We start from the raw sequence: 56541 nt of genomic DNA, 5'->3' as shown, positions 1-56541 counted from the left end.
CCGAGCCTTCCCTTCTTCATGGGCAGGCCGGGCTGGGTGCGGTCCAGTGCCTGGATCTGGCTCTTCTCGTCGACCGACAGCACGATGGCGTGGGCCGGCGGATCGACATAGAGGCCGACGACGTCGCGCAACTTGTCGATGAATTTCGGATCGTTGGAGAGCTTGAACTGCCGCCAGCGGTTTGGCTGCAGCCCGTGCGCCTTCCAGATGCGGCGCACCGCGCTGGCGCTGATGCCGGCGGCCCTGGCCATCATGTCGGCGGTCCAGTGCGTCGTTTCCCCTGGCGGGTCGTCGAGCGCCAGCGCCACGACGCGCTCAGCGATCTCAGGCCCGAGCGGCGCAATGCGCGAGGGACGCGTCTTGTCGCGCAGCAGCCCCTCGAAGCCTTCCGTGGCGAAGCGCTCCTGCCAGCGCCACACGCAGGTCTTGGATTTGCCGGTCCGCCCCATGATTTCGATCGTGCCGGCGCCGGTGGCGCTCAACAGCACGATCTCGGCGCGCCACACATGCTTCTGCGGGCTGTTACGATCTTTGACCAGGGCAACCAAACGCCGATGGTCAGAAGGCGAGACGGTGAGAGATATTCCTGTGCGCATACCGCAGACTCGCACGCGCTCAGCCAAAAGGGAATCCCGATCCGGACTCTTATGTCAGGCGGAAACCACTAGCTGCGCAGATGAAGCCATTGATCGTGATCTGCTCGCAGGATGCGGAATTCTATCTGCTCCTCAGCCACATTCTGGAGGTTGACCGCTTCACCAGCACGCTGGCCGGCTCAATTGAGGACGTGCTGAGGCTCGCTGCGCAGAGGCCGGTCAAGGCGGTGATGATTGACTGTCGACCGGACAAATCATCTGGCGGCCGGAAGCGCCAGATTGAAGCAGGATGCCCGCACAGGCGCCCTCCCCTGTGTCGCACTGTTATCTCCCGGCGCGGAGGCCCAGCACATTGAGTTGTTGCGGTCTGGCGTTGACGAATGCTTTGTCAGGCCATTCGCGCCGGCCAAGCTGCTCGAATACCTGCGCTCCAGGCTGGCTATCGGTCAGACATCGGGACAAGGACCCCAAAACGGCAAATCGCTCATATATGGCGATGTCGAAATGCAGATCGATAAGCACCTCGTTCGCTGCGGCGGCGGAGAGATTCTGCTCGGGCCAATCGAGTTCAAATTGCTGCGTCACATGCTGGAAAACCCAGAGAAGGTCATCAGCCGTGATGAGCTCATAGGAGTGGCTTGGCCAAGCAGCGCCGGTGTCGGTGCGCGAACGGTCGATGTTCACATCAGTCAGTTGCGAAAGCTGCTCAAGCAGTGCTCGCGGGGCGCTGCCATCCGCACTGTCAGGCTCGCAGGATACGCGCTGGCGCGCAGAGCAAAGTGACTATCTCAACAGTGTTGTTCAAAACAGCCCGGGATCAATGCCATTTCCGCTGGTCCGGATCGGCTGAGGCCCCAACGGCTCGGCCGTAAAGTTTGTTATCCATTTGTAATACTTGTGAAGTGCAAATAGCTTCGTTTGTAATGTAAGAAGTATAAAATATTATTGTGTTTCTTGTTGCGTAGTCAAATTCAGTGTGAAAACATTTCATGGAGATTCCAAAGTATAAGCGCATACATTGTTGTGCGGGAAGGAATTTTCATGGTTGGCGGAGTGGGATATGCCGAGGCCATCGGCCATCACGGCGAGCTGGTGCAAGGCCTGTTTGAGGACGACGGCGCCAGGCTGCGGCGCGCTGGTTTCACTGCCTTGCCGGCAACTGAGATCCAAAGCCAAGTTCACCGCAAGCGATAGCGATCATGTGAGCGTCATGCCAGCCTCGCGGGAGAAGGCCAGACGCGCGGCCGAGTTGACCATCAATGCGTTCCGCCGCCCAGGAACCGGTGGCAATCTCGCGATAGACAGCAACATTCCCATCGGCCGCGGCATGGGATCGTCCACGGCCGACGTGCTGGCCAGCATTCTCGCGATCCTGGATTGGCTGGAGATCGAGGCTGCGTCAGACGATGTCATGCGGATCGCTGTCAGCGTCGAAACTGCCTGTGACTCCACTCTGTTTAGGCAACAGGCGGTGCTGTTTGCGCACCGTGACGGTATCGTCATGGAGTCCTTCCGCAGGTCGCTGCCGCCGATCGATTTCATCAGCATCGATACAACGCCTGACGTAACAGTCGATACGCTTGAATTCGAGCCGGCGCGGTATGGCCAGCTAGAAATAGAGACCTTCCGCCCCCTTCGCAGTCTGTTGCGAACAGCCATCAAGAATGCGGATGCCCGGATGCTGGGCAGGGTCGCAACGGCGAGCGCGCGGATCAACGAACGTTTTCTGCCCAAACCACGGCTAAACGAGATCGAAGCGATCGGTGGCCGCTTTGGCGCCATCGGCATCCAGGTCGCCCACAGCGGCACGGTCGTCGGACTGATGTTCGATGCGACGGACGAAGGAGCATCCGCGAATATCGAGCGCGCAACCGTAGCGTTGGAACAGTCTGGTTTTGATCCGACGATCTTCTGTCATTGAAACTCTGGCGCGCAGGAGAAGCCTATGTCGACCCGTGCCTTGATGCGCAAGCTGGAAGAGTTCGAAGGCCCTCGCCTCGTCCCGCTGGGCGAAAATCTCTACGGCGCCAGCTTCTTTTTGATGAAGCTTCTGCCGGCCCGGTTCATGCTCGAGCGCGCCGCGGAACAGGGGCAGTTGAAGCCAGCAACGACTATCTGCGAATCCTCGTCAGGAACGTTTGGCCTTGCTCTGGCTATGCTGGCCGTTCAGCACGGGTACAGGCTGATCCTCGTTAGCGACTGGGCGCTCGATCGCCATCTTCATCGACGCCTGATCGAGCTTGGCGCCGAGGTGACGATCGTGGACAGCCCGGCTCCCTCAGGAGGTCTGCAGCAGGCGCGGCTCGACCGCTTGCAGATCTATTTGAGAGACATTGCCGGCAGCTATTGGCCCTCGCAGTACTACAATCCCGACAATCCGCTCTCTTACGGCAAGGTGGCCGAACAATTCATAGACAGGCTCGGAAAGTTGGACTGCCTGGTTGGCCCTGTCGGGTCGGGCGGTTCCATGAGCGGGACATCCCGTTACCTGCGGGCCTTGTTTCCGGACCTGTACGCGATCGGTGTCGATACGCCGAACAGTGTCCTGTTCGGCCAGCCGAGCGGCAAGCTCAACCTCAGCGGCCTTGGTGGAAACATTCTTCCAAGCAATGTCGACCACAGCCAGTTCGACGAAGTTCACTGGCTGACCCCGGCAGAGGTATTTCGCGCCACACATGACCTTCATCGCAAGCATGGTCTTTTCATGGGTCCGACCAGCGGTGCCGCCTATCGGGTTGCGGAATGGTGGTCCCGGAGCAACCCCGGCAAGACGGTGGTCGCGCTGTTTCCTGATGAGGGGCACAGATATGTGGAAACCGTCTACGACCAGGAATGGCTCGAAACAATTGCCGGGTGGGCCGGTCCATTGCGGGCAAGCCCCGTCACGGTGAGCTCGCCGGAGGAGCCAATGTCGGGATGGTCGCACTTTCCGTGGAAACGCAGGTCGCTCGATGAAGTGTTGGCGCATGCCGGCGAAGGGCGCGACGGAGCCAACGGCTAACGCCCAGCGTCGGTTTTGAATTTCTCAGGAAACATGCGCGCCGGTGGGTTGCAATTCGGTTCGACGTCGAATGGTCGGACTCAGATAGGCGGCGACTACCTATCGGCGCGCGGGAGTTGCGCAGGCGGCCCGCATGCCGCGAAGGAGACGGGACAGTGCTGTTTCGACGCGAGTGGCCAGTGTATCCGAGGACGCGCTGCCTGAGCCAGTCGGTCCTGCCGATCTACGCGATGCTTTTCGCCATGCAGTGTGCGCGCAGCATGTATATCGTCCTGGTCGCCTGGTTTGCGTTGCAGATCACTGGTGAAATCGCTTCGGTCGGCAAGGTTCTGATCTGCTGGCAACTCCTGGCTTTCACGATTGGGCCATTCATCGGACCGCTGATAGATCGCTCCCGCCGGCGTACGATGTTCGTGATTGGCGAGACGATTCATGGCACCGGTGTAGGATCACTGGCGTTCATCGCCTGGGCCAATTCTCCCGCACACACGCCGATCTCTGTTCTTTACGCGACGGCATGCGTCATCTCCGTCGGCTCGCTGCTATCCTATCCCAGCAGCCAGGCCTTGATCCAGCGTGCGGGTGCGCGTTTGCTGATGCGAACCGTTTCCCTCGGCATTTTTTCCAGCCAGATCGGAAACATTGTCGGCGCCGCGGTCGGTGGGTTCTGTCTCACGGTTTTAGGCGTTCTCGCCAGTCTGGCCATCTGCGCGGCCTCGTCCTTTCTGGCTGCTATGTTCGCGAGCTTTCTCGACGACGAAGGTCGCATTCGCCCAACGCGCCCAAACCCGCACATGCACGACTTGATCGCGGGTCTTCTAGCGACAGTCAGAAACCCTCGTCTCAAGGTGGCGGGCTATGCCCTGTTGCTGGCCTATGCATCGGCGCATGCATCCAATGCCTTTCTCGCCGGCTTCGCACGATATGAGCTGAAGCTGCCATCCAACCACTATGGTTGGCTCGCGGCGATGTATTCGGGGGGCGGCTTGATCGGAAGCGTCACCTTTGCGGGGTTTTCCGGTGTGGCAAGGGAAAGGCTCCTCATTGGAGCGGGAACCGTCCTGCTTGCCTGTGCCACCGCTGCCTTCTCCACCTCTCAAACCATGGTTCAGGCCGTGCTCTGGCAAGGTCTCATAGGTTTGTCCTTCGTGATGGTTCGTGCCGGAAGCGACGTTACGATACTCAAGACCGTGTCAGGTCGGATGGTTGGCCGGGTCCGAACCAATGTCGACGCCGGCATCGGGGTGATCGCTGTCCTCATCTACATCATCCCAACTCTCGTCCCGGGTATTCATGCCCGGAACATCTTCCTCGGTCTCGCCTGTCTGTTTGGCTGCGGAAGCTGCGCAATCCTTTGGATGCAATGGAGCGGGGCAAAGGCTGCGCGCCCACAGTGTCACGATGGCCATGTCAACCCAGACCACCCATCCAATGGCCGGGCAGTTTGATGAAGGGATGGATTCATGAAGTCGCGAACGAAATATGACGGTGTGGCACTTCAGAAACCGCAGGCGCCTTTGACCGGGGCCTACCTCAATGAAATCAGTCTGCGTCCAGTGACAGTCGCTGATCGCGGCGCCATCAAAAAACTGGTGCTTGACCCCGAACAGGAGCTGTTCGCCGGGTCGGTGGATGCGATCTTCAACGACCTGCAAAACAGCCGGTATCCGGACATGGAACACCCTTTTGCAATCGTCGTCCCCAAAAGGAGGATCGGGTTCTTCATCCTGCGCGAGAAACAGGCAGCGCCGGATTGGGCGCTTGACGGTGCGTTTACGCTGCACAGCTTTCGCATTTGCCGCGCCTGTCAGGGGAAAGGCTATGGACGAGCGGGAGCGGCGTTGGCCATTTCCTGGGTGCGGCAGAACCGGCCCGACGTCAGGCAACTGATGCTTGCGGTCAACGAACGCAATGGGCTCGCGAAATCCGTTTATCTCAATTCTGGGTTTGTCGACACAGGTGAGATCTTTCGTGGTCCGATCGGCGACCAGCACATCCTGAGCTTCCAAATTTATCGCCACGACGGCTGATAAGAAATTTCGTGAACACGGTCTTTCCTTCCGACTTGCCTAGGTATACTAGGTATATTTATCACGGAGGAACCCATGCGATTGATCACGGAACAGCTGGCCGAATTTGTCGGAAATGCACGCTACGAGCAGCTGCCGGGGCCGGTCATTGAAAAGACTGAACGTGCCATTCTCGATACGCTCGCAGCACTGATCGGCGGCGTGCCAACCGACAATGCCAGGCTCTCACGCAAGGCCGCGAGGGCTTGTTTCGGAGACGGGACTGCCCACGCCTGGTTCGCCGAAGCCCAATTGCATCCGCTTGGCGCACTGTTTGCCAATTGCGCGGCGGCGAGTTCACTCGATGTCGATGACGGCCATTGTCTCGCGGCAGGTCATCCAGGTGCTGCCATCATTCCGGCCGTCCTGATGGAAGCGGCAAACCTTGGCAGTGACGGCCATGACGTGCTGGCCGCTACCGCGATTGGATATGACGTTGCATTGCGCATTGCCGCCGCCCGCCGCTTCTGCGACACGATGAGCTTTGCCAGTGGCCAATGGACCGGATTCGGTGTGGCGGCCGCCATTGGATGGCTACGCGGGATGAGCGCTGACCAGCTCGCACATGCAATGGCGATAGCCGGTGCCGAGGCACCGCAAAACCTGCCGCAAGGCGACTGCCAGGCCAGTTCCGTCAAGGGCAGCAGTCCCTGGTCGACGGTAGCGGCTCTGTTCGCGGTCGAGCGGGCTGGCTGCGGAATGAGCGGTTCGATCGATATGCTGGACCGCGTTCATGCCTACAACGTCCAGGCGATTACCGCGGATCTCGGAAGCCGCTGGCTGATCAGTGAGACCTATCTCAAGCCCTACGCCTCATGCCGCTACACACACCCCGTCATTGATGCCGTACTCACTCTGGTTGCAGGCCGTGATCCAGATGAACCGATTGGCCGCATTGTTGTGGATATCTTTCCCGAAGCGCGAAAACTGCCCAACGAGTGCGCGCCGAAGTCGCTTGAGGGGGGACAGTTTTCGGTCCCATTCGCTGCCGCGCTCGCGGCGCTGCGAGGGGCCGAAGCGTTCCGGCCCTTACATCCTCACTCCCTTTCAGACCCACAGGTGGTGAAGCTCGCGCAGAATGTGGAAATCCGCTACCCCGACGAGTTTGCCGGTATATTCCCGCAACGCACGCCGGCGCGCGTGACAATGGTTGTTGGCGGACGAGAGCTAACCGTTGATGTGCCTCTTCCTCTGGGCGACGCCAACAATCCGATGGAGCGATCCGCTGTCGAGGACAAACTCCACGACCTCGGGCGTGACATCCTATCGCGAGCCGAGCTCGGGAAACTCATCCAGTCGGTGGCTCTGCTCAGAAAGGGGAAAATCGCGCCGCTGCTCTCCTGCATTTCGGCACTGCCAGATGCCGTTAGACATGCCTCTTGATCAGGGCAGGTGGCCCGCTGCCTTCGGCCAACGTCGTCGCCTTTGGATTGTGACCGAAGGCGTCTGCCGTCCTTGGAACCCTTCACCACGTTTTCACACATGAACCGACTGGTGAGACTTCGACCATGAGCAAGATGCCATTGCGATTGCAAACGGGGTCGTCGGCAACTCGGTCGCGACTATCGTGATTGACGATTTGTCGAAGAGCTTTCCTGATTGGCCTCCAAGACGTTTGAATGGCGATAAATTTCCTCGAAGGGGGCGCGTTGATCGACGCTCAGCACATTATTAATCAGAAACCATGGGTGATGCGTTCTCTGACCGTGACGGACCGCACGCAGCGCCTCGTGCGAGATCATGGATAGGGATGGCAGAAGACCTATCCGTCAGAATCTGACACTTGGAGAGCGTAGCGCGTGTGCCTACGCTCTCCAGTTCTTGTCATCGCACCTTTGGCAACCAAGTCCTGCAAGTCCCTTGTCGCTGTGGCGCGGGATGCCTGTGTGATGGCAATATAATTTTCGGCGCTGAGCCCACCCTTGAAGCCGTCGATCCCTTCGCGGAACATCCGGGCGATGACCCTTTCCTGACGCTCATTGAACTGATCCCGGTAGCGTTCGTAAAACTTGGCCTTGGCGACAGAGAATTCGACACGAGCGAGCGTTACGCGCTGCGCTTCAAGGATCGTGTTGGCGAAGTAAAGCAGCCAATCTGTAATCGCGTTACTCTTGTTGCTGGCCTCCAGGTTGTCGTAATAGGCCTTGCGGCGGCGTTCGATCGTGTACGCCAAGGCGATGAGGCTCTGCTCTCCCAGGTTTTGTCCCAGCGCCTTTTCACAAAGGGCACGGCCTATGCGCCCGTTGCCATCCTCGAACGGGTGAATGCTCTCGAAATAGAGGTGCGCGATACCGGCACGCGTCAACGCAGGGAGCGGCGTCTTGCCTTTTGGCGAGGTATCGTTGAACCAAGTGGCGAAGGCGTCCATTTCGGTTTTCACGCGTGCCGAAGGTGGCGCTTCAAAATAGACTTTGGGCTTATCCAGCCGGTTGGAAACCATCTGCATGGCATCGGCATGCTGGCGGTAGTTGCCGATGGTCTCGCTACGCCGCTCACCCGACATCACCATCTTGTGCCAAGCGTAGAGGGTGCGATTGGAGAGCGCATCGGCAAAATGCAAATACACATCGGCCATCATTTCGGCGATGCCGCGCTCGGCAGGCGGAATGCGTCTGGTCTCGCTGCCTAGTCCAAGTTGCTGGCGCAAGGATGATTGCAGACTCTCGCGGTTGAGGTACTCCCCCTCGATCGCGGATGTCTTCAAAGCCTCTTCGCTGATAAGATCGATGCGGATCTGGTCGCGATCGTCTGAACCGACATGACGAAAAACACCTAGGAACTCGCCCGATCGCAGCAAGAACTCGCTTTCCAGCGGTTCCATTGCCTTCTTATCGTAGGTAAAATGCGGCCAGTCAGCCTGCTCCCAGTTCCAAACCATGCGTTATAGGGCGCCTTTCTATAACTCATGATATAGACAATACTGAGCTATAGAAATCTCGCCATGCATCAGAATTAGGGGCCTTGCCCCAGGTGCGGACAAGGGCGCGGTCGCCCGAGCCAAGTTGGCGAACTCCCTAGTCGATCAGGGCAATGGGGTTCGAGAAGGTCTGGAATTCGGAAAATCCTCTGGACGTGCCGACAAGCACGACCACGGCATCCGACGCAACCACACCCTGGGAGACAAGTTTTCGCAGGCCAGTCAAACTCGCCGCGCTCGACAGTTCGAGATAAAACCCGCAATGGGCCAACCGCCTCTGATCGTCGCGAGCGGCGGCGGCGCCAATGACCACCGCTGATCCCTTGCACGATGCAATCGCATCCACGGCCTGGTAGGTTACGGTCGAACCGCCGATTGAGGTCAAAGCCGAGCCGCCTGCGAAGCTGCCGCGATAGTCCTCGCCGGCAAGCACTCTCGATATTCGACCGAATGGCTCGACGGCATGAATTCGAGGTCGTTCCTCGACAAGCCCGGCCGTCTGCAGATCGCAGTATCCGCGCGCAATCCCCCACAGCAGATCCGCTCTTGACGTCGGGACGAGTATATCGGTGCATGGATGTGTGCCCAGTTGCAGGAAAATCTCGAAGGCAAGCGACCTATAACCATCCACGCCGTAAGGGTTGCTGCCCACTGGCGGGACGGCGAAATTGGTGGCCGGATACCAGTTCCCGTCCCGGACCCGGTCGGCGAGCACCAGCCAGCGGCGCTCCGGGGTTTCTGTGGCCAGCAAGGTCGCCCCGTGCATCTCGATCGCGCGGCGCCAGTTCGGGTTCATATCAGGCGTGGTCACAATCACGCAGGCCAGCCCGACATGAGCGGCATAGGCCGCCAGCGATACGCCCGCATTGCCGCTTGAGGCTGCGGCAACTGTCGACGCGCCGATCTCCAACGCCCGTTGCACGACGAACCTGCTCATGCGGTCTTTATGTGATCCAGTCGGGTTGGCGCCCTCGTTCTTGAGATAAAGCGCACGCACGCCAGTCTCCTTAGCCAGCCCTTCCAGAGACACAAGAGGTGTGTTGCCCTCGCCGAGCGTTGGATGGTCAGGATAGACCTGCCAGTCAGCGACACGCTCCAAGGATTGTGGGAACTCCTGATATTCGATAGCGAGGCTCGCCGGCATATGGTGGCTGAGGCAGATCGGGCAACCTATGAAGTAGTCGGCGATCGGAAGGGTAGCCCGACAACGAATGCAGCGCAGACCAATCACACGCGGATTGAGCCTCGAAACCGGTCTATGCATGCAAGGCGCGATCTGCGCTGACGTCGATATCGGCCATGACCTTGAATAGGCAGTCGCCGCGCTCGGTGAGCGACGGAACCCTGCGGCACGCAACCAGACCGGACGATTCAAAGAACAGCGTCTCAGGTTCGCGCGTCGGCAAATCCGGAAAGTGGATGCGGCCGGCGATCTGACCTGTCACGACCTCCTCACCTATATTCGCGGCCGGTTCGAAAATGCCTCGATCGCGTGCATAAACGAACGCGCTATGACCCTTGACCTTCATGAGCCGCGTGGGCGAAGCGGGTTCGACGGCGACATCGCGCAGGATCCCCTGGTCTTTCAGCAGCCGCTTCAGTCCCGCCTCGGCTAACGACAATCCCTCTCGGGACAAAGTTACGCCGCCGCCAAGTTCAGTGGTCAGGGCGAGCGCGCCACGTTCCTGCGCGGCCGCTGCCAACGTTGCAAGGCCGCCGCCCCCCGTTCCGTCGCTTACGAAGCTGATTGGCGCTCCGAACAGCCGCATGAGCCTGAGCAGCGTTTCATGCTCGTCGGCGGTCCGCCCCGGACGCACCAGTGTGCTTGCCACATAGTTCAAGGACCGGCCGCCCGAGTGAAGGTCAACGACAACATCCGCCATCGGGATCAGCACGTCATAGACATAATGGGCGATCATTTCGGTCGGGGACCCGGTCGCATCGCCGGGAAACATCCGATTGAGATTGCCTTCGTCGAGCGGAGACACGCGGCGGCCTGCCGCGACCGCTGGATAGTTGAGTGCTGGAAGGATGAGGAGCCGCCCCGAAACCTGGTGCACCTCAATCTCTCGGGCCAGATTGGAAAGGGCGATCTGGCCCTCATACTCGTCGCCGTGGTTACCGGCGACCAGCAACGCCGTTGGGCCGGCGCCATTCCTGATACACACCAAGGGAATGGGTATCCAGCCATAGGCCGACAGGTCGGACGAATGGGGCAGCCTCAGACAGTCGGACTGTTTTCCGTCGGCATCATAGTCGATCGGGGTCCAAATCCGCGTTGCACCGGTCATCGTTGATCCTTTCAATGAAGCACCTTGTCCAGGAAGAGCCGGGTCCGCTCGTGGCTCGGTGCGTTGAAGAACGCGGCGGGCGAAGCCATCTCGACGATGCTTCCCTGATCCATGAACACCACCTGGTCGGCGGCTTCGCGCGCGAAGCCCATTTCATGCGTGACGCAAAGCATCGTCATGCCGCCCTCGGCGAGGTCGATCATGACATCGAGCACTTCCTTGACCATCTCTGGATCAAGCGACGATGTCGGCTCATCCAAGAGCATGATCTCCGGGCTCATGCAGAGCGCGCGGGCGATTGCGACGCGTTGCTGCTGGCCGCCGGAGAGCTGACCCGGATATTTGAGGGCCTGTTCCGGTATCCTGACGCGCTCGAGGTAGTGAAGCGCGATGTCTTCAGCCTCGGCCCCTGATTTGCCGAGTACGCGCCTCAGGGCCAGGGTGCAGTTGATCATGACCGTCAGATACGGGAACAGATTGAATTGTTGAAACACCATCCCGACGTTGCGTCGGACTCTCTGCAGCTGTTGCTGGTCCCGGGTGAGATCGACACCGCCAATGCGAATGGCGCCGCTCTGAAAGCTCTCGAGCCCGTTCATGCACCTTATTAGCGTGGATTTTCCCGATCCTGATGGGCCGCAAATCACGATCCGCGCGCCCTGGGGCACGGCAAGATCGATGTTCTTCAGAGCATGGAAGCTGCCAAACCATTTGTTCAGCCCGGTGGCTTCTACCGCCGCCGGTTGATCAGACCGCCTATTTCCTTGCCCAATTTCCACCGGCCCGGAGCCTTCGTGTCGCATCGACTGGCCATCGTCATTCATCGGCTTGTCGGCCCAAGAAGCTTGCGTTCAAGCAGCTTGACCATCTGCGCAATCGTCAGAGCCAAGACAAGAAACACGATGCCGACGACGGTCAGCGGTTCAGCATAGCGGTAGGTGTCTGAGGCAATGTCGAAGGCCCTGCCCAGCATTTCCGGCACGGCGATGACAGCTAGGTAAGGCGTCGCTTTCAGGATCGAGACGAAATAGTTCCCAACAGGGGCTGCGACATTGCGGAGCATCTGAGGAGTCAGGATAAAGAACACCACATCGATCCGGTTCAATCCGAGCGCCTTCGCCGCTTCGGCTTGGCCCTTTGGAATGGCGTCGATGCCTGCCTTGAACACCTCGGCCAGATATCCGCTGAAATAGATGCTCAGGCCCAGTATGCCGACCACCAGCGCTGGCAGCGTAAAACCCCAATGAGGAAGGACGAAATAGAGAAAATAGAGCCACGCCAGAACAGGTGTTGACCGGATGAAGTCGATCGCGAAACGCATCAGATAGCCGGGTACAGATCCCGCTCGCCGAGCGATCTCAAAGCTGAACCCGAGGATTGAGGCGCCGGCGCAACTCAGCAGCGCAACGCCGATCGTGGTTCCGATGACCCCTAGGATCGTCGGAACGGTCGAGAGGGCAAAGGCAAGATCAAAATTCACTTGTCAGACCCCTCCCCGCGCCCGCGCGCTGCTCCACCCATCGGCCAAGCACCGTGACGGGATAACAGACGACGAAATAGGCGAGCAGAAGCGACGTGTAGACGCCGACAGGATTGTATTCGAGTTCGGCGATTTCCTTGGCCCGGAACGTCATGTCCGTTAGGGTCACGAGAGAAACCAACGCGGTGCCTTTGATCAGTTGGATGAACTGGTTGATGAAAGTCGGCGCCATTCTCGTCAGGGCTTGCGGCAGCTCGATCAGGCAAAGGATGTGCCGACGTGGGAGGCCAAGCGCCGAAGCGGCGTCGAACTGGCCTCGATCGAGGGACTGGAGACCAGCTCGCACGGCCTGGCTTCCATATCCTCCCATATTCAACCCCAGCACCATCGCGCTCACGGTGATCGCTGGCAGTTGGATGCCGATGACCGGTAGGACGTAGTAGAAGACAAACAGCAGGATGATCACTGAGGAGCTGCGCCAGAACTCTATGATCACAGTGACGGCCAGACGTGCCACGCCTTTGGTCAGGTATTGCGCCACGCCAAAGATCAAGGCGAAGGGTACGGCATACAGCAGTCCCAATGCGGTCACGGTCGCCGTTACCCGAAACCCTTGGAAAATGCCGCCGAAAATCTCAACAATGGTCACTCTTGAACATCCCTGATCTTGAGATCCTTACTGCAACTGAGAAGCCCATTCGTCACAAATCGGGCTGAGGAAGGCGATGCTGTTGGGCCTGGCCATCGGAACACAGCTGGTTCATATCGCAACCGGTCAGCCCTGCCCGGCGCAGACCTGATCACCGGTCAGATCTGGTGCCTTCTCTTGATCGCTGAAGCCGTTCTTGGCCATGATTCGCGCGACCGTGCCGTCGCGCTTAAGCGCCTTGAGCCGGGAGTTGTACAAGTCGCGAAGGTCACCGTCTTCCTTGCGAAACGCAATCGCCGAATAGCCGAACCGTTCCTGTCCGTTTTCCTCCAGCCCCTGGAAGGGCAATGCGCGTTCGATCCCGCGGATGTTCTCGTCGGAAAGAATGCGAGCCACTGTCGGCGCCGAAAAAGCTGCAATGTCGATTCTGCCTGTGAGCAGCGCGGAAACATTCGACTGAATATCGGGGAACAGCAGCATGCGCTCATCCTGCACGCCCGCGGCTGCCGCATTCTTCGCGGTGGTGCTGCCGCGTCCCACGCCGAACATAATTTCCGGGTTTGCCGCGATTTGCGCGTAGCTGTGAATAGTCTTCGGATTGCCTTGGGCGACCAAGGCGGCGTCCGCAAGCTTGAGGTCGGGGTCGCTAAAAGCGACGAGCGCGCACCGCTCCGGCGTAATGTAGAGCCCGGCGGCAATCGCATCGAAACGCTGCGCTGTGAGTGCGGGTATCAACGCGCCGAATTCGGTGACGACGATTTCCACTTTACTGACCCCGAGGCTCTCAAAGGCAGCCCTTATCAATTCGGGATGGAAGCCGGCAGGTTCGCCATTCTTGTCGCGAAATCCCCAAGGCGCGCCATTGGAAATGCCGATGACAATCTTGCCCTCCCGCAAGACCCGTTCTCGCGTCGTTTCAGCCTTCGAGGCGACTGTGTTTGCAAAGAGGATGGCGCAGCTTGTCGCCACGGCGGTCATCGTTTTAAGGAGCCGGTAGGTGCCCATGCTATTCTCCCCGGAATGTCGATCGCTTGAGAAAGGTAGACTAGGTATAACAGGTATGTCAAATTTTTATGAAGAAAATATTTGAGTTTTGTAAAGGGCGCCGCTCGGACGTAAGCCGGCGCTTCAACCCCGACGCGGGGATAGACATCGCTCTCTCGATGCGATAGGTATTCCTAGTATACCTACGCGGGGCTGAAATGACCGGACAAATCGGGACTGCTCTTCACGAGAGCGTGCGCCAAGAAATCATGCGCCGGGTGCGCGCTGGGGAGTATGCCATAGGCGAAGCCCTGCCCTCCGCGGCGGCCTTGGCAGAGGAATTCGCGGTAAGCGCCATCACCATCAAGCGGGCGTTGCGCGACCTACAACCTGCCGGGATCTTGCGTTCGGTGCCGGGACTGGGGACTTTTGTGAGGGAGCAACGAAGGTTTATTCGTGATCTCGATTTCTCTCTTACCTCTTTTGAGGACGCCCTGCGGCTCGGCCTGAAGCCCTCGATTGATCTCGTCTCGTTGACGAGGGAGAAGATTTACGATCCTGCCTTTGATGTGCTCGAACCGCCGGATGGGCTGATGCTGTGCGTTCGCAAGGTGATTTCTGCGGACGGAATCCCGATCATGTACGACACCTCCTACCTGCCCCGTTCGCTGAAGGATGAGGTGGTTGATGAGTTCGGGAAAAAGTTCATCAGCGACGCGCTGCGCGATCACGGAACACAATTCACCAAGACCAAATTGCTGATTGATGCCGCGCCGGCCTCCGAGCAAGCACAACAGACCTTCGCAATCGCAAACGGATACCCAACACTGCGTCGCCTCTATCGACTGAGCACGACCGACAAGGACTTCTCAGTGTTCGGAGTGACGGAATCCCCCTTTGACCGCCTGGCATGCGTGGTGGAACTCGACGCGACTCGCAAAGGCTCCAGGCAAAAGAAATAGCTCTCGACGGCGGCCCGGCTGGCGCAAGAACATTGATCTTAGGAAGTCCAGGAGCACACGACCATGCTTCCAGCACCACCATCACCCGACGTGCCCCTGAACGAGCTAACCATGCGGCTCGCCGCGGTCCGCCGCGAGATGGCCCAAGATGACATTGATTTCCTGGTGCTCACCGACCAGAAGAACATTGAATATTTCACCGACTACCGGACATTGTCCTGGGGCTATCACTCGCGTCCCCTATTCCTGGTGATTGACCAACGAGACCTTCTCGTCATCGCCAACAAGATCGAGACCAGAAACCTTGAAATGAGGGCGAGAGCTTTTTCGATCGTCTACTACGCGGGCTACCTTGCGGAAGGCGCGCGCGCCATCGTCCAGGAAATTTCCGCCCGCGATCCGGCTGCCACGGCAACAGCCGCGATCGACTATGGACAGGATATGTCTGGCCGCGGCTCGCTGGAAATCGTCGATGGATTGAGGGCGCGTGGTGGCCGGCTGGAGCGCGCGACGGATTCGCTGTGGCGAACACGCGTGATCAAATCGCCGTTCGAAGCGCAACTCAAGCGCATCTCGTTTGAGATCGTCAACGCTGCATTCGACGATGCCGTTTCTCAAGCACGTCTAGGTATTACCGAGGTCGAGCTTTGTCGGCAGATCCAGGCCCGCATCATCATGAATGGAGCGGAGCGGGCTGATCCAATCGCCATGACATTCTGCAGGGGTGAGTTCAACTACGGCCGGCCGCCCGGCATGCAGCCATTGCAGGCTGGCCAGTATGCCTGGACGGATTTTCGTTCCACCTATGGTGGCTATCCTGCCGATAGAAACCGCATTGCGCGCGGTGGTTCGCCTGAAAGCTGGGAGATCGGCGCTTATGAGCGAACGCGCGCGCTAACGGTGGCCCTCGCCAACGGCGTCAGGGCTGGGATGACGTGCGGGGACGTTTTTGGTGCCTTTGAGCAGCTTTGGCGCGACGCGGGCTTGCCACCCGCCTATGGTCTCGTTTCTCGAATTGGTCACGGAGGAGGCCTCGACGTCACCGAGCCTCCTTCCATCTCCAAGGATAATCCCGAAATCATAAGACCGGGCATGATTTTGCACCTGGAGCCCAAGCTGGAAATCGCCGGCGCCGTCTTCCAGTTCGAGGAAGTCATCTATGTTCGCGAGAACGGAATCGAGTTTTTGAGTGAACTGTCTCCGGAGCGGCTGCCAGTCATCGATTGAGTTGATTCTAGTGGGCTCACAGGTCGTGCCCGATCGAGAAGGCTGTGGGATGCCCGTGGCCGGGCTGACTAATGATCCTTGTGGTTGGTGAAAAGCCGGGGATGCTTCGGAAATCCGGCAATTGCCTGACAGATGGGGTGTGCCAAGAGATGTGCATTGTGTCACGCCGCCTGAGAGAATTATGAAGCCACTGATCGCGATATGCTCGCATGACGCGGAATTCTATCTGGTGCTCAGTCACATCCTGGCGGTGGACGGCTTCACCAGTGCGCTGGCCAGCAACGTCGACGAAATGTTCGAACTGGCCGCCGAAACGCCGGTCCATGCTTGGGTGCTGGACTGCCGGCCGGACAATCAGATGGCGGACACCTGTAGCCGCCTCAGGCAGGATGCCCGGACCAGCGCCCTCCCCGTGGTCGCGTTGATCGCTCACGGTGCCGAGACCCAGCATATCGCGCTGCTGAAATCCGGGATCGACGAAGGTTTTGTCAGGCCGCTGGCGCCAGCTAAGCTGCTTGGCTACCTGCGTTCCAGACTCGGGACCGGCCGGCAATCCGGACGACGATCGGATGGCGCGATGTCACTGAACTACGCTGACATCGAAATGCAGATCGATACGCATCACGTGCTTTGCAACGGCAGGGAAATCCTGCTGGGGCCGATTGAGTTCAAACTGCTACGTCATATGCTTGAGAACCCGGAGAAGGTTCTCAGCCGAGACGACCTGGTCGGAGTGGCCTGGCCGGGCAATGTCTATGTCGGCCCGCGAACGGTGGATGTCCATATCAGCCGGCTGCGAAAGTCGCTCAAGCAGTCATCCCATAGCGACATTATTCGCACTGTCAGGTTGGGTGGATACGCGTTGGAGAGTCGCACGTTTTGATCTATGGCGTTCAAAGCGCCGGGTGTACTTGGTGAACAAGGGCCAAGCTGCATGTCACCGCTCATGCACATTTGTTAATGCTACCGTTCGGTTTCTTATTGAAAAAGTCACCGTTTGGTGTCATAAAAGCATGTGAACGAATGGTGACACATGCAGCTACGAACCGCGCGAGATGTTGGCTTGGCGCTCCGTGACCAGCGGCGCCGGCTTAAGCTAAATCAGGATCATCTCGCAAAGCATATCGGTGTCAGCCGCAAATGGCTGATCGACGTCGAAAAAGGAAAACCAGGCGCCGAGCTTGGTCTCATCCTGCGTGCCTTTACGGCATTGGGGCTTTCTCTGACGTTAGGTGACTTTGGTACAAACCCATCAGCAACCGACATTGACCGAGTTATCGAGCGCGCGCGTGATCCGTCATGAGCAAGCTCCTTGCACTTCTCGATGACCGTGTTATCGGCGCGATCGAGCAGGACCAGCGCGGCAGGTTTGTCTTCACCTACGATGACGACTGGCGATACGGCGATGTGTCGTATCCCATTTCCCTGTCGCTGCCCTTTCTGCGCGCGAGCATCCAAATAAAAAGGTCGATGCTTTCCTATGGGGACTTCTGCCAGACAATCTGGTCGTTCTCGATCGCTGGGCAAGACAATTTCAGGTGTCCGCGAACAACCCCTTCGCCCTTCTCGGCCATGTCGGTGACGACTGTGCTGGCGCAGTCCAGTTTGTGAAGCCCGATCGCCTCGATGTGCTCCTCGGCGCCGCCCAGCCGCCCATAGAGTGGCTCGAAGAAGCTATGATAGCAGAACGGTTGGCAGCGTTGCGCGCCGATCACGCCGCGTGGCGATCGCCGCGCGATACCGGCCAGCTCAGCCTTGCAGGCGCCTAGCCGAAGACGGCCCTACTCTTCCAGGACAATCGCTGAGGCATCCCCTCCGGGCGCACACCCATATCCTGAAGCCGCCAACAGGCGAATTCGACGCCCTCGCCGAGAACGAGCATTTATGCCTGCGCCTTGCCAGGAAGCTCGGACTTGCCGTCGCGCGCTCGCGCGTGATGCGGTTTGGTGACGAGGTTGCCATAATCATTGAGCGCTATGACCGCGAAGCGACGGCGACCGGCATCGTGCGCATCCACCAGGAGGATTTGTGCCAAGCGCTCGCCGTGTCGCCGACCCGCAAATACGAGAACGAAGGTGTCCCCGGCGCTATCGCGATTGCTGGTCAGTTGCGGGAGACGTCAAGTAAACCGGGCGAAGACGTCGCACGTTTTGTCGACGCCCTGATTTTCAACTGGCTCATTGGCGGGACCGACGCCCACGCCAAGAACTATTCTGTCCTGATCGGCCGCGGTGGCGTGGTACGGCTTGCGCCGCTCTATAATGTGGCAAGCATTCTCCCTTACGATTTCGATTTGCAGCGGGTACGGCTTGCAATGCGGATCGGTGGCGAATATCGCCTGCGCGACATCAGCGTTCCGCAATGGGACCGTCTCAATAAGGATCTGAAACTCGACCGGGACGCGACGATTGCCCGCATCCGCAGGCTAGCCGAAGCCATTCCCGACACCCTGGCCGACGTTGGCAAAGCTGCGAAAGCGGATGGCCTGGCTCATCCGCTGACAGACCGGCTTGCCGAAGCCATTATCGCTAGAGCTGGAAAATGTGCGGCGCTCTGGGATGAACCTGGCGATCTATCTGTTCCATAGACCCAGTCTAGCGGCGAGCCAAGCCATCCGCGTCAATGGCTCGGGCTATTGGGCTTAGTGATCAGTCTAATGACTCTAGCCGTCTCAAGTTTCATCGCAGCCCCAGCAAATTCAAGCCTTTCAATCCCCGACTGGGGCGCGCGGTATTGAGGCCTCTACTCGCCGGCCCATTCTGTGCGCCATTTGCCGTCAAAGCCTTGAACCAGCACCTCTGCCGCATGCCCTTGCGAAGCCGCGCTGTTTGCGGCTTTGACGGCAGCCAGGACGGCGTCGGTGTTGGAGCCATACGGATAGTCCTTGCCGTCGTAGCGGACCTTCCAGCCGTCGGCCTCCTTGAAGACATAATACTTCGCGTTCGCCATGCCCCGGCGCCCTCCCCAATCTGCCTCAACCCCAAAAAAGAGAATGCGCAAATGACCACACGGAATGCAACCGTCGTCCGTCATGATAGCGGTCAAGAGATGGTCTCAAGCATCGCCAGTTCGAAGGCGGTGCGCCTCAGGTCCGTAGGGCACCGTTGACCGGAACGAGTGGATGGAGTGAAACCGCGCACGCTTATCTCCGACCACGACGCCGACCGTCGAAGAGTGCTCCGGCGCCTTATTTTGAATGATCTCGAGCGTTCGCAGGCGGATGCGCCGGTTGCGTCGCCCGCTGATAAATAGCCGACCTTCCGCGCGCTTGGCATCTGTCGTCTCTCCAATATGATGAAGCAAGGAATTACCTCGCATCTCAGACGCGCGAAAATTCCATGGACTCACTCGACGTCTGCGGATGTCCAGTTGGAAGTCCCTGATCGGATTCTGCGGCAGGACCCGCAAAAGCAGGCCTGTATGCGAGCGGGAAAATCGAGAGCCTGAAGCCGTCAGTCTGGCGTTGAAGCAGGTGCAAGCCAGCCGGCACAAGCCGCGAGTGCTTTGCGCCCATTGCCCATCTCCTCTTTCATTCGTCAAATGCGGTCTGGCTTGCTCCACCATTCATGAAGGGAAGACCACTCCTTGGCTGGCGGGACAGCAGCCGAAGCTGCTTTCATTCGTATCGCCTACGTTCACGCGCTTAGAGCATAGGCGCGTGGGCGAATTTCACCCACGTGCCAGCATGGGAGCAAGGCGCATGCCGGCGGCCGAGTTCTCGATCCATACGGCGACGCCAGAGCCCCTCGGCCACCGGCGGGATCCAAACGCCCTCCTGCGCGAGCCTGCACCCTGCAATTCCTACCCCTGACGGCCGCAATTTACTGCCGTAAAGAATGATCATTTTGACAGAAAGAACATGCACTTAGTTGCAGCGCAGGACGCTTGTCGTTCTCCCGCAAATGAGCCTAGCTGTTGTCGAGACGTCAGCATAGGGCAGCAAGAAGCATGGGGGCGTCGTTAACCTTCTGTTAACCTAAAACTTCTTGCCGGGCTTTCCGAATCGGAGCTTAATGGCGCTTGTTGAGTGGATTGCTCACAAAAAGCGCCAATTCAGGTTTCGACAAGAAATGACCATTGCCATGCGGCTGCCACGCTTTGAGTTCGATGAGAAAATCCTCGAGCAAGGCGCAGAGATATCCCGACGGCTCAACCAGCTTCGTATGGAGAAGTTCCCGCCCAATGCGACAAAGACACTCCGGTCTTTTTCGATGGCGGAGGTCGCCCACTATCTGGGGGTGTCGCAGAACAATCTGAAGCGCCTCCATCTGGAAGGCAAGGGACCTATGCCCGAGCAGGTCCCCTCGGGGCGCCGGTCCTATAGCGCTGAGCAGATGCTTGAGCTGCGCCACTTTCTGGATCGGCATGGCAGGACCGAGGTCAAAAAATACGTCCCCCACCGTAAGCCGGGCGACAAGCTCCAAGTGGTTGCCGTCGTCAATTTCAAGGGCGGAAGCGGCAAGACAACGACCGCCGCCCACCTCGCCCAGCACCTGGCGCTGACCGGCCACCGCGTCCTTGCAATCGATCTCGACCCGCAGGCCTCGCTCTCCGCCCTGCACGGCTTCCAGCCGGAACTCGATCTCAACCTCTCTTTGTATGAGGCTATCCGTTACGATGACGAGCGCAAGTCCATAGCCGACGTGATCATGGCGACGAATTTTCCTGGCCTGGATATCATCCCAGCCAGTCTCGAGCTGCAGGAGTATGAGTACGACACGCCGCTCGCCATGCAGGACAAATCGTCCAGCGCTGGCCGACAGTTCTTCACCAGGCTCGCAAAGGCGTTGTCCGAGGTGGACGACCGCTATGACGTCGTCGTTGTCGATTGCCCGCCGCAACTCGGCTATCTCACCTTGACGGCGATGTCGGCGGCGACCTCGGTTCTCATCACCGTTCATCCTCAGATGCTCGACCTGATGTCGATGAGCCAGTTCCTGCTGATGCTCGGCGGCATATTGAAGACCATCAAGGATGCCGGCGCACGGATCGATCTGGATTGGTTTCGCTATCTGATCACGCGCTACGAACCGACAGACATTCCACAGGCGCAGATGGTTGGCTTCATGCAGTCGATGCTGGCTGGTCAGATCCTCGAAAGCCCCATGCTAAAGTCGACGGCAATCTCGGATGCAGGCCTGACGAAACAGACGCTCTACGAGGTGGAGAAATCGGCTTTTACCCGTTCAACGTACGACCGGGCGCTCGAATCGCTGGACGCGGTGAACTCGGAGATCGCCGCACTCATTCATCGCGCATGGGGGCGGTCATGAAGGCGTGTTTTACGGCAGTAAATAGTATGAATTTTGCCCGTGAAATCAGTCGGCTAACCGCGAATCGGAGCGATTGAATGGCACGCAAGGACGTATTCGGCAGTGTGATGGGTCCACCGACGTCAGTCTCAGCCAGCCGGGATGTTTCGGGGTATGCGGCCCGCGGCGCATCCCGAACGATCATGCAGTCGTTCGAGGAGCTCTCGAAGAGTTCGGTCGTCGATCTCGATCCGGGGTTGGTCGACACGTCATTCGTCTCGGACCGTATCGACGATGACGATGAGGCGTTTCAGGAATTGCTGACGGCAATTCGGGAACGAGGGCAGGACTCTCCGGTTCTGGTCAGGCCTCACCCGGAGGTTTCGGGCCGTTTTCAGACGGTCTTTGGCCATAGGCGCGTCAGGGTTGCTCGCCAGTTGGAAAGACCTGTGCGCGCTGTCGTCAAGAAGATGGACGACAGGGACCATGTCATCGCCCAGGGCCAGGAGAACGCCGCCAGAGCCGATCTGTCCTTCATCGAACGAACGCTTTTTGCGGACCGCATTCTCAAGCGGGGCCATTCGCCTGACACGGTGAAATCAGCCCTTGCGCTCGATGACACGACCTTCTCGAAGATGCGTTCCGTGACCAGCAACATTCCCGAGCAGGTCATTCTGGCAGTGGGCGCCGCCAAAGGCATTGGCCGAGACCGCTGGTGGCAACTTGCCAAGCTCATGGAGCATCCTGGATCCGCGACGAGGGCGGCGGAGTACGTGGCAATCGCCGATTTCGCGCAGCCAGGCAGTGAGGCCCGTTTTGCCTGTCTCTTCGACTTTCTGAGCGCCCCGGTGAAGCGCCCGCGGGCTTCATCGAAGCCCCAGGAGAGGGCGTGGGTGCCTCAGGACAAATCAGTTCGAGCCAAGATCACCGACACGGGAAAAGTGTTTACGCTTGCCTTGAAGTCCAAGGAAGCATCGCCTTTCGGCGCATTCATTGCCGGCAGGCTCGATGAGCTTTTCGAGGCTTTTCGGGAGTCGGAAATGGCGAAGAAAACAGGAGACTAAACCGCAAAAGAAAAAGGCCCCCGAACGTCACCGTCGCGGAAGCCCTTCTCTGTCTCTAGCAAGCTGAGAATCGCACTTCCCCGAATCACTGTCAAGAGTCGTGGCGCCGTTTCGGCGAGCTGGTTTCTTTTGCCTGATTGAAAGGTGAGGGAAATGGAGAGTGGTTATGCGACGACGCCCTTCGGGCGGCGGCCGATGACGCTTGCCTTGGTGCAAGCGAACGCGGCAGCGCGCGAGATCCCGCAAGGATCTCTTGTTGAGAAATGGCAGGTCTATCGTTGGCTCTGTGAAGGAAAATCGGTTCTCGGCGTCGGCGATCGCGCCCTGGCCGTGCTGAGTGGCCTGTTGACCTTCTATCCGGATGATCAGATCAGCGAGGAAAACGGCCTGATGGTGTTTCCGTCGAACGCCCAGTTGTCGCTGCGCGCACACGGCATGGCCGATTCCACCCTGCGCAGGAACCTGGCGGAGCTGGTGAATTGCGGGCTGATCATCCGCCGCGACAGTCCGAATGGCAAAAGATTCGCCCGCAAGGGGCAGGGTGGGGCTGTCGTGGAGGCGTTTGGGTTCTCGCTCGCGCCATTGCTGACACGGGCTGCGGAGTTTCAGCGCGCGGCCGATGAGGTTCGCGCCGGCGCTCGGGCACTCAAATTGATGCGCGAGCGCATCACGCTGCATCGCCGCGACATCCATAAGCTTGTCGAAGCCGCGATTGAGGAGGCTGCTCCTGGCGACTGGGGAGCCGTCTGGAGACGGTTTCGGGCGATTGTGGAGACCATTCCACGCCGAGCCGGGCTATCGGAGCTGGAGGCGATCGTTGCTGAGCTGACCGCGCTGCACGATGAAGTGGATAGGATGCTGGAAAGTTTTACAAATTCCACGAATCTTAGCGGCAATGAGTCCCAAAATGAGCGGCAGCAATCTGATTCAAACACAGACTCCACTTTTGTATTTGAACCGGCTTTCGAAAAAAGCAGGGCGGCGGTTGAGCCAGTCTCCGCTCCGGCCGAGAAGCTGAAAGGCTACCCGATTGGATTGGTGCTGCGGGCCTGCCCCGAAATTGCAGACTATGCCGTCAACGGTATCGGAAGCTGGCGCGACCTAATGATGACCGCGGCCCAGGTGCGCGGCTATCTTGGCGTTTCGCCCTCAGCCTATGAGGAGGCCTGCCATGTGATGGGCCAGGAGGTTGCCGCGATCGTGATCGCCTGCATTTTGCAACGAGCGCAACATATCAACTCGGCCGGCGGTTATCTGCGGGTGCTGACCGAAAAGGCGAGGGCAGGAGAGTTCTCTGTCGGACCGATGCTCATGGCAGCGCTGAAGGCCAATGGGGCAACCGCGCGGATGACCGGGTGACTATGCGAGCACGACAATGTTTCTCGGGTGCTCGACCGATCTCATTGCCCTTGCGCATGGATCGGTCGCCGAGTTCGGCTTGTTGGACCTTGCTTGGGGCCTCATGTGAAGCTATATCTAGTCTCATATGGTTTGGAGACCAACGATGCTAGCGTTCGGAAATGTTGCCGATGTGCTCGGACTGCCGTCGAAGGAACCGGCGGATCGGTCGCCTTTCGGCTTGATCTCGAGGATTGAGGATGGCCTTCCTTTCGGTGCACTCGATCGTGTAGTGCGCCTGCTGGCGCCAGGCGACGCGCAGTTCAAATATCGCCTGATTGCCAAGGCTACCTATGAACGGCGAAAAACTGCTTTGCGTCTGTCTTCGGACGAAGGCACCCGGCTGGCCCGCGTGGCGCGGGTCTGGGGCCTGGCGCTCGATGTCTGGCAGACTGAGGACGACGCCCGGGATTTCCTGTTTCGACCACATCCAATGCTCGAGGATAAGCGCCCGATCGACGTCGTCATCCGAAATGAAATCGGGGCTGAATTGGTTCTCGATATCCTGGGAAGCCTCAAGTACGGCAGTGCTGCGTGACGGCGCAGACGCTCGATCGCACGCTGTCAGGCTTTCGGATCGGAGATCCAAGTGGCGCTCATCCGATCTTTGATGCAACGGGCTCTACGATCGCTCCCGGTCGGTGGAATACCACTGGAAGCCCGATCATCTACACCAGCGAGCACTATTCAACCGCGCTCCTCGAAAAGCTGGTGCATGGCAGCGGCCGCCTGCCGCCCAACCAGCACTACGTAGAGATCACGATTCCTCGGGGGCTGAGCTACGAAGTGTTCTCGCCGCCGTCGTTGCCCGGCTGGGATATCTTGCCGGCGACGGTGAGCAAAGACTTTGGCGAGAAATGGTGTTTCGAGCGGCGAAGCGTCATCCTGTTTGTCACTCTTCCTAGATGAGTGGACGGTATGTCTTTGTTTTGTAACATTCATCACTCATCCTAATCGAGTGGATTCGTCCCGGTTAGGTAGATTCTTACCCTGATTTGGTGGACGAAGGCGAGAGCGACGGTCATGGGTCGTAACCCCGACAAGCTTGCGGCCGATGATGCCGACTGGCGCAGGGCTGTGGCGCGCGAGGCTGTCATCCGCCCTTTGGCATCGAAGGATCGCTTGTCTCCCGCCGATATAGGCTTGGCGTGCCGCCAACTCGGTGTGAGGCGGGCACGCCTTTATGAACTTCTCTCTCAATACCGGGTCTCTCCTGTCACGAGTTCGCTGCTTGGGCACAACCCCGGCCCAGCGAAAGGGCGACGGCGCCTGTCGGAAGAGATGGAGGCGCTCATCGAGACCGCGATGCGCGACACCTACCGCAGGCGGGAGAGGCCTTCGATCACCGCCCTGCATGACCGCGTTCGAGAGTTGTGCCGAGCTTGTGGAGAGGTGGCGCCTTCCTGGAAGGCGGTAAGGGCCCGTGTAAAACTTGCCGATCCGCGGCTATTGATGCGTGATCGGGAAGGCGCAAAAGCGGCACGTGAACGGTTTGAGCCTGTGGTGCAGGAATATCGCGCCGATCATGCGCTTCACATCGTCCAGATCGACCACACATTGGTCGATCTGTTTATCGTTGACGCCGTGCATCGCCGGCCCCTTCAGCGGCCTTGGCTGACACTGGCCATCGACATTGCAAGCCGGATGGTGGCGGGCTTCTACCTCACTCTGGAAAGTCCGTCGTCGGCCTCCGTAGCGCTTTGCGTCCAGCACATTGTGATGCCGAAGGAACCCTGGCTTGAGGCACGCGATATCAAGGCGGCGTGGCCCGTTTTCGGGTTGCCTGACGTGATCCACGTCGACAATGGCAGGGAATTCCATGGAAAGGCGCTGATCCGTGGGACGGCGGAGCATGGCATCGCCCTTGAATATCGGCCCGTCGCCAGGCCGCATTATGGGGGGCACATCGAGCGGCTGATCGGGACGATGATGGGTGCGGTCCACCTGCTTCCGGGCACGACGTCCAGCAACATCGCCGCGCGCGGCACCTACGATCCGCAAAAACATGCCGCAATGACGCTCGACGAACTGGAAGGGTGGCTCGCGCTGCAGATTGTCGGTCGCTATCATGCGGAGATCCACAGCAGCCTGCATCTGCCGCCCGCCAGCGCATGGGACGATGCCGTTGAGGCACGTCGCCATCCTTTGCGGCTGCCCCATGACCGCGAGCGCTTTCTCCAGGATTTCCTGCCCTTCGAGGAGCGCGGCATCCGACGCGATGGCGTGCATCTGTTCGGACTTCGCTATTGGGACGATGTGTTAAGTCCATGGGCAGGCCGGTTTCCTCGCCGGATGCGCGTCAGATATGATCCGCGCGACCTGTCATGCGTGTTTGTGGAAGGCCCCGACGGCACGAACTGGCCGGTCCGGTTTGCCGACCTCAGGCGGCCGCGCATTACACTCGGCGAACATCGTCTTGCCCGCACGGCGCTGAAGGAGCGCGGCGTCAAGGCGGTGGACGAGCAGCTTATTTTCGAGACGGTCGAAAAGCAGCGGCAGCTCGTCGACGCAGCCGGACATAGGACCAGGAGCGCGCGCCGGCATGCCGAGCGCCGCGACCGATCCTTGATGGCGACCGAAAACAGGAGCTTTGCCGCCCCGGAAACCGACCACGGCGAAGAATGGGATACCGATCTGCCGTCGTTGGTCGTGGAAGAATGGTCTTGAGCGACTACCAGCATCTGCTCCCCGCCTATCGCTCGCATGCCGCTCTTGGCGATGCCGAAAGGATCGCCTGGATCCGGGCCGACCGCTGGCTGGAAACCGCCCAGGCGCGGGCAGTGCTGGCGCGGCTGGAGGACCTGCTGTCCTATCCTGCGCGCGACCGCATGCCCTGCCTTCTGCTTTATGGCGACACCGGTATAGGCAAGACCAAGATCATCCGTAAATTCCTGCGCAATCATCCGGCCTGTTTCGATCGGGGCACAGGCATCACCAGCATGCCCGTCGTGGCCATGCAGATGCCGCCCGAACCGTTGGAACGGGACGTTTATGGCGGACTTCTTACCGCGCTCGGCGCACCGGGACCGATGACGGACTCCACCTATCGTCTGAAGGAGGTCTGCCGGAGCCTTTTACGCAGCATGGGCGCCCGCATGCTGATCATCGACGAAATCCACTCGATGCTTGCCGGCAGCTTCCGCCAGCAGCGCATTTTTCTCAACATCATCCGGTTTCTGGCAAATGACCTGAGGGTTCCACTGATCTGCGCCGGGACCGAGGCGGCCCGGCACGCGCTGCTGACCGACCCCCAGCTTGCCGAGCGTTTCGAGGCCTTCCACCTTGAGCGTTGGACAGATGACTTCCAGGTTTCCCAGCTTTTGACGAGCCTGAGCGGGATCCTGCCGCTGCGCCGTCCCTCGGATTTGGCAACGACGGCTGTCCGCCGAAAAGTGCTCGATCTGACCGACGGCATGACCTCCCGGATCTTTGGCCTGATGGAGACGGTGGCGGTTGAGGCGGTCCGCAGCGGCAGTGAGTGCATCACCATCGACAGTTTCGACGGCGACAATCTCGTCCTGCCGCTTGTGTCGATGACACGCCACATGGAAAAGGGACTGCGGCACCGGGCGAGCCGGTGAGGCCGGTGCGCGTCCTGCCCCTCGCGCCCCGGCCATTCGACGACGAGTTGCTTTCCTCCTGGCAGGGGCGTGTGGCCTGTCGCTACGGATGCACGCTGCTCGAAGTTGAAAGCTGGCTCGACGCGGACATCGATCCGGGGCGGCGAGGCGATCTGATCGGTCGAGACTTCGATCCCGGCGATGCAATGATCACACGCTGGGCCCGCGCCTGCCGGATGGATGCGGGCCGACTTGCTCGGATGGCGCTACGCCGGCAGGCGCGCGGCCTCAACTGGTACATCCAGGATCGCTGGCATCAGGGCGTCTGTAGTGCTTGCCTCGACGAGGATCACGCCGGCGGCCGGGATCATTATCTTCGCCGCGCGTGGTCTCGGGTTGAAGCAATCGTCTGCCCCCGGCATCTTACCATGCTGCGGGACTTGTGCGGCCATTGCTTCGCCCGTACGGGATTTCGCTTCGATTGCCGAGAGGGGAGGGGGCGTCTCGTTTGCCGGAGCTGTTCGGCTCCCGTGTCTTTCGGGCGCGCGAATAGGGTCGTTTCGGAACGGCAAAGCTTCCTCCTGGCGCTTACGGACATCGTCACATTGGCCATCGAGGAGGGGCCTCAGGGCACGGCGACCAAAGACATCATGCGGGCCGCGCGATTGTTGTGGTCGTCATCGCAGGCGGGCGGAAAGCCCTTCATCGCATGGCTGGGGCATCCCCGCCTGAACGGCAACGACATGCCGGCCGATCGCGAGGAGCCGCTCGCCACTGCCTCATTGCCAAGCCGCATGTTGACCCTGTTCGGAATTGCACAGCTGCTGGATCTGGCCGATGCCAGAAGCCGCATCGGGCCGCCGCCTTTCTTCCTGGCGGAAAAATTCGCGGCGGGCGACCTGTCGCGGTCTGCCACAGGCCGGGTCGTGCCGCAGACCCGGAATGTCGAGCGCCCCGCCACGACATACGCGCCCCGATCGGATGCCGAGTACCGTACATTGGCCGAAGAAATCCTCGCCAGTCCCCAATGGAGGGCCGTTCAGGGCGCCGCACGGACCGTGCGCGAGCGGGCGTTGGCACGCCTCATGACTGAGGCCCTTGATCGGGCACCACGAGACCGAGCCGCCGGGCTCGATCCAGCAGCGCCTTGACCGACGACGGCTGCCATTGGCGAGCGCCGCGGGGCGTGCGTTCATGCATCCGTTCCAGCTGTGCGCCGATCTCGAGCAGAGTAAGATCCGGATCGGCGAGCGCAATTCCGGCGACCAACGTCATCAGCCGGTCCTCCGGCGGGCGGCGAGGGGCGCGTTTGATCAGCGCCGGTTCGGCGATGTGTTCGCGCACCAGCCGATGCACCGCGCGCCGCAGCCGCTCGATCGTCCAGCTGTGCCCCTTCCGGTTCAGCACCCGCACCACGTCGTCCCAGCTGTGCTGCGGCCGCAAGCGGCGCACGGTCGGCAGCCAGGTCTGCGCCGAGGTGATGAGATCGTCGAGATAGGCGCGCTCACGCGCTGCCGCGATCGCCCGGACAGCTTCGGGACGGCGTTCGCGAAGCCCGGGGTTGCCGGCAAGCCTGCCGCGTGCCTTGGCCGCCTTCATGCCCGCCTTGGTGCGTTCAGCGATCAGGGCACGCTCGAGCTGCGCCACGGCGCCGAGCACCTGCAGCGAGAACATGCCCTGCGGCGTCGACGTGTCGATCGGATCGCGCAGCGAGCGGAAGTGCGCGCCCCGCGCCTCGAGTTGCTCGATGACCTCGAGCAGATGGCTGACCGAGCGGGCGAGGCGGTCGAGCCGCACGACGACGAGAACGTCGCCGGCGGCGATCTCGCGCATCAGCTTCGCCAGCACCGGCCGGGAGCGCGATGCGCCGGAGCCGTGCTCCTGGTGAACCATATGACAGCCGGTGGCCTTGAGTTCGTCGACCTGGGCGTCGTTGAGCTGGTCCTCGGTGGAAACCCGAGCATAGCCGATCAGGCGGCGGGCGCGGGGAGGGGGTGTGGCTTGGGTGCGCGGTTTGGCCATTTGCGGGGACAATTTGGGCCGTTTTTTGCAATAGTGCAATGTGTCAGAAAAGGTTCCTTTGGTGACGTGTATTATCGACCCATTTGCAGCCCCGTAGAGCGCGATCGAGGCCTCCGGACGTGTCCGAGGAATCGAAAGGGGCCAAATCGAGCCCATGAGGCCGCTTTGGCCGAAGAGGGACAAAACTGGTCGTTTCGAGCCCGGCACCCTGACGGACCTGCACCGGTGCACAGGAAACGCCCCGATTTGGTCCTGTTTCGGCGGGCGGAGCGGATTTCGTGAGACCACGTGATTCCGAGTCGGAAAAAGTGAGACTACGTGACAAAGCGCGCCTTTGCGCACCGGCGTCAGCTACGAAAACAAGGAATTCAGATGGTTAGCAGCCAACAGGCGGATCTGACCTAGCGCGCAGTCTCAAGAAAACCGCTCCAAATCCGCCGATCCTGGCCGATCTGTCCACTCAATTGGGGTGAGAATCCACCGAATAAGGGCGAGAACGACGCCTGAAACCGCGAAAATGCGGGCTTTCCAGCGATCTAGGATGACCGACAGCAGCCATTTCGGCACTAGGCCTCATAATGAGCGATAATGCAACATTATCGTTCGTTATTGTGCGCGGACAGGCTGTGCGTTTTGGCGCGAAATCGATGGCGGAAAGCGCACCGGCGCTCTACGCTCAAATCATGATTCGCCTCGACCCCGCGACCGCCAGTCCCCTCGCGCCGCCGACCGTTCCGGCCTGGGCGCTCGCCGGCGGCGGCGCGCCCAACGACGCCGCCGCCGCTTTCCAGGCCGGCGCCGCCTTGGCTCCGCTCGACACGCTTGCTCGGGCGCAAGCCAGCTGGGCCGGTGCCTGGCGCCAGCGGCTGGCGCTCAACAGCGCCGCCGCCAGCATGCGGCTGGCCGGCCGCGCCGAGGACGCAGCCGCCTTGCGCGACGCCTGGCATCTGCGCGCGGCCGGCGCCGATCCCGGTCCCGCCGGCGCCATCTTCGGCGCATGGCGGCAGCTGGCGCTGCAGCCGCCGTTCGCCAGCGCTGATCGGCTTGAAAAGATAGTCGATCTGCTCGGGCTCCATTGGGATGCCACAGCACTGGCTGCGCTTTGCACGCAAATCGAGGAACTGGCGCGGTCGCGGCGGCCGGCGCCGTTCGCCGCCGCGGCGATCGCCGCCCACGTCGTCGCCCTGCGCTCCGATGCCGAGCTTTTTGCCTGGTGGCTCGCCGACCTGGTGCTGGCGCAAAGCCTGCGCTGGCCGCGGCCGGTGCCGCTGCTGATGGCTCAGGCCTTTGGTCCGGCTTTTCGCTGCGAGGTTGGCGGCAAGCGCATCCGACCCGGCGAAAAAAGTTTTGAGCGCGCGGTTTGCGTTGCGCTGGTTCAAGCGGCGGCGGATGCCTGCCGGCTGGCCGCCGAGGTGTCGCGCCGTGCCGAAAGGCTCATGGCGGTAGCGCCAAAGCTGCGCGCCAAGGGCGCTGGCGAGGTGATTTTTCTGCTGCTCAACGAAGACGCCATCTCCGGCTCGCTGACAACAAAGAACCTGTCGCGCTTCGGGGCACGGCGCCTGTTCGAGCGGCTGCAAAAGTTCGAGGCTGTGCGGGAGTTGTCCGGCCGCTCTTCCTTCCGGCTTTACGGGCTGTAGCGATGGCAGAATCCGCGACGCGCCGAAAGGAAAGCGAGCAGCCCGTGCTTCTGGACACCGAGCTCGAGCATCTGCCGCCGGAGCTGCGGTGGCGCGAGTGGATGGGCCGGGTCGAAGCCGTGATTTTCGCCGCGAGCGAGCCGGTCACACGTAGTGTGCTCGCGCGCGTGGTCGGCAAAAACTGCAACATCGATCTCATCATTGACGAGATCCGCGACGAATTGCGTGGACGTCCCTACGAATTGGTCTCCGTTGCCGGCGGCTGGCAGCACCGCACCCGGAAGAACTTTGCCGACGCCATCCGGGGTGCATTTGGCGCTGCAACCGGCCAGGGTGCCGGCGGTGGTGAAAAAAGACCCCTGTCGGAGTCGGAAAGCCTGGTGCTGATGTGCATCGCCTATTTCCAGCCGATCACTCGTGCCGAGCTGTCGTCCTTCTTCGGCAAGGAGGTTTCTCGCGACCTGATCGGCATCCTTCGATCACAGGACTTCATCGCTTCCGGCCCTCGCAGTCCCACACAAGGCGCGCCCTATACCTATGTTACGACCAAGACCTTCCTGTCGCATTTCGGGCTCGACACGCTGCGCGACCTGCCCGACTTCGAAGCGCTCGAAGACGCCGGACTGCTCAGCAAGGACAAGCTGCTGGTTGGGAACATCTTGCCAGCATTCGCTGGCGATGACGAAGAGGACGAATCAGAAACCGGAATGTCAGACGATTTCGGCGGCCGCGTCTAGATGGCTGCCGGCCGGCCGTATGAGGCTTCGGCCTTCTCAATCGGGGTACATCAGGGCTCCTGAAATATGGATGCACGGGGTCAGGTAGCAACCAGCCTTTACGAAGAGAGACCAAGCGCCTATATTGTTCTTCACAAGGAGAACAATTATGGGTGCGCTAGTTCGCATTTACACGCCTGCAGAGGCGGCAGCCGTCAGCGGGATCGGCATCAAGGCCGTTCACAACGCGATCGACAAACGCATTGTCGATACGGTGCCGGAAACTGGTCGACGTGCCGGCGGGATTGTCCGACGGGCGCTGACCGGGGAAGGTCTGCTGCGCCTCAAGCTCTGGTATGGCGTCGGTTCGACACTCCCGGCTGATCGTCGACGTCGCCTGTTCGAGGAGATTAAGGCTGCCCCAACGGCCAAGACTGTCAAGGCCGACGATTTGCTGATCGTCGACGTCGCTGAAGCGCGCAAGCAGCTTAAGGCACGCATAGTCGATCTCGATGAAGCGGAGGCCGCCATCGGCCGCGTTAAGGGGGTGATGGGCGGAGAGCCGGTCTTCAAAGGAACCCGCATCCCTGTGCGAATGATCACGGCGATGCTTGCGCAAGGTGCCGGCGAGACGGAGATTCTCGAGGGATATCCCATTCTGACGCCACGGATGATTGAGCTTGCGAGAATCTGGGTCGCTGCTCATCCAACGCGCGGACGACCAAAGAAGCTCTCCGAGATGGGGCTGAAAGCCAAGTCGTCGAAGCACATGGTGCTGCAAGGAGATCCACACCCGTCTACGAGTTCGAAGACACGCGTGGCCTCGTGAAGTTCCTGATCGACGAGTGCCTGCATACGTCCCTAGTTGCTGTCGCTCAGGTGCGCGGACATGAAGCAAACCATGTCAGCTGGCTTGGGCTCAGCGGCGAAACCGACTGGGATCTGATGCCACGCATCGTGGAGGGGGATTTCACCTTCGTCACGAACAACGCCAAGGAAAACCGATCGATGTGCCAGCCGCGGCGAAAGGAAAAGGATGAGAATCAATTCAAAATACTTTCGCGTGCAGGAGGGAGACAATGTCAATCTCAAGAAATGGCCGACTTCAATCAAGCCCGTCTACAAGTCGAAGGAGCAATATCACAAACTTCTGGCTGACCATGTTGCGCAACTGAGCGCGCAACAGCAGCTTCTTTACGCATCCAATAGCTATGCCATCCTTATGATCTTTCAGGCGATGGATGCGGCCGGAAAGGATGGCGCCATCAAGCACGTGATGTCGGGGGTCAATCCGCAAGGCTGCCAGGTATTCAGCTACAAGCATCCCAGCCCCGCCGAACTGCAACACGACTTTCTCTGGCGCACGACCCGTGACCTGCCGGAACGCGGTCGGATCGGCATCTTCAACCGGTCCTATTACGAAGAGGTTCTGATCGCCCGCGTCCATCCAGAGATTCTTCGCAGCGAGGGGCTCCCCGATGCTTTGCGCGACGAGAAGACGGTGTGGCACGACCGGTATCGTTCGATCACGAATTTGGAGAGGCACCTCTCCGGCAATGGAACACGCATCATCAAATTCTTTCTTCATCTCTCGAAGGAGGAGCAGCGAAAGCGCTTTCTTGAGCGTATCGATGAGCCCGAAAAGAACTGGAAGTTCAGCGTTGCTGACATCGAGGAGCGGAAATTCTGGAAGGACTACATGACGGCCTACGAGGAATGTCTTAGTGCGACGAGCACCAGCGACGCCCCCTGGTATGTCGTCCCCGCCGATGACAAAGAGAACGCCCGGCTGATCGTATCGCAAATCGTTCTCGATACGCTCGAAGGACTCAAAATGACTTTCCCGAGGACGACCGCAAAGCGCCGGCAGGAATTGCTGTCGATTCGAAAGCGGCTGGTAAAATGAAATCCTGAGTGAGCTTCGCGTGTTGTTGCGTGTGCGTCCCGTTATCCAAGCGGGCATCGATTGTGTTCGACCGAGCCGGAGCGCTGACACTTTGTTGATTTTCACTAGGAACTGACCCGGCAATGGAGTGAACCCCTGCGGCTGGACCAGGGGGGCCTAAAAAAACTGATACGCTCGATGGGCCTTGAACGGAGAAGGCTCATGAAGTCACGAGGTCCATATCGTCGGCACTCGACGCAATTCAAACTGCAGCTCTCCCAGGACATCCGCGGTGGCGTCATCGGGCGCCGCGATGCCCAGCGCACGTATAGCGTTTCGGCGAACCTTATCCAGGCGATCGAGCATCATCACAAGCGGGTTCGTTTCTTCTCCACGGTCGAGCTGGTCAATGCGCATTTGCTACGGCCTGGGTGCACAATCAGGTGAAGAACGCCACGACAGAAATGCATCTCCAACTTGCGACGCGCACGCGTCGCTTAATCCGCCGCGCGGCGTTGGTGCTGACCGCCATCATCACCTTCATGAATTTCGTCGCCCTGTATTTCCTGTTGCGCGCTTTGCTCGGCGGTCACGCTGGGGACGCCAGGTCGCTGTTGATCGACGCGGCGAATATCTGGTCGACCAATGTGATTGTCTTCGCGCTGTGGTACTGGAGCATCGATAGGGGCGGGCCCGCATCAAGAGGCATGGTTCCCCAGTCCACCGTCGATTTTCTATTTCCCCAAATGGCAATGAGTATCGACCGCCCTAAAGACTGGTCACCTGGCTTCGTGGACTATTTCTTTGTGTCCTTTACCAACGCGACGGCGTTTTCCCCTACAGACACGATGCCCCTATCGGCCCGGGCCAAACTCCTGATGGCGGCCGAAGCAGCAGTGTCGCTTATGACACTCGCGCTGGTAGCTGCCCGCGCGGTAGACATACTAAGCTAATCGCATCTCAGGAGCGGCGACCTGTCGGGCCGGCAGGTCGCCCCTTATCTCCAATTAAATAGCGCGACCTGGTCCGGAAATTGTCGCGCGCTTCAAATCATGGCGTCGCAATGTAGCCGAAAACCAGCCCTTTCTCTTCGTCCGTGACCCTCACCCAGTCGCCTTCAGGCTGCTTGGTTAGCTTCACGGTTTGGCTAATGACTTTTCCCGCAGCTTCGAACGGCGTCGGCGCTTTGATTGCATGCGACTTTCGCACGGTGTCATCTACCATTTCGTCGACCCGATAGCTTCTCATTTGAGGTCTCACCGATTGTTCGAAAGCGCAGCGTTCCGCTCGATCTTCTCGATCTCAGCGGTAATTTCCGCGTGCGAAGCATGTTCGAGACCGACTACCTCGTTTCGCGCATTGTCCAGAGCCACGATAATTTCGTTCAACTTGGCCTGCATCGCGCGAGTGTCACGGCTGTTCTGGATCAGAACGACGCCGGTTAACGCAATGGCTGATATGGACAGGGTGTAGCTTCCAACGGACGAGCTGGCGAACGCCGCGCAAGTGACTGCTGCCCCGAGCATGACGTAGAAGCCAGGCGGCCTTGAGAAGAACTCCGCTAAAAAGTACAAAGGACGATCCATGATGCCCTCCAATGCATGCGTCATCAGCACGAGCGTTATTGAGCTGTCTGTTTTTTGACAGCCGGCTGGGAGGGTAAAGTTTGCTGCTGCTCCAGCAGTTGCTTCTTACGCTTCTGCTTCTTATGGAGCTGGTGACCCACCACACACCCACCCAAGGCTCCGAGCACCGTGTGATGGCCGGCATAGTGGCCAGCCACGCCGCCCGCTGCGGCACCCGACAGACATCCGATCGCCTGGGCTTGTGAACTCACACCCAGAACAGCGAAAACTGCCGCCGCGATTATTACTCTTTTCATATCAGTTTCTCCTAATTTTGGTCCCGGAACCGCAATGCGGAAGATGCCGAATCGTTCCGTGAGAAGGTCGGCGCTTAGGCATTGGGCGATAGGAGCCGGCGTCGTTGCGTTTCAATTGGCCGTTTCCTGGATCGCAGATAGCAGCCATGGTTGCCCAGTCTCGCGAGTGAAGGTCCACAGCTCCGTTGTTTCGACAGGATTGTTGGGATCTCTCTTTTCAATGGCGCCTGTTTGACGGTTACGCATCACATCGATGGCAGACCAATGCATGGCCACGGTCGCGTAGTCGCGCATGGGTCAGTCCCTCGGGCATGAGGCCCCTCGTTATCAACGAGGAATGGCTGATGCCCGCCAAGAGGTACGCCTCCGGCTAAGGCCGCCTTGCGCGAGTATGGCACGGTAGCGAGGCTGTGCTCTTAAGGTCGTCCTTACGAGCGTAGTTAGCAGCACAGCATGAGCCAAGTGACGTTATTGACCGGGCCGGAGCGCCGTCGTCGTTGGAGCGAAGAGGATCAGTGCCGGATACTGGCCGCGGCATTCGCGCCCGGGGCCACGGTGGCGGCGGTGGCGCGTCAGTACGATGTCGCAACCAGCCTGATCTATAAGTGGCGCCGCACGCTGAGAGCCCGCGAGACGGGCTTTGCCGAAGTCGTCGTGGTTCCCGATGAGCCTGTCGCCGCTTCGGTGCCGGCGGCGCCCCCAGCGGTGATCGAGCTGGAGATCGCTGGCAAGGTGCGGCTGCGGATTCCGCTAACCACGCCGCCGACACTGGCGGCGGCGATGGTGAAGGCGCTGGGCGTTTCATGGTCCCGGTTCCGAGCCAGGTGCGGATCTGGTTGGCGGTCGGCCGGACCGATATGCGTCGCGGGATGCAAGGCCTCGCTCTGCAGGTTCAGGAGACGTTGGGCCGGGATCCGCATGCCGGCGATCTTTATGTCTTCCGCGGCCGCAGCGGCAATCTGATCAAGGTTATCTGGCATGATGGGCTCGGCATGTCGCTGTATGCAAAACGGCTCGAGAAGGGCCGGTTTCTATGGCCGTCGCCGGCGGACGGTACGGTTTCCATATCACCGGCGCAGCTCGCCTACATGCTCGACGGGATCGATTGGCGCAACCCGCGTCACACGTTCCGCCCCCAGCGCGCGGGCTGAGTTTTTCTTTGAGTTTGCGCCATTTTCCGCGAGTCAGCGAACGCGTTTTATGATTCACTCCAGAGCATGGTTGCCACCGCCTTGGATGCTGTTCCGGACGATATCGGCGCGCTGAGAACAGCGCTGACCGCGGCGCTGGCCAGAGCCGAAGACGAGGCCGCGCGCGCTGCGCTGGTCGAGGCCGAACTGGCGGTCGCCAGGGCCAAGGCATCGGATGATGCGGCGCTGATCGCACATCAGGATCTGACGATCCGCAAGCTGCAGCGGGCGCTGCATGGTCAGAGTTCTGAACGTTCCGCCCGCCTGCACGACCAGATGGAACTCACCTTCGAAGAACTCGAGAGCACGGCGACGGAAGACGAGATCGCCGCCGAACAGGCAGCGGCCCGGACCACCGAGGTGGCGCCTTATGTGCGCAAACGACCGGCGCGCCAGCCATTTCCCGAGCACCTGCCGCGCGAACGCGTGGTCGAGCCGGCGCCGACCGCTTGCCATTGCTGCGGCGGTCATCGGCTGCGCAAGCTGGATGAGGATATCACCGAGACGCTGGAGGTGGTGCCGCGGCAATGGAAGGTGATCCAGCACGTGCGGGAGAAGTTCACCTGCCGCGACTGCGAGGCGATCAGCCAGGCTCCAGCGCCGTTCCACGTCACCCCGCGCGGCTGGGCCGGTCCCGGCCTCCTGGCGATGATCCTGTTCGAGAAGTTCGGCCAGCATCAGCCGCTCAACCGCCAGGCTGAACGCTATGCCCGCGAAGGCGTGCCGCTCAGCCTGTCGACCCTGGCCGACCAGGTCGGCGCCGGCGCCGCGGCGCTGATGCCGCTGTTCAAGCGGCTCGAAGCCCATGTGCTGGCCGCTTCACGTCTGCACGGCGACGATACGACGGTTCCGGTCCTGGCCAAGGGCAAGACCGATACCGGCCGATTATGGACCTATGTGCGCGATGACCGACCGTTCGGCGGCGCCGATCCGCCGGCGGCGGTGTTCTATTATTCCCGCGATCGTCGAAGGGAACATCCCGCAGCGCATCTCGCCGGCTGGAGCGGCATCCTGCAGGCCGATGCCTATGGCGGTTATGGGGATCTCTATGCAACGGGCCGTCAGCCGGCGCCTATTCTGGAAGCCAGCTGCTGGGCCCACAGCCGGCGCAAAGTGTTCGAGCTGGCCGATATCGAAGCGGCGGCGCGCAAGAAGGCGCACGGCGAGAAGCCCAACCTGGTCTATCCGCTAGCGGTTGAGGCCGTGAAGCGAATCGATACCCTGTTCGATATCGAGCGCGCGATCAACGGCCTGTCGCCAGGCCAACACCACGCCGTGCGCCAAGAGCGGAGCGCGCCGCTGGTCACCGAGCTCGAGCGCTGGATGATCGAGAGGCGCGACAAGCTCTCTCGCGGACACAATCTGACCAAGGCCTTCAACTACATGCTGCGCCGCTGGTCATCCTTCACCCGGTTCCTCGACGATGGGCGGATCTGCCTGTCGAACAATGCTGCCGAGCGAGCCCTGCGCGGCATCGCTCTCGGCAGAAAGTCGTGGCTGTTCTGCGGTTCCGATCGCGGCGGACAGCGCGCTGCCGTTCTCTACAGCCTGATCGCCAGCGCCAAATTGAATGACGTCGACCCTCAGGCCTGGCTCGCCCACGTCCTCGCCCAACTGCCCGCCTATCCGGCCCATCGGATCGATGATTTGCTGCCTTGGAATTGGAGGTCCGCAAAAGTGCGGACCCAACCAGCGGCGGCCTGATCATGCAGCGCAATAAGGTGCATCACGTCTACACCGTCGAACGTGTCGCCAGGGACCTCGATGTCAGCGAAGCGCTCATCCAGGACCTGACCCTCGGTCTCGAGCCTAAGGACGGCGTCATCTGGGTGTACGGCGCCAACGATGACGACGGCGCTGCGCCGCGTATGGGCACTCTGGCAGGTGAAAGAACGAACCGCCGCAGAAGACGACGAATGCGACAGGCTTGAGGCGGAATGCGTGGGAGCTGGCTACGACCCGTTGCTCGCTTGGTGTAGCAGTCAGACTTAGGAGCAACCCGATGCCGGTAAGGCGACGAATTAACAAGGCGCGTGCAGCAGAAGCACCCGCGTGGCTCATGTTCATGATGAGTGGCTACGACTTCTTCAGCGACCTCGTTGACGCTGGCGTGGTCGATGACCGCCGTGAGGTTCCGTGCGAGCTAGCTGTGGAGCCTCAACAGGTTGTCCAGGGTTAGATCGAGGCGACTGATGGGTGGTTTGGACTTTAGGCCGTGTGGGCGATGCCAATTGTATCTGTGCAGCCAGACAGGCAGTTCGGCGGCGCGGTGATCTGAAGTCGGATAAGCGATGGCATAGGCCCATTCGCGCAGCGCCGTCTGGATGAAGCGCTCGGCCTTGCCATTGGTCTTGGGCGTGTAAGGCCTTGTCCTGACGTGCTTGAGACCGAGATCGCGGCAGGCCTTGGCGAAGGCCTTCGATCTGTAGCAGGAGCCGTTGTCGGTCATGACGCGGGCTATCGCGACGCCGAGGCTGGCGTAGTAGGCGACCGCCGCTTTGAGGAAGGCGATGGCGCTTTCTTTTTTCTCGTCGGGCAGGATCTGCGAGAAGGCGATGCGGGAGGCGTCGTCGATGCAGACATGGACGAACTCCCAACTGCTGCCGCGCGAGCTGGCATTGCCGGTGCGCTTGCCGGTAATGCGATGACCGATGCGCTCGAAACGACCGAGCTTCTTGATGTCGATATGGATCATCTCGCCGGGATGCTCGCGCTCGTAGCGTCGGATCGGCTCGGCCGGTTCGATATCCCTGAGCCGCGACAGTCCGGCACGCTTGAGAACGCGGCTAACGGTGGCGGGCGAGACGCCGACCTCATGGGCGATGTGCTTGCCGGTCCAACGTTGCCGCCGCAGCGCCATGATGCGCTCGGCGATCAACGCAGCGGTGGCCTGTGGCATATGGGCGGGCCGCGAGGAACGGTCGATCATGCCGGCCCGCCCTTCGGCCTTATAGCGCTCGACCCAACGCGCCACGATCTTGGCCGACACGCCGTAGACGCGCGCCGCATGGGCTTTGGAAAAAGCCCCTTCTATCACCGACAGCGCCATCTCCTCTCGACGCAGCGGCGTGAGACGGGCATTCTTGTGGATGTTCATTCGGACCCTCCGGTGAGTGCTGAAGCCTGGTAACTCCAGTCTCTCCGGTCCGGTCCGAATGGACAACCTCCCGAAAGCTCACACCTAGATCACCTGCCGCCGGAGGCACGCTGGCGCGAGTGGATGAATCGCGTCGAGGCAACCATCTTTGCCGCCAGTGAGCCGGTCACACGTAGTGTGCTCGCGCGTGTGGTTGGCGCAAGTTGCAACATCGACCTTCTCATCGATGACATCCGGGAGGAACTGCGCGGCCGCCCATACGATCTGGTCGCCGTCGCCGGCGGTTTTCGGCATCTGACCCGGCCAGCCTACGCCGACGCCATCCGCGCCGCTGTCGGCGGCAGTGAAAAAGCGGTGGACCTCACGCAGTCCGAAGTGCTGATCCTGATGTGCATCGCCTATTTCCAACCGATCACCCGCGCGGAACTGTCGTCCTTCTTCGGCAAGGAGATCAGCCGTGACCTGATCGGCCGTCTGCGCGGCGCCGGCCTGATCGCTTCCGGCCCGCGCAGTCCGACGCCGGGCGCGCCCTACACCTATGTCACGACGAAAGAATTCCTGCTCGAGTTCGGCCTCGACACGCTACGCGACTTGCCGGATTTCGAGGCGCTGGAAGACGCCGGGCTGCTGTGAAGGAGAAGCTGCTGGCGGGCGACATCATGCCGGGGTTTTCCAACGACGAGGAAGAGCATGCTGGCGTCGCCGGTGACGACTAGCGCCGTGGGGGCCGTGAGCGCCGTCGTGATCAGGTGGCTGATCTAATTTAGAACGTCATTCATGCTCACTCTAGGGCGGTCTCATTAATATGCTCTCCCAAGACGCGCGTGATGACCTTATCGAAATCGTGAGGGTCGGCACCGTTGACTTGTATCAAGGGCCATCCATCCTGGCGCAAGCACTCGCCGATCTCCCTTGAGATATCGGCCTGCTTCAAGCCCCTGTCCACGCCGAGTTCGAACAGGAGGACCTCGAGGAGCGGTTGCTGCGCATGCCGATCCATAAGACGGCGGCGCAATGTCTCCTGTGGCGCATCGATCTGGACAAGGAGGTCTGGTCGCGGCAGGAACGCCAAGCTGTCACGAACCACGTCAATGCTTGGAGTTCGCGCCAGCACAACCAGCGCACACAAAGCCTGGATCAGGCCTTCTTCAAAAATGAAGTAGCCTTCCGATTCCTGCGCTTTACGCCAGGACTCGCACAGTAGAGCGATGTCGACCTTCATGCGCCATGACCATGTGCGGCTTCGTAGAGGGATTGATGCTAGAAGCCGCGCCGCGACACCGTCCTTTGGCAAGGTAGATAGCAAGACAGGACCAGAGGTGGCAATCTTTCTGCCAATACGACCAATGGCATGGCGCGCCTCCGGGCCGTCATCCTGGGTCGACCCATATTCAATCAGGCGATACCCGTTCACTGTCTTCACGTTGATGCCGTGTTTCGCCATCCTCCGGCAGAGGCCGCGAAGAAGCGTGGTCTTGCCTGCGCCAGGCGGCCCAAATAACTCGATGATCATGGCGGAATGCCCAAGCGTCTCCGAGCAAGCTGTCATTTACCTGCGGATCAGAGCTTAGCCGGATTACAAACCACACCAACGTTCATTTGAATGACTGTCCGGATCCGCGGACTCTTGAGAAGGCTATGGGACCTGCCCGACGGGAGCAGCGCCACCTCGATCACGAGTTTGCAGCGTCGAAGACATGTATTCACGCGACACGCTGATGGCGGACGTATCGGATCGAGGCGACGTCGATTGGACTCGCATCGGTACATGGGCAAGATGTTGGCTGGCCTCAGCATATTCTGGAGGCGCCCGCCTCCGGATCAAAAGCTATACCTGCTGCCGGTGGCACGCGGGATTGGCCTTGGGCAAGCGTCTCGCGGTCGGGGGACCTTGGGGCGAACCGGCCGTTGCTGGAAAGGGATTAGAGAACTTCCGGGCAGGGGTGGGAAGCGCTGTCTGGTCAAGATCGAGGCATCATCCGAATGATTGATGAAAAGATTCCAGCGGCGAGCGATGGTCGACATCAACCTTGGCGGGGCTCTGTATGTCTCCGGAGTACTTGCAATCAGAAGCGGCGGATCAAGATCTACAGGCGGATTTTCAACCAGCAGCGTCCTCTAGATGGTCAAACGTCCCTGGATATGCTCTTGACGAGGGCGGCCCTGTCTTGCGCCCCTATCAACGGACGGGCGTCCATTTCGCGAAAATTGCTGTCTTCGATCATCTGAGAAACATCACCGGCCAATATCCCGACAAGCTTGCCATCAGCGACGGCGCCAATCGCCTGACTTACTCTGAGCTTTTTCGGGTTGTCGAGACGCTGTCGCATCGGATCGCTGCTTTCGTCCCCGAAGGACAGGCGATCGGAATCCTTCAGGCCAACTCGGCCTGGTACCCTGTGGCGATGCTGGCGAGCATGGCGGCCGGGAGGCCTTCGGTCCCGCTCAACACTAGAGATCCGAGCTCGCGAATCAATGAGATTGTGGCTGCCGCGCGGCTCTCGGCCATCATCGGCGACCGAGATGTCCGCGCCGCCGGTGTGCCGCAAGCGGTGCGCTGGATCGATGTCGCGACCAGCGTCGCGCCGGGAGGTCAAGGCACGCCTCTGCAACCCCAGCCCTCTTCCGTCTCCGTCGATGCGCCCGCAATCGTGCTCTACACCTCAGGCAGCACCGGCCGTCCAAAGGGCATAGTCAACAGCCAACGCAGCCTGCTGTGGCGGGTCCGGCAATATGTCGACGCGTGCCATATCAACTCGGATGACGTTTTCCTGCCTCTGACCGGGCCGGCCACGATTGCCGGTTGCCGGGAGATTCTTGCCGCGCTGCTGACGGGAGCCACATTGCATCTTCTCGAGGTCGAGGCGGTCGGCTTGCGCGCCGTCCGCGCTCGGGTGCAAGCCGAAGGCGTGACGGTCACCTATCTGGTGCCGGCGCTGCTTCGGGCGCTCCTGGCGGAGGACCCCGCTGACGCCTTCCGGTCACTCAGAGTGGCCCGGATCGGTGGTGAGAAGGTGTCGTGGACCGACATCGCCTTGCTGCGCAAGGCCGTTTCCGACCGCTGCCTGATCCAGATCGGCTACTCGTCAACGGAGACCACCGGCTCGCAATGGTTCTTGCCGCCGAACTGGCCGGAGCAAGGTGCATCGGTTCCGGTCGGCTGGCTGCTTCCCGGAATTGCATTCGCGATTGTCGACGAAGAGGGACGTAGTGTTCAGGCAGGCGAGAGTGGAGAGCTTCTGATCAGAAGCCCCTATGTCCTGCTTGGTCATTGGGAGAACGGTGCCGTCGTTCCCGCGCAACCGGACCCGGACGATCCCGATGTTCGGGTCTTTGCCACGGGTGACCTCGTCCAGCTGGACAATCATGGCCTGCTGCAGGTCATCGGCCGCAAAGGGCGCCAGATCAAGATCAATGGTCGACGCGTCGAGCCCGCCGAGCTCGAACGGGTCCTGCGTTGCGCGCCTTCGGTGGAGGATGCCGTGGCAATCGTGACGGCGGAAAATGAACTCATCGCATTCGCTGTTCCCCAGCGCTCCGCCGGGGCTGCCTTTGCCGACGAGCTCCGCCGGCTTGTCAGAACCACGCTGCCGCCGCCGCTGCGTCCGTTGCGGTTGCACGCGATCGCCGAGATCCCGCGCCTGCTGAGCGGGAAGGTCGATATGGCGACCCTCGCGCAGATGGACATCTCAGACAGAAAGACAGCGCCCGCTGCCCAGCCGCCCGCTGCAGGAAGCGAGCTGAACACCCATCAAATAGTGCAGCATGCGTGGACCAAGGTTCTCAACACGAGCGTTGCCGCGGGACACTGGGATGATGCAGGAGGAGATTCGCTGAAGCTGCTGCATTGCGTCATGGCGATCGAGAGCGCCATCGGGCAAGAGATAGGCCTTGAGGCCTTCACCGTCGGAATGAGCGTCGACGAGATGGTTGAGGCGGTCGTGTCCGCGCAGGCAGGCGAACAGCGCGTGCAGAAGCGCCACCCCCCTGTTCTTTTCCTGTTTCCAGGATCCGTCGGCTATGGCCCCAGCCTTGCTGCGTTCGCAGCCGCCATGAGCAAAGTCGCCAGGGTGAGCCCCATCAGGTATCCTGCCCTTACTGCGATATTGGGCGGACAGAACACTCTCGCCGCCATGGCTGTCGCCGCACTCGAGCAGATCAGCCGCGCCCAACCTGCCGGTCCCGTACGACTTCTCGGGCATTCGCTTGGTGGCGCGGTTGCTTTCGAGGTTGCGGCACGGCTTCTGGCCGCGGGGCGATCGGTAAAGTTCCTGGGCGTCCTCGATACGAGCCTTCTGGCCGAGCCGAGCGATCATTGGGAGACGCTTTCCCGCACATTCCATCGCATCCGGACCAATCGCATATCCGCCTACCGAATGGCTTGCCGCGCCCTTGCGAAAATCACCGTTGCAATGGGCTGCGAGGCGTATCTCGCCAGGATCCTCGACCGCTACGCCCAGGGACAGTTCAACGCGACGAGCTTCAGAACCAAACTGGAATTGCAGGAGGTCTTGCGGGCGCGGTCCTTCTTCAAGTGGCTGGCAGAGCCGAAGCCCGCTCTGCCGATCGCCGGCACCCTGTTCCGATGTCGTCGGGAGGGAATGCCTCTGGCCTTGGGCTGGGATAGCGCTTTGGCACACGTGGTATGTGGTTGCGATCATGGGCAACCACATCGACCTGGTCGTAGAGCCTCATCTCGCCATCAACCGTCCGCTCATCGAGAAGGCCGTGGTGCAAACCTACTCGCCAGCCGAGTCTCGCAAAAGGGAGGATCTGTCATCGACGTGATTTCGGGATTCAGCAAGGACGTGCTGGTGGTCGATGCTCGTGCGGAGGTCGATCGCATCGTTGACACCTCGCGCGAGCAGGTTCTTGGCGCGCTCCGTCGCCGCGGCGTGGTTGTCGGCCTTTCCGGGGGCATCGACAGCTCCGTCGTCGCGGCCTTGTGCACACGCGCGTTCGGGAAGGACAAGGTCCTGGGACTGTTCATGCCGGAGCGCGATTCCTCCGGTGACTCGCTAAGGCTTGGCCGCCGTGTCGCGGCACAGCTTGGCATTGACAACGTCCTGGAGGACATAGCACCGGCTCTGGAGGCCATCGGCGCCTACCGCCGTCAGATCGAAGCGATCCAAACCGTCGTTCCCGACTATGGGGACGGCTGGAAATGCAAGCTGGTGCTCGCGTCTGTTCTCGAGAGCAACGGCCTCAACATCACTCGGCTCACGGTCCAGGATCCAGAGGGCAAGGTCGACACGGTGCGGCTGTCGCCTGCGGCCTATCTGCAGATTGTCGCTGCAACCAACTACAAGCAGCGCCTGCGCAAGATGACTGAATACTACCACGCGGACCGCCTCAAATACGCGGTGGCGGGGACACCAAACCGCCTGGAGTACGACCAGGGCTTTTTCGTCAAGCAGGGCGACGGAATTGCCGACCTGATGCCGATCGTTCACCTTTACAAAACCCAGGTTTATCAACTGGCGGAATATCTCGGGGTGGACGAGGAAATCCGGCGGCGGCCGCCGACCACCGACACATTCTCCATGGCGCAGAGCCAGGAGGAATTCTATTTCGCGCTGCCTTATCATCTGATGGATCTGTGCCTCTACGGCTTGAACCACGGGATCTCGGCCGATGAGGTCGCGGCGGTTGCCGGCCTCACCGAGGCCCAGCTTCAGAAAGTCTTCAAGGACATCGACGCCAAACGGCGTGCCGCGCACTATCTTCACGCGCGGCCTTTGCTGTCCGCCGCAATGGCCGAGGACTGACCGGGATGTGCGGCATCGCTGGAATCGTGTCGCTGAGCGCCGCCGCGGCTCCTCCTTCGCGCGAAGCGTTGATGCGCATGGTGGGCACGCTCGTGCATCGCGGCCCGGACCAGCGCGGCCTGTACCGGGACAAACGTGCGGGACTGGCGCATGCCCGTCTGTCCGTCGTCGATCTTTCCAACGGCCAGCAGCCTCTTGCGGACACCGGCGACACGACCTGGATCGTGTTCAACGGCGAGATATTCAACTATTTCGAGCTGCGGGAAAAACTGGTCGCGCTCGGCCACAGTTTCCGCACCCGCAGCGACACAGAGGTCGCCATCCATGCCTATCGTGCGTGGGGCGAAGCTGCCTTCGAGCGGATGAACGGCCAATGGGCAATCGCAATCTGGGACTCAATAGCGGGTCGTCTCGTATTGTCGCGCGATCGGTTCGGCATTTGCCCCCTGCATTTCTGCGAGCACGCGGGCCGCCTTTATTTCGCCAGCGAAGTGAAGGCCATTTTCGCGGCCGATGCGGCCATACCCCGCGCCTTTGATCCAGCCGGCATCGATCAGACTTTCACGCTCTGGACAGTCGTTCCACCGCAAGGCGTATTTCAGGGGATCAAGGAACTCGTGCCAGGGCATGTCCGCACTTACGACAATGGCACCGTTCGCGAGCAGGCCTTCTGGAAGCCTCGCTATCCCGAAGGTCCCGGACCGCGCCACGGCGAATTCACCGGGTCGCGCAACGACGCGGCGGACGAGGTGCGTAGCGCCCTTGAGGCCGCGACGGCGCTCAGGATAGTGCGCGCGGACGTCCCGGTCGGCTGTTACCTGTCCGGCGGGCTGGACAGTTCGCTGGTGGCGACACTGGGAAGGCGCTTCGCCGGCGAGCGCTTCCAGACCTTCTCCTTGCGTTTTGCCGACGCCGAATATGACGAGACCCGCTTCCAGCGCCTGGTTGCCGAGGCGACCGGCAGTGAGCACCATGAAGTGGTGGTTTCGCGCAGCGATATCGCCGGAATTTTTCCGGAGGTGATCTACCACACCGAGCGTCCAATCCTCAGGACGGCCCCGGCGCCGCTGTTCCTGCTCTCGGGACTGGTGCGCGAGCGTGGCATCAAGGTCGTGCTGACCGGCGAGGGGGCTGACGAAATGTTCGCTGGCTACGACCTGTTCCGCGAAGGCAAGGTCCGCCGGTTCTGGGGGCGCCAGCCGGCATCGACACGACGCTCGCGGCTCCTCGAACGCCTTTACCCCTATCTCACCCGCTCGCCGGTGCATCAGCAAGCGATGGCGCGCCAGTTCTTCGGACGCGATATCCAGGCCTACGACGCGCCCGGCTTTGCCCATGACACCCGCTGGCGCACCACCAGCGCCATCAAGCGATTGTTTTCCGCGGACATGCGCGCCGAGTCCGAGCACCGCAATGCGGGGTCGGAGCTGCTCGCCCGCCTGCCTGCAGAGTTTTCGCGATGGAGCTCTCTTGCGCAGGACCAGTATCTCGAGGTCCAGACGTTGATGACCGGATATCTGCTTTCCTCGCAAGGGGACAGGATGCTGATGGCTCACTCCGTGGAGGGGCGCTTCCCGTTCCTGGACGATGAACTTGTGACGCTCGCGAATTCGCTTCCAGCTGCCTACAAGCTGCGCGTCCTCGACGAGAAGCACGTGCTGAAGCGCGTGGCGGAACCGATCGTCCCGTCGGAAATAGTAACGCGCAAGAAGCAGCCATTCCGGGCGCCCAACGCGCTTTGCTTCGTCGCCGACGACGCACCGGCCTACATTCGCGAAGCGCTTTCGGAGACGGCGCTACGCGAGGCGAATGTCTTCGATCCGAAGTCGGTCGCGCGCTTGCTCGGCAAGTGCCAGGCCAGGACCGGCGACGGAGATCTGTCCAACGCCGACAACATGGCGCTGGTCGGCGTGCTGTCGACCCAGCTCCTTCACCAACAGTTTGTCGCGAGCCGTCCCAGCGGGGCTCGCCCGGTTGAGCTCAGCGTCGACGTCGACCGCGAGCATCGGGAAGAGGTACTTGCATGATGCATGGCGCCGTACCGCTGCTGCACGACTACCTCACCCACTCCGCCAGCCGGCTCGGCGGCAAGGTGGCGCTGGTGTGCGGCAAGCAACGTGTCACCTATGGTGAGCTAGAAGCGCGCTCCGATGCAATCGCGCAGCATCTGGCCGCAGCCGGGGTCGTACGCGGCGATCGGGTGATCATCTTCGCCGACAACACCGTCGAGACGGTGGTCAGCTTCTGGGCGGTGCTCAAGGCGAATGCCGTGGTGTGCATCGTCAACCCGCTCACCAAAAGCGACAAGCTTGATTATCTGCTCAACGACTGCCGGCCGACGGCGCTGATCACGGACGGTCATCTGCACTCGATCTTCCGCGAGCCGGCTCGCAACTGCCCGTCACTGCTCCGGATGATCGTTTCCGGGTCGATCGACGACGCCGAGTTGGCTGGATTGCCGCATGCCGTGCGCTGGGACACGGCGGTCGCCACCGGCAGCTGCGCACCGCCGGCGCGCCGCTGCATCGATATCGATCTTGCCGCCATCATCTACACGTCCGGCTCGACAGGCGAACCCAAGGGCGTGATGCTGACGCACAGGAACATGATGACCGCGTGCACGTCTATCGCCTCGTACCTTGAGCTTGGCGAAGACGAGGTGATCCTCAATGTCCTGCCCCTCGCTTTCGACTACGGTCTGTACCAGATGATCATGGCGTTTCGCACCGGCGCCCGGCTGGTGCTCGAACGCTCGTTCGCCTTCCCGGCGCAGATCCTTGGGCTGATCAGGCAAGAGAGGGTTACGGGTTTTCCCGGCGTGCCGACCATCTTTGCGGCACTCTCTGAACTCAAATCCCTGAAAGATCAGGATTTCTCAAGCATTCGCTACGTCACCAACACTGCGGCAGCCTTGCCGCTCAAGCACATTCTCATGCTCCAGGAGCTGTTTTCGGGCGCACGCATCTATTCCATGTACGGCCTCACCGAATGCAAGCGATGCACCTATCTGCCGCCGGAGGATCTCGAGCGAAAGCCGTTGAGCGTCGGGATCGCCATTCCGAACACGGAAATGTGGATTGTCGACGAGGATGACAGCCGGGTCGGCCCCGGAGTCGTTGGCCAGCTCGTCATTCGCGGAGCAACGGTGATGAAGGGCTATTGGGCCAAGCCGGAGGCGACGGCCAGGAAGCTCAAACCCGGCCCGCTACCGGGCGAGCAGGTCTTGTACACCGGCGACTACTGCCGGATGGACACGGAAGGTTACCTCTACTTCGTTGGCCGTGGTGACGAGATCATAAAATCGCGAGGCGAGAAGGTGGCGCCGAAGGAGGTGGAGAACGTGCTTATGGATATTCCGGGGGTCCGGGAAGCGGCGGTCATCGGTGTTCCGGACGAACTCCTCGGGCAGGCGGTGAAGGCGTTTGTCGTGATGGAGCATGGAAGAACCATCGGCGAAAAGCAATTGCAGAAGGAGTGCCAGAAACGACTGGAAAACTTCATGGTTCCGAAGTCCATCGTCGTCGTGGCCAGCCTGCCGATGACAGACACGGGCAAACTCAAGAAAACGGCCCTGTCATGAGGCGGGCTCTTGGACGAAGTCGCTAAATTTTTGGTGTCGCAACGGAGGGCGAATTCATGTTGACTACTAAGGGCCGCACCGAAACCTACAGCGAGCAAATTCGCGATTTCCTGGTTTCGAATTTCTACGTAAGCGACACGAAGGCATTGGTGAGCGACACGTCCTTGCTCGATCAAGGCATCGTCGACTCTACGGGGGTGCTTGAGATTATCGGCTTTATCGAGGAGACCTTTGGCATCACCGTCGAAGATAGCGAACTCTTGCCTGAAAACCTCGATTCCATTGAGGGGATTGCCCAATACGTCATCCGCAAAATGAACTGATTGTCGGCGTAAAGCCTAGTTTTCCGCCCGGCTCATGCCTGCGCCTTTGCTTGTCCCAGAACCACCCGGCCCTGGCCGGCTTCGTTCGAGATAGCGCGGATGTTCTCGTATGCCTTGCTGCGCTCCAGCAGACCCAGCACCTGCCGGTCCTGGCCAAGGCCGACCTCGAAGAGCAGGATGCCGCCAGGCCGCAAGTATCGCGGCGCGTCTTTCACCACCCGCATATGGATGCTAAGGCCGTAAGGGCCGGCTGCGAACGCTTCACGCGGCTCAAGCTCGATCAGATGCGCGCGGTCGCTCTCAAGCCGCTTTTCCGAAATGTAGGGCGGATTGCAGACGACTACGTCGATCGTCCCGTCAAGCCTCAGGCCGGAGAGAGCGTCGAACAAGTCGCCCTGAAGCACCGAAACGCGGTCAGCCATGCCGTGATGGGCGGCGTTACGGCGTGACGCTTCGACGCATTCATCGGTGAGGTCGCTCGCCCAGACACGTGCGGTGGGGACGTGGTGGGCTATGCCACACGCCAGATTGCCAGTGCCGCAGCACATGTCGACTATGCGCGGCGCCGGCAGGTTCATGAGATGCAAAACACTAAGAGCCGTCATGCCGAGCAACTCCGTCTCTGGCCGGGGGACGAGCGCACCGGGCGCGACGAGCAGCTCAAGTCCCATGAAGATGGCGCGGCCCGTGCCATAAGCGTTGGCAACACTGAACTCTTTGCTCACGGCGAACCCGCTTTCTTGATCTTCCCAGTATAGGTGTTCGGCATTTGTGCGCCAGTCAAACCTACTCCGGAACCATGAATCTCGAGCCTTTCCCTCGAAACCGAGGCGCAGAGGACGCGGTAAACGGGACTGCCGTCGCTCCTCGGTTGACCGCAGTCGGCGACAATGAACACCGCCGAAGGCAAAATCGAGACATTCGCGTGGTTGGCCGACTGCGTGAACACCAAGGTACGTACGACCACCGATAAGGTCGGCCGTGATCGATTGCAAAGAGAAAGGCTACTGATTGGGCCGACCGTGAACAGGCGCCGGCAGGCGTACGAAAGTCCCCGAGGAACGAACGTGCGGGCCACGGGCGATTGCTATGGGGATTTCGGATTTCGGCTGGTTTCGGGGACGGCGTGACCGCCGTCGGGAAGCGCCGGGATTGATGCACACGGACCGCCTCGTCTTCCGGCCGTGCGGCATCGTCGGCTCGGCGTGCGGTCGGACGCAGCCCTGTCGACGCCGATGATCACCATGGACGCGCGTGGGTTCGTTGCCGGAGGCTGAGTGCCTGCGCCTGAAGGCTGGAACAAGCCATGCCGGGTCATGGGGTGCGCGGCGACAAACAGGGTGAGATTCGGCGACAAACAGGATGGGAGGTGGCGTCGCCTTAACGAATAGATGCCGCTCGGCATGATATTTGAAGGCCATGAACAGGTTTCCGACCAACAGCATGGTACAACGCTACAAGCGCCACCGCTTCCCAGCCGAGATCATTGCCCATGCGGTATGGCTGTATCATCGGTTTCCGCTGAGCCTGCGTCACGTCGAGGATCTTCTCGCCGAGCGCGGCATCGATGTCTCGTTTCAAACTGTCTCGGAATGGGCTTCCAAATTCGGTCGCAATTTGCCCACCATCTTCAGCGGCGATCGCGAGGCAGCTTTGCCGACAAGTGGCATTTCGACGAAATGGTCGTCTCCATCAAGGGAAACAAATACTGGATCTGGCGCGCCGTCGATGCCGATGGTTATGTTCTCGATGCCCTTCTGCAAAGCCGACGCAACAAGAACGCCGCTCTTCGGCTGATGCGAAAGTTGTTGAAAAGCCAAGGCGTCACGCCGCGTGTCATGATCACCGACAAAGCTCCGCTCATACTCTGCAGCAAAGGCCGAATTGATGCGGGGCGTTGAGCATCGTTCGCACAAAGGCCAACAATCGAGCTGAGAATTCCCATCTGGCTATGCGACGATGAGAGCGAGGCACGATGCGGTTCAAGTCGGCTCGACAATGCCAGCGTTTCGTTTCAATCCACAGCCAAATCGCCAACCTCTTCCATCTCCATCGCAAACATCTCACAGCTGCCGATCGTCGCGAACTTCGTGCCGCAGCCATGGTGGCCTGGAGCGAAATCACGTTGTCGACTGCCTCATGAAAGCCGCTCAGCCATCCCTTCTGCGTCGCAGGCAATTAAGGCGACACCACCGATCGCCTGCAAGCCCGGCTTCTTCCTCCCGGTCCGGGTGCTCTCACGCCTGTTCCGACGATTGTTTCTGGAGCATCTGAAGAAAGCCTTCGACGCCGACCAGTTGCAGTTCTTCTCTGGCTTGCAGGCCCTGAGCGAGCGCGACGCCTTCCTGCGCACTCTCGCACTCCTTCGAAAGGCCGAGTGGGTGGTCTACGCCAAGCCGCCCTTTGCCGGGCCGGAGCAGGTCCTCGACTACGTTGGCCGCTGCACGCATCGGGTCGCCATCTCCAACAACCGCCTCATCGACATCGAGGATGGCGCCGTTCGTTTCCGACGGAAGGACTATCGGCACGACAATCGGCAAAAGGTCATGACCGTCTCGGCCGACGAGTTCATCCGCCGCTTCCTGCCCGAGGGCTTTCCTCGCATCCGCTATTACGGCTTTCTCGGCAATCGCTACTGGGCGCAAAAGCTCGCCCACTGCCACGACCTGCTGGTTCCCGAGCCGTCGGACAGCCGATCCGCAAAGGACTACCGCGACCGCTACGAGGATATCACCGGGCATTCCCTCAGACAATGCCCGGCCTGTCATCATGGGCAGATGATCATTATCGAGACATTCGACGGCGTCACTGCACGCCCGCCATACCAGGATACGTCATGAAGCAGGGGCGTCGCCTTCCTTGTCATCAGCATCGCGCCGGCCCGCTCGGAAGCCAAACTGAGCCGGTCCGCAAAAGTGTGCGCCGTCATCACTGGCAACCTCTCCCAGGCAGGGCGCGGCGCCGATCCTCACATGCCGGAACCGATATCCGTGCCGCTTTCGGCGCACGCCACGCCTTCAATCGCCGCGTCCCATAGCGGCCACCCTTGCCGGCGGCTTAGTCCAACACGTTTTTAGCTCACCGTCGCGATCCACCCCAGCGCGCTCTCGCCAGCCGCCTTTCAGCGCGACGCCAAGCTAAAAACGCTCTGCATTGTGTTGAAGGAAGAAGGCTTGCAGTGCGGGTGAGTTTCCAAGCGCGGTGTCGCCTTGCTGAGAACCCCAAGCGTACGCATAATCGAAGGCAGGTGACTGAACCAGCGTGGCCCAATGATCGACCATTGTCTGCATCTGCGACGTGGTGGGAACGACATATTGGCCGCCCGTATCGGTCGTAAATTTGCCGCCTCCAAACGTCTGATAGACCGGGACGATCTGGCTGACTGGGACACCCGACGCCACAGCGGCGGCCACGGTTCTGTCGATCATGTTGTAATCGACCGTGCTTGTTCCCGTCCGCACCGGATAGGGATCGAGTCCGTAGTAGTCGATATGGCTGTTGGCAGGATTGTAGGTATTCGAAAAATCCGGATTCGCGGAAGAACCCACGTCCATCATGGTGATGAAGGTCTTGGCGCCTGGCACATGGGAATGGATCCAGTCGGACTCCGCCTTCAGGTTCGCGGCGGTTGCGTAGGTACCCCATTTGCCGGTGGGATCCGGCTCGTCGGCAAGGAAGAAGCCAAACAGCTTCGGTTTGCCAAGGAAGGGAGTGACTTTCTGGATGAAGGACGATGATGCCCCATTGACCTCGTTGAGCCAGACCAAGCCCTTCATGCCGGCCGGTAGAGCGTTGAGCTGCTCGACGGATTGAACGTCAACCAGATTGAATCCGGCGGTTGCGACTTCAGCGGCTGATCCACCTGATGCATAATGGAGGGTTGCCATGCGAATTTCCTCGTCTGATTCGGTAGCGCCCTATTCCTGTCTACTAAAACCGGCAGCGCGCGATTTCCCAAGGTACAGCTGCTGCACAGCAGTGATAGACAGCTGACTTTCAACGGTAGAAGCTCGCGCGACCGAGACCACAATACCATCAGGCTCATTACACACTGGAAAGATGCGCTGAGATCCTAGCGTGTCGACATTCACTGATCGACCGCCAAATCCGTTAAGAATATCAATGATGATGTAAGCCTCGCGTTCCGAAACGCCACTGAGTACTGTCCCGGACAGCATCGCCGGTTCGTCGGCGTCGTTGTCCCATACCACCCAGCCGCCGGATGGTTCTGGAAAACACTCGAAGTGCTCATCTTTCTGCCGTTCGAGTGCGCCAAGGCAGGCGTTGCGGGCATCCACATGTTTCTGACTGGTGGCGGAGAGCCAACGAATCGGAAGGATGTGGGCAGCTTGGGCGACACGCTGGACAGAATAGGTCGTTCTCCTGGAATTCCCCAGTGCGACCCGAACCGGTTTGCCGAAACGCTGGCGTTGCATACTACCCCCTAGCCCGACATGATCCAAATCTTGACGAAGGATTTGGCAAACCAACCGACGCATATCCGTCCTATGACAGACGCTAAATCCATCTGCTGAAGCGTGTGCCCGCATCGAGGAAAGCACGGATCATTTTGCGTTCCACGGCGCGTTTCTTTCGTCTCTCAGAATTCCTCATGTAGAGAGAATGGAATTCCACATATGCGGCATAGAGATCACGATGGATCCCGGACCTGATCATGTCATCAAGGATCTCGTACTCTGCCCCTTCGACATCGAGTTTGAGAACGACAACGTCGTATAGATCACTCTTCGCCCGGATCATCTGCGATAGCGAAAACGTTTCAACAAGGTCCCGCGCAAATCGCTGCGATCGATACAAGCTTTCGTTGTGTATAGGGACAATCGAGCAACCTTCATGGGTAGGTTCCGGCCGGTCTGAAGGGGGACCCAATAGTTCGGCATAACCATCTTTGACGCTTGCCGCCTTGGCGACGATCTCCATCGTCAGTTTTTCTGAGCGCAAAGCATGAAGGTGCGGGAGGCAATTCATGTTGGGTTCGATTAGAACGTAATCGTAGCGGTCGGGCGTGTAGTATCGAGAAAAGAATTTGTATCCCTGGCCGATGTTTGAACCGCAATCGATAAACAATCCGCGTCTTTTCGTTGCCGTATCGAGTTTAGACAATGCCTGTCTTGCATCGGCCGCAACGCGACGACGGAGCCATTGCGACCTAAGCGGTTCGCTCAGCGATAAGGCCGACAGCTGCAGGAATCGACCAAGCCCTTCGCTTCTCAAGACGCCTGCTGATCGCTGGAAGTTTCCGACGACCCTTGTACCCAGTCGCGCCACCAGCTGCGTTGCGGCAGTGAGCATCCACATTCCCCAATGTCCGTTTGCTGCCGCCAGCGGAATTGACAAGTGCGAGCGCTTTCCCCATAGCCCGGTAAGAAACATCGCCTGTTTCAGTCCGATTACTAAACGCCGAGAAAAGAACTCGCATCACGCGAACGAATGACAATCATACGCGGTTTGCGCGTAGCATTGCGCCAGGAAATCAGCGCGGATCCGCACGCATTCTCAAACGCCACATCGATCCTGGAAGAATCCCTAGGCGCAAATGGACATAGACTGCCTGAGCGACACTCCAGATCACCATCATCGCGCTGGTGACAATGGCTGCCCCGACTGCGCCGTACATCGCGATACCGACGACACAACCGAGGACATTCAACGTTGCAACGACAGACATCAGTATGGCGGCGGCGCGTTCATGGCCCGTCATAATCATGAGTTGCTGCTGAGGCCCGGTTGCGGCTACCAATAGCTGTCCGATCACCAGAAGCCGAGTAATCTGTACGCCGGAGGCGAATTCGCCGCCAAACGCACGCAACAGCGGCTCCGTAAACACAAGCAGGGGGAGCGCCAGCGCCGCGCCACCAGCAAAAGACAATACGGTGGCCCTACCGAACAGTGCCTGAAGGGCGGCCGAATCCTTGCGCGCAAACAGGCGCGAGATAGCGGGACCGAAAGCCGTGCTGACGGCAACCCGCGGCAGAGTAAGCAGCATCGCCATGCTCGATCCGACCGCGAATATACCGGCGCCCTTTATGACCCCGCTCCATCCCAACAACATCACTCCCGTGCGGCCCATCAGGATGTCCACGAACGTCATGATCGTGATTGGAAGAAGGGAAGGCCACCAGTCCTGGAGCGCATAGGCCGGCTGCACGGAACTCAGGTCAGCGGGCCAAAGGCGCCGGACGTTCACACCCGTTATGAAGACTGCGACGGCTGAACTCACCAGCAGCGTCCACATCCCAATCGTCGCGTCCATGTGCCACGGCGTCAAAAAAGCTGCCAGGCCGAGGAGCGCAAGCACAAGTCCGTCCCGGACAATGCGCTCGGGAAGGAGTGACGAAACAACTCCTCCAAAGGCGCGGACAATGCCGGCGCCGGCGAGGTAGATCGTGATCAAGGGAAGCGTTGCCATGCCTATCAACATGCTGGTGGCAAGTTCCGGATCCAAATTGCGAGGCGATCCCGTCACGATCAGTGCGCCAACGATCGCGACTAGAAACGCCGCAGCGACGCTTGCCTTGAACCCAAACTGGATGAAGCCGAGCGCCATCGGAAATTGGTTCGTCGCCTCATAAGCTGGCACGAACCGCAAGACTGACACGTGAAACCCGAGAGTCGAACCGTAGGACAGGAGTGTGATCCAGGCGAACGCGTAGGTGTAGATGCCATAGCTCACGACGCCCACCAGACGGGCAATGACGAGCTGGGCCGCGAAGGTCAACGCGGCACCTCCGGCATAGATGAACAGAGCCCAAACGCTCGCGTGAGACAGACGCCGGGTCAACCCACCGGAGCTCTCTTCGGACTTTAGTGGCTCGCCCAGCGGCCGGAGGGTCGTCTTGAGCCCGATGACTTCTGGACCGGGCTTGTCAATTGCCGTTGCGCCATTGATGGAGCTCGCTGGGGCGCTGCTGTCGCGGCCGCGTTCCAGCAGCGGCGTTTCCCTCGCGAATTTGCTAGATTGCCCGTCCAC

General features: G+C 60.3%; 51 protein-coding genes and 10 pseudogenes (1 of these 61 only partly in view). 39 read left to right on the top strand and 22 right to left on the bottom strand.

The features are described from left to right. Positions 1-596: the 5' portion of an IS630 family transposase gene (locus BPNPMPFG_RS41370; RefSeq protein ID WP_258590135.1), read on the bottom strand. Its footprint begins 484 nt before the window's first position; 596 of the gene's 1080 nt are visible here — the first part of the coding sequence; it begins with the start codon at positions 594-596; its stop codon lies off the left edge, out of view. Between the two features lie 279 nt (positions 597-875). Here BPNPMPFG_RS41370 and BPNPMPFG_RS41365 point away from each other — a divergent pair, with 279 nt between their 5' ends. The 6 genes from BPNPMPFG_RS41365 (at position 876) to BPNPMPFG_RS41340 (ending at position 7049) form a co-directional block, all read left to right on the top strand. Next, positions 876-1379 (top strand): response regulator transcription factor, encoded by a 504-nt coding sequence (locus BPNPMPFG_RS41365; protein ID WP_258599392.1) that lies wholly within the window; start codon positions 876-878, stop codon positions 1377-1379. A gap of 262 nt (positions 1380-1641) precedes the next feature. After that, positions 1642-2517 (top strand): GHMP family kinase ATP-binding protein, encoded by an 876-nt coding sequence (locus BPNPMPFG_RS41360; protein WP_258599389.1) that lies wholly within the window; start codon positions 1642-1644, stop codon positions 2515-2517. Between the two features lie 42 nt (positions 2518-2559). Then, on the top strand, positions 2560-3597 hold the full coding sequence (locus tag BPNPMPFG_RS41355; protein WP_258599387.1) for a pyridoxal-phosphate dependent enzyme: 1038 nt from the start codon (positions 2560-2562) through the stop codon (positions 3595-3597). Between the two features lie 155 nt (positions 3598-3752). After that, positions 3753-5045 carry an MFS transporter gene (locus BPNPMPFG_RS41350; RefSeq protein WP_258599385.1) on the top strand — a complete coding sequence of 431 codons (1293 nt, stop codon included), beginning with the start codon at positions 3753-3755 and terminating at the stop codon, positions 5043-5045. A gap of 15 nt (positions 5046-5060) precedes the next feature. Beyond that, on the top strand, positions 5061-5627 hold the full coding sequence (locus tag BPNPMPFG_RS41345; protein WP_258599384.1) for a GNAT family N-acetyltransferase: 567 nt from the start codon (positions 5061-5063) through the stop codon (positions 5625-5627). Positions 5628-5702: 75 nt separating this feature from the next. Continuing rightward, positions 5703-7049 (top strand): MmgE/PrpD family protein, encoded by a 1347-nt coding sequence (locus BPNPMPFG_RS41340; RefSeq protein WP_258599382.1) that lies wholly within the window; start codon positions 5703-5705, stop codon positions 7047-7049. 379 nt (positions 7050-7428) lie between these two features. Here the strand turns inward: BPNPMPFG_RS41340 and BPNPMPFG_RS41335 are convergent, their stop codons facing one another. The 7 genes from BPNPMPFG_RS41335 to ehuB form a co-directional block, all read right to left on the bottom strand. Continuing rightward, positions 7429-8544, bottom strand: a complete 1116-nt coding sequence (locus BPNPMPFG_RS41335) for a Fic family protein (RefSeq protein WP_258599380.1) — start codon at positions 8542-8544, stop codon at positions 7429-7431. A 136-nt stretch (positions 8545-8680) separates the two neighbouring features. Continuing rightward, the gene (locus tag BPNPMPFG_RS41330; RefSeq protein ID WP_258599378.1) at positions 8681-9682 is read right to left on the bottom strand and encodes a pyridoxal-phosphate dependent enzyme; all 1002 of its coding nucleotides are present in this window, start codon (positions 9680-9682) and stop codon (positions 8681-8683) included. Positions 9683-9839: 157 nt separating this feature from the next. Continuing rightward, complete coding sequence (locus BPNPMPFG_RS41325) at positions 9840-10874, bottom strand: succinylglutamate desuccinylase/aspartoacylase family protein (RefSeq protein WP_258599376.1); 1035 nt, start codon at positions 10872-10874, stop codon at positions 9840-9842. Between the two features lie 11 nt (positions 10875-10885). Then, complete coding sequence (locus BPNPMPFG_RS41320) at positions 10886-11677, bottom strand: amino acid ABC transporter ATP-binding protein (RefSeq protein ID WP_413776985.1); 792 nt, start codon at positions 11675-11677, stop codon at positions 10886-10888. 17 nt (positions 11678-11694) lie between these two features. Beyond that, positions 11695-12354: an amino acid ABC transporter permease gene (locus BPNPMPFG_RS41315; protein WP_258599372.1), complete on the bottom strand. Its 660-nt coding sequence runs from the start codon at positions 12352-12354 to the stop codon at positions 11695-11697. After that, positions 12344-13003: an amino acid ABC transporter permease gene (locus BPNPMPFG_RS41310; RefSeq protein ID WP_258599370.1), complete on the bottom strand. Its 660-nt coding sequence runs from the start codon at positions 13001-13003 to the stop codon at positions 12344-12346. Before BPNPMPFG_RS41310 ends, BPNPMPFG_RS41315 begins: the two co-directional genes overlap by 11 nt. A gap of 126 nt (positions 13004-13129) precedes the next feature. Further along, a complete protein-coding gene (ehuB, locus tag BPNPMPFG_RS41305; RefSeq protein WP_258599369.1) occupies positions 13130-14008 on the bottom strand; it encodes an ectoine/hydroxyectoine ABC transporter substrate-binding protein EhuB in 879 nt (292 codons plus the stop codon). 197 nt (positions 14009-14205) lie between these two features. Here ehuB and BPNPMPFG_RS41300 point away from each other — a divergent pair, with 197 nt between their 5' ends. The 6 genes and pseudogenes from BPNPMPFG_RS41300 to BPNPMPFG_RS41280 all read left to right on the top strand — a co-directional run bounded on the left by BPNPMPFG_RS41300 (position 14206) and on the right by BPNPMPFG_RS41280 (position 18763). Beyond that, a complete protein-coding gene (locus tag BPNPMPFG_RS41300) occupies positions 14206-14949 on the top strand; it encodes a GntR family transcriptional regulator (protein ID WP_258599368.1) in 744 nt (247 codons plus the stop codon). 63 nt (positions 14950-15012) lie between these two features. Then, positions 15013-16176, top strand: coding sequence for a M24 family metallopeptidase (locus tag BPNPMPFG_RS41295; protein ID WP_258599367.1), 1164 nt, complete (start codon positions 15013-15015; stop codon positions 16174-16176). A gap of 181 nt (positions 16177-16357) precedes the next feature. Then, positions 16358-17059, top strand: coding sequence for a response regulator transcription factor (locus tag BPNPMPFG_RS41290; RefSeq protein ID WP_258599366.1), 702 nt, complete (start codon positions 16358-16360; stop codon positions 17057-17059). Between the two features lie 180 nt (positions 17060-17239). Next, positions 17240-17479 (top strand): helix-turn-helix domain-containing protein, encoded by a 240-nt coding sequence (locus tag BPNPMPFG_RS41285; RefSeq protein WP_258599365.1) that lies wholly within the window; start codon positions 17240-17242, stop codon positions 17477-17479. Beyond that, a pseudogene (locus tag BPNPMPFG_RS43060) lies at positions 17476-17945 on the top strand (HipA N-terminal domain-containing protein). The gene BPNPMPFG_RS41285 and the pseudogene BPNPMPFG_RS43060 overlap by 4 nt, the downstream one beginning before the upstream one ends. Further along, positions 17897-18763, top strand: a complete 867-nt coding sequence (locus BPNPMPFG_RS41280) for a HipA domain-containing protein (protein WP_319946070.1) — start codon at positions 17897-17899, stop codon at positions 18761-18763. Before BPNPMPFG_RS43060 ends, BPNPMPFG_RS41280 begins: the two are co-directional and overlap by 49 nt. Positions 18764-18918: 155 nt before the next feature. Here the strand turns inward: BPNPMPFG_RS41280 and BPNPMPFG_RS41275 are convergent, their stop codons facing one another. Then, positions 18919-19125, bottom strand: a complete 207-nt coding sequence (locus BPNPMPFG_RS41275; RefSeq protein ID WP_258599363.1) for a DUF2188 domain-containing protein — start codon at positions 19123-19125, stop codon at positions 18919-18921. A gap of 1121 nt (positions 19126-20246) precedes the next feature. On the opposite strand from BPNPMPFG_RS41275, the gene repA reads away from it, so the two are divergent. The 9 genes and pseudogenes from repA to BPNPMPFG_RS41230 all read left to right on the top strand — a co-directional run bounded on the left by repA (position 20247) and on the right by BPNPMPFG_RS41230 (position 28601). Further along, on the top strand, positions 20247-21449 hold the full coding sequence (gene repA, locus BPNPMPFG_RS41270) for a plasmid partitioning protein RepA (RefSeq protein WP_258599511.1): 1203 nt from the start codon (positions 20247-20249) through the stop codon (positions 21447-21449). A 77-nt stretch (positions 21450-21526) separates the two neighbouring features. Continuing rightward, positions 21527-22492: a plasmid partitioning protein RepB gene (gene repB / locus BPNPMPFG_RS41265; RefSeq protein ID WP_258599362.1), complete on the top strand. Its 966-nt coding sequence runs from the start codon at positions 21527-21529 to the stop codon at positions 22490-22492. A 153-nt stretch (positions 22493-22645) separates the two neighbouring features. Further along, positions 22646-23851 (top strand): plasmid replication protein RepC, encoded by a 1206-nt coding sequence (gene repC / locus BPNPMPFG_RS41260; RefSeq protein WP_258599360.1) that lies wholly within the window; start codon positions 22646-22648, stop codon positions 23849-23851. 145 nt (positions 23852-23996) lie between these two features. Next, complete coding sequence (locus tag BPNPMPFG_RS41255; RefSeq protein ID WP_258599359.1) at positions 23997-24428, top strand: Xre family toxin-antitoxin system antitoxin; 432 nt, start codon at positions 23997-23999, stop codon at positions 24426-24428. Next, positions 24425-24784 (top strand): annotated as a pseudogene (locus BPNPMPFG_RS41250) (RES family NAD+ phosphorylase); the annotation flags it as partial. The gene BPNPMPFG_RS41255 and the pseudogene BPNPMPFG_RS41250, both read left to right, overlap by 4 nt. 129 nt (positions 24785-24913) lie before the next feature. Then, positions 24914-25786: pseudogene (locus BPNPMPFG_RS43685) on the top strand (TnsB C-terminal domain-containing protein); the annotation flags it as partial. A 117-nt stretch (positions 25787-25903) separates the two neighbouring features. Beyond that, positions 25904-26557 carry a Mu transposase C-terminal domain-containing protein gene (locus BPNPMPFG_RS41240; RefSeq protein WP_258599509.1) on the top strand — a complete coding sequence of 218 codons (654 nt, stop codon included), beginning with the start codon at positions 25904-25906 and terminating at the stop codon, positions 26555-26557. Beyond that, positions 26548-27471, top strand: coding sequence for a TniB family NTP-binding protein (locus BPNPMPFG_RS41235; RefSeq protein WP_258599358.1), 924 nt, complete (start codon positions 26548-26550; stop codon positions 27469-27471). The genes BPNPMPFG_RS41240 and BPNPMPFG_RS41235 overlap by 10 nt, the downstream gene beginning before the upstream one ends. A 5-nt stretch (positions 27472-27476) precedes the next feature. Then, positions 27477-28601 (top strand): TniQ family protein, encoded by a 1125-nt coding sequence (locus tag BPNPMPFG_RS41230; protein WP_258599356.1) that lies wholly within the window; start codon positions 27477-27479, stop codon positions 28599-28601. Here the strand turns inward: BPNPMPFG_RS41230 and BPNPMPFG_RS41225 are convergent. Further along, entirely contained in the window at positions 28534-29472 is a 939-nt protein-coding gene (locus BPNPMPFG_RS41225) for a recombinase family protein (RefSeq protein ID WP_258599355.1), read from the bottom strand. The two genes, BPNPMPFG_RS41230 and BPNPMPFG_RS41225, sit on opposite strands and share 68 nt — an antisense overlap. Before the next feature lie 683 nt (positions 29473-30155). Here BPNPMPFG_RS41225 and BPNPMPFG_RS41220 point away from each other — a divergent pair. From BPNPMPFG_RS41220 to BPNPMPFG_RS41200, 5 genes and pseudogenes are all read left to right on the top strand, one after another. Beyond that, positions 30156-31109: a DUF1403 family protein gene (locus BPNPMPFG_RS41220; protein ID WP_258599508.1), complete on the top strand. Its 954-nt coding sequence runs from the start codon at positions 30156-30158 to the stop codon at positions 31107-31109. Between the two features lie 2 nt (positions 31110-31111). Further along, the gene (gene scpB, locus BPNPMPFG_RS41215; protein WP_258599354.1) at positions 31112-31846 is read left to right on the top strand and encodes an SMC-Scp complex subunit ScpB; all 735 of its coding nucleotides are present in this window, start codon (positions 31112-31114) and stop codon (positions 31844-31846) included. A 148-nt stretch (positions 31847-31994) separates the two neighbouring features. After that, on the top strand, positions 31995-32654 hold the full coding sequence (locus BPNPMPFG_RS41210) for a DUF433 domain-containing protein (RefSeq protein WP_258599507.1): 660 nt from the start codon (positions 31995-31997) through the stop codon (positions 32652-32654). Next, positions 32651-32836, top strand: a pseudogene (locus BPNPMPFG_RS41205) (DUF5615 family PIN-like protein); the annotation flags it as partial. The gene BPNPMPFG_RS41210 and the pseudogene BPNPMPFG_RS41205, both read left to right, overlap by 4 nt. Positions 32837-32861: 25 nt before the next feature. Then, positions 32862-33731, top strand: coding sequence for an ADP-polyphosphate phosphotransferase (locus tag BPNPMPFG_RS41200; RefSeq protein ID WP_258599353.1), 870 nt, complete (start codon positions 32862-32864; stop codon positions 33729-33731). A 207-nt stretch (positions 33732-33938) separates the two neighbouring features. Here BPNPMPFG_RS41200 and BPNPMPFG_RS43565 read toward each other — a convergent pair whose 3' ends face one another. Next, positions 33939-34127 (bottom strand): hypothetical protein, encoded by a 189-nt coding sequence (locus tag BPNPMPFG_RS43565; RefSeq protein WP_413776988.1) that lies wholly within the window; start codon positions 34125-34127, stop codon positions 33939-33941. A gap of 26 nt (positions 34128-34153) precedes the next feature. On the opposite strand from BPNPMPFG_RS43565, the gene BPNPMPFG_RS41190 reads away from it, so the two are divergent. Further along, positions 34154-34663, top strand: a complete 510-nt coding sequence (locus BPNPMPFG_RS41190) for a hypothetical protein (protein ID WP_258599352.1) — start codon at positions 34154-34156, stop codon at positions 34661-34663. A 97-nt stretch (positions 34664-34760) separates the two neighbouring features. On the opposite strand, the gene BPNPMPFG_RS41185 is transcribed toward BPNPMPFG_RS41190, so the two are convergent. From BPNPMPFG_RS41185 to BPNPMPFG_RS41170, 4 genes and pseudogenes are all read right to left on the bottom strand, one after another. Then, positions 34761-34958 (bottom strand): hypothetical protein, encoded by a 198-nt coding sequence (locus BPNPMPFG_RS41185; RefSeq protein WP_258599351.1) that lies wholly within the window; start codon positions 34956-34958, stop codon positions 34761-34763. A gap of 8 nt (positions 34959-34966) precedes the next feature. After that, complete coding sequence (locus BPNPMPFG_RS41180) at positions 34967-35296, bottom strand: low affinity iron permease family protein (RefSeq protein ID WP_258599350.1); 330 nt, start codon at positions 35294-35296, stop codon at positions 34967-34969. Positions 35297-35331: 35 nt separating this feature from the next. Beyond that, complete coding sequence (locus tag BPNPMPFG_RS41175; protein ID WP_258599349.1) at positions 35332-35592, bottom strand: hypothetical protein; 261 nt, start codon at positions 35590-35592, stop codon at positions 35332-35334. A 111-nt stretch (positions 35593-35703) separates the two neighbouring features. Continuing rightward, positions 35704-35880: pseudogene (locus BPNPMPFG_RS41170) on the bottom strand (TIM44-like domain-containing protein); the annotation flags it as partial. A gap of 165 nt (positions 35881-36045) precedes the next feature. Here BPNPMPFG_RS41170 and tnpA point away from each other — a divergent pair. The 4 genes and pseudogenes from tnpA to BPNPMPFG_RS41150 form a co-directional block, all read left to right on the top strand. Beyond that, positions 36046-36375 (top strand): annotated as a pseudogene (gene tnpA / locus BPNPMPFG_RS43560) (IS66-like element accessory protein TnpA); the annotation flags it as partial. Between the two features lie 20 nt (positions 36376-36395). Then, entirely contained in the window at positions 36396-36743 is a 348-nt protein-coding gene (tnpB, locus tag BPNPMPFG_RS41160; RefSeq protein WP_258599345.1) for an IS66 family insertion sequence element accessory protein TnpB, read from the top strand. A gap of 66 nt (positions 36744-36809) precedes the next feature. Further along, positions 36810-38486 (top strand): IS66 family transposase, encoded by a 1677-nt coding sequence (gene tnpC / locus BPNPMPFG_RS41155; RefSeq protein WP_258599344.1) that lies wholly within the window; start codon positions 36810-36812, stop codon positions 38484-38486. A gap of 2 nt (positions 38487-38488) precedes the next feature. Beyond that, positions 38489-38713, top strand: coding sequence for a hypothetical protein (locus BPNPMPFG_RS41150; RefSeq protein WP_258599343.1), 225 nt, complete (start codon positions 38489-38491; stop codon positions 38711-38713). A gap of 212 nt (positions 38714-38925) precedes the next feature. On the opposite strand, the gene BPNPMPFG_RS41145 is transcribed toward BPNPMPFG_RS41150, so the two are convergent. Next, positions 38926-39879: an IS481 family transposase gene (locus tag BPNPMPFG_RS41145; RefSeq protein ID WP_258599341.1), complete on the bottom strand. Its 954-nt coding sequence runs from the start codon at positions 39877-39879 to the stop codon at positions 38926-38928. Positions 39880-39963: 84 nt separating this feature from the next. Between BPNPMPFG_RS41145 and scpB (BPNPMPFG_RS41140) the strand changes: the two are divergent. Beyond that, positions 39964-40595, top strand: a pseudogene (gene scpB, locus BPNPMPFG_RS41140) (SMC-Scp complex subunit ScpB); the annotation flags it as partial. A gap of 65 nt (positions 40596-40660) precedes the next feature. Here the strand turns inward: scpB (BPNPMPFG_RS41140) and BPNPMPFG_RS41135 are convergent. After that, positions 40661-41392, bottom strand: coding sequence for an AAA family ATPase (locus BPNPMPFG_RS41135; RefSeq protein WP_258599339.1), 732 nt, complete (start codon positions 41390-41392; stop codon positions 40661-40663). A gap of 532 nt (positions 41393-41924) precedes the next feature. On the opposite strand from BPNPMPFG_RS41135, the pseudogene BPNPMPFG_RS41130 reads away from it, so the two are divergent. The 5 genes and pseudogenes from BPNPMPFG_RS41130 to BPNPMPFG_RS41110 all read left to right on the top strand — a co-directional run. Continuing rightward, positions 41925-44111 (top strand): annotated as a pseudogene (locus tag BPNPMPFG_RS41130) (AMP-binding protein); the annotation flags it as partial. Between the two features lie 552 nt (positions 44112-44663). Beyond that, entirely contained in the window at positions 44664-45647 is a 984-nt protein-coding gene (gene nadE / locus BPNPMPFG_RS41125) for an NAD(+) synthase (RefSeq protein ID WP_258599506.1), read from the top strand. Between the two features lie 5 nt (positions 45648-45652). After that, positions 45653-47674, top strand: a complete 2022-nt coding sequence (gene asnB, locus BPNPMPFG_RS41120; RefSeq protein WP_258599338.1) for an asparagine synthase (glutamine-hydrolyzing) — start codon at positions 45653-45655, stop codon at positions 47672-47674. Continuing rightward, positions 47671-49227 carry a class I adenylate-forming enzyme family protein gene (locus BPNPMPFG_RS41115; protein WP_258599337.1) on the top strand — a complete coding sequence of 519 codons (1557 nt, stop codon included), beginning with the start codon at positions 47671-47673 and terminating at the stop codon, positions 49225-49227. The genes asnB and BPNPMPFG_RS41115 overlap by 4 nt, the downstream gene beginning before the upstream one ends. 56 nt (positions 49228-49283) lie before the next feature. Next, positions 49284-49550, top strand: a complete 267-nt coding sequence (locus BPNPMPFG_RS41110) for an acyl carrier protein (protein ID WP_258599335.1) — start codon at positions 49284-49286, stop codon at positions 49548-49550. 32 nt (positions 49551-49582) lie between these two features. On the opposite strand, the gene BPNPMPFG_RS41105 is transcribed toward BPNPMPFG_RS41110, so the two are convergent. Beyond that, positions 49583-50275, bottom strand: coding sequence for a N5-glutamine methyltransferase family protein (locus tag BPNPMPFG_RS41105; protein ID WP_258599334.1), 693 nt, complete (start codon positions 50273-50275; stop codon positions 49583-49585). A 718-nt stretch (positions 50276-50993) separates the two neighbouring features. Between BPNPMPFG_RS41105 and BPNPMPFG_RS41100 the strand changes: the two are divergent. Both BPNPMPFG_RS41100 and BPNPMPFG_RS41095 read left to right on the top strand, forming a co-directional pair. After that, positions 50994-51693 (top strand): annotated as a pseudogene (locus tag BPNPMPFG_RS41100) (IS6 family transposase). Between the two features lie 52 nt (positions 51694-51745). Beyond that, positions 51746-52390: pseudogene (locus tag BPNPMPFG_RS41095) on the top strand (IS91 family transposase); the annotation flags it as partial. 297 nt (positions 52391-52687) lie between these two features. Here BPNPMPFG_RS41095 and BPNPMPFG_RS41090 read toward each other — a convergent pair. From BPNPMPFG_RS41090 to BPNPMPFG_RS41075, 4 genes are all read right to left on the bottom strand, one after another. Next, positions 52688-53437, bottom strand: a complete 750-nt coding sequence (locus BPNPMPFG_RS41090) for a hypothetical protein (RefSeq protein WP_258599333.1) — start codon at positions 53435-53437, stop codon at positions 52688-52690. A gap of 30 nt (positions 53438-53467) precedes the next feature. Continuing rightward, positions 53468-53986: a DUF982 domain-containing protein gene (locus BPNPMPFG_RS41085; RefSeq protein ID WP_258599332.1), complete on the bottom strand. Its 519-nt coding sequence runs from the start codon at positions 53984-53986 to the stop codon at positions 53468-53470. Between the two features lie 82 nt (positions 53987-54068). Further along, on the bottom strand, positions 54069-54908 hold the full coding sequence (locus tag BPNPMPFG_RS41080) for an FkbM family methyltransferase (protein WP_258599331.1): 840 nt from the start codon (positions 54906-54908) through the stop codon (positions 54069-54071). Between the two features lie 136 nt (positions 54909-55044). Next, on the bottom strand, positions 55045-56541 hold the full coding sequence (locus tag BPNPMPFG_RS41075) for a lipopolysaccharide biosynthesis protein (protein ID WP_258599330.1): 1497 nt from the start codon (positions 56539-56541) through the stop codon (positions 55045-55047).

This window comes from Mesorhizobium sp. AR07 (assembly GCF_024746815.1).
Lineage (GTDB): Bacteria > Pseudomonadota > Alphaproteobacteria > Rhizobiales > Rhizobiaceae > Mesorhizobium.
The sequence above is the reverse complement of the archived record's forward strand: the minus strand, read 5'-3'. Positions and strand labels throughout refer to the sequence as shown.

What these genes read in the sequence shown, in the direction of transcription:
- BPNPMPFG_RS41355 (WP_258599387.1), top strand. Translation starts at nt 2,560, where the DNA reads ATGCGCAAGCTGGAAGAGTTCGAAGGCCCTCGCCTCGTCCCGCTGGGC.
- BPNPMPFG_RS41345 (WP_258599384.1), top strand. Translation starts at nt 5,061, where the DNA reads ATGAAGTCGCGAACGAAATATGACGGTGTGGCACTTCAGAAACCGCAG.
- BPNPMPFG_RS41340 (WP_258599382.1), top strand. Translation starts at nt 5,703, where the DNA reads ATGCGATTGATCACGGAACAGCTGGCCGAATTTGTCGGAAATGCACGC.
- BPNPMPFG_RS41335 (WP_258599380.1), bottom strand. Translation starts at nt 8,544, where the DNA reads ATGGTTTGGAACTGGGAGCAGGCTGACTGGCCGCATTTTACCTACGAT.
- BPNPMPFG_RS41325 (WP_258599376.1), bottom strand. Translation starts at nt 10,874, where the DNA reads ATGACCGGTGCAACGCGGATTTGGACCCCGATCGACTATGATGCCGAC.
- BPNPMPFG_RS41320 (WP_413776985.1), bottom strand. Translation starts at nt 11,677, where the DNA reads ATGCGACACGAAGGCTCCGGGCCGGTGGAAATTGGGCAAGGAAATAGG.
- ehuB (WP_258599369.1), bottom strand. Translation starts at nt 14,008, where the DNA reads ATGGGCACCTACCGGCTCCTTAAAACGATGACCGCCGTGGCGACAAGC.
- BPNPMPFG_RS41300 (WP_258599368.1), top strand. Translation starts at nt 14,206, where the DNA reads ATGACCGGACAAATCGGGACTGCTCTTCACGAGAGCGTGCGCCAAGAA.
- BPNPMPFG_RS41295 (WP_258599367.1), top strand. Translation starts at nt 15,013, where the DNA reads ATGCTTCCAGCACCACCATCACCCGACGTGCCCCTGAACGAGCTAACC.
- BPNPMPFG_RS41290 (WP_258599366.1), top strand. Translation starts at nt 16,358, where the DNA reads ATGAAGCCACTGATCGCGATATGCTCGCATGACGCGGAATTCTATCTG.
- BPNPMPFG_RS41275 (WP_258599363.1), bottom strand. Translation starts at nt 19,125, where the DNA reads ATGGCGAACGCGAAGTATTATGTCTTCAAGGAGGCCGACGGCTGGAAG.
- repA (WP_258599511.1), top strand. Translation starts at nt 20,247, where the DNA reads ATGACCATTGCCATGCGGCTGCCACGCTTTGAGTTCGATGAGAAAATC.
- repB (WP_258599362.1), top strand. Translation starts at nt 21,527, where the DNA reads ATGGCACGCAAGGACGTATTCGGCAGTGTGATGGGTCCACCGACGTCA.
- repC (WP_258599360.1), top strand. Translation starts at nt 22,646, where the DNA reads ATGGAGAGTGGTTATGCGACGACGCCCTTCGGGCGGCGGCCGATGACG.
- BPNPMPFG_RS41255 (WP_258599359.1), top strand. Translation starts at nt 23,997, where the DNA reads ATGCTAGCGTTCGGAAATGTTGCCGATGTGCTCGGACTGCCGTCGAAG.
- BPNPMPFG_RS41240 (WP_258599509.1), top strand. Translation starts at nt 25,904, where the DNA reads ATGACGCTCGACGAACTGGAAGGGTGGCTCGCGCTGCAGATTGTCGGT.
- BPNPMPFG_RS41235 (WP_258599358.1), top strand. Translation starts at nt 26,548, where the DNA reads ATGGTCTTGAGCGACTACCAGCATCTGCTCCCCGCCTATCGCTCGCAT.
- BPNPMPFG_RS41225 (WP_258599355.1), bottom strand. Translation starts at nt 29,472, where the DNA reads ATGGCCAAACCGCGCACCCAAGCCACACCCCCTCCCCGCGCCCGCCGC.
- BPNPMPFG_RS41220 (WP_258599508.1), top strand. Translation starts at nt 30,156, where the DNA reads ATGATTCGCCTCGACCCCGCGACCGCCAGTCCCCTCGCGCCGCCGACC.
- scpB (WP_258599354.1), top strand. Translation starts at nt 31,112, where the DNA reads ATGGCAGAATCCGCGACGCGCCGAAAGGAAAGCGAGCAGCCCGTGCTT.
- BPNPMPFG_RS41210 (WP_258599507.1), top strand. Translation starts at nt 31,995, where the DNA reads ATGGGTGCGCTAGTTCGCATTTACACGCCTGCAGAGGCGGCAGCCGTC.
- BPNPMPFG_RS41200 (WP_258599353.1), top strand. Translation starts at nt 32,862, where the DNA reads ATGAGAATCAATTCAAAATACTTTCGCGTGCAGGAGGGAGACAATGTC.
- BPNPMPFG_RS43565 (WP_413776988.1), bottom strand. Translation starts at nt 34,127, where the DNA reads ATGCGCATTGACCAGCTCGACCGTGGAGAAGAAACGAACCCGCTTGTG.
- BPNPMPFG_RS41185 (WP_258599351.1), bottom strand. Translation starts at nt 34,958, where the DNA reads ATGAGAAGCTATCGGGTCGACGAAATGGTAGATGACACCGTGCGAAAG.
- BPNPMPFG_RS41180 (WP_258599350.1), bottom strand. Translation starts at nt 35,296, where the DNA reads ATGGATCGTCCTTTGTACTTTTTAGCGGAGTTCTTCTCAAGGCCGCCT.
- BPNPMPFG_RS41175 (WP_258599349.1), bottom strand. Translation starts at nt 35,592, where the DNA reads ATGAAAAGAGTAATAATCGCGGCGGCAGTTTTCGCTGTTCTGGGTGTG.
- tnpB (WP_258599345.1), top strand. Translation starts at nt 36,396, where the DNA reads ATGGTCCCGGTTCCGAGCCAGGTGCGGATCTGGTTGGCGGTCGGCCGG.
- tnpC (WP_258599344.1), top strand. Translation starts at nt 36,810, where the DNA reads ATGGTTGCCACCGCCTTGGATGCTGTTCCGGACGATATCGGCGCGCTG.
- BPNPMPFG_RS41150 (WP_258599343.1), top strand. Translation starts at nt 38,489, where the DNA reads ATGCAGCGCAATAAGGTGCATCACGTCTACACCGTCGAACGTGTCGCC.
- BPNPMPFG_RS41145 (WP_258599341.1), bottom strand. Translation starts at nt 39,879, where the DNA reads ATGAACATCCACAAGAATGCCCGTCTCACGCCGCTGCGTCGAGAGGAG.
- BPNPMPFG_RS41135 (WP_258599339.1), bottom strand. Translation starts at nt 41,392, where the DNA reads ATGATCATCGAGTTATTTGGGCCGCCTGGCGCAGGCAAGACCACGCTT.
- asnB (WP_258599338.1), top strand. Translation starts at nt 45,653, where the DNA reads ATGTGCGGCATCGCTGGAATCGTGTCGCTGAGCGCCGCCGCGGCTCCT.
- BPNPMPFG_RS41115 (WP_258599337.1), top strand. Translation starts at nt 47,671, where the DNA reads ATGATGCATGGCGCCGTACCGCTGCTGCACGACTACCTCACCCACTCC.
- BPNPMPFG_RS41110 (WP_258599335.1), top strand. Translation starts at nt 49,284, where the DNA reads ATGTTGACTACTAAGGGCCGCACCGAAACCTACAGCGAGCAAATTCGC.
- BPNPMPFG_RS41090 (WP_258599333.1), bottom strand. Translation starts at nt 53,437, where the DNA reads ATGGCAACCCTCCATTATGCATCAGGTGGATCAGCCGCTGAAGTCGCA.
- BPNPMPFG_RS41085 (WP_258599332.1), bottom strand. Translation starts at nt 53,986, where the DNA reads ATGCAACGCCAGCGTTTCGGCAAACCGGTTCGGGTCGCACTGGGGAAT.